The 55,920-nt window shown below is 70.4% G+C and carries 54 protein-coding genes and 1 pseudogene (2 of these 55 running past the window's edge); 29 read left to right on the forward strand and 26 right to left on the reverse strand.

Features of this window, described 5'->3' with window-relative positions; translation table 11 throughout:
- A protein-coding gene (locus tag AA23TX_RS21100; protein WP_155544605.1) for an acyltransferase crosses the window boundary here: on the reverse strand, nt 1-676 show its beginning. It extends 743 nt beyond the left edge of the window; the window shows 676 of its 1,419 coding nt (coding positions 1-676); its start codon is at nt 674-676; its stop codon lies beyond the left edge, outside the window.
- 232 nt (nt 677-908) lie between these two features.
- Between AA23TX_RS21100 and AA23TX_RS21105 the strand changes: the two genes are divergently transcribed.
- Entirely contained in the window at nt 909-2,033 is a 1,125-nt protein-coding gene (locus AA23TX_RS21105) for an inorganic phosphate transporter (protein WP_155544606.1), read from the forward strand.
- A gap of 8 nt (nt 2,034-2,041) precedes the next feature.
- Nucleotides 2,042-2,263 carry a hypothetical protein gene (locus tag AA23TX_RS21110; protein ID WP_086676319.1) on the forward strand — a complete coding sequence of 74 codons (222 nt, stop codon included), beginning with the start codon at nt 2,042-2,044 and terminating at the stop codon, nt 2,261-2,263.
- On the opposite strand, the gene AA23TX_RS21115 is transcribed toward AA23TX_RS21110, so the two are convergent.
- Nucleotides 2,245-2,988 (reverse strand): hypothetical protein, encoded by a 744-nt coding sequence (locus AA23TX_RS21115; RefSeq protein WP_155544607.1) that lies wholly within the window; start codon nt 2,986-2,988, stop codon nt 2,245-2,247. The two genes, AA23TX_RS21110 and AA23TX_RS21115, sit on opposite strands and share 19 nt — an antisense overlap.
- Entirely contained in the window at nt 2,985-3,194 is a 210-nt protein-coding gene (locus tag AA23TX_RS21120; protein WP_086863938.1) for a hypothetical protein, read from the reverse strand. Before AA23TX_RS21120 ends, AA23TX_RS21115 begins: the two co-directional genes overlap by 4 nt.
- A gap of 25 nt (nt 3,195-3,219) precedes the next feature.
- On the opposite strand from AA23TX_RS21120, the gene AA23TX_RS21125 reads away from it, so the two are divergent.
- Genes AA23TX_RS21125 through AA23TX_RS21135 form a run of 3 tightly spaced genes read left to right on the forward strand, consistent with a single transcriptional unit; the run spans nt 3,220 to nt 6,204 of the window.
- Nucleotides 3,220-3,927, forward strand: coding sequence for a dienelactone hydrolase family protein (locus AA23TX_RS21125; protein WP_155544608.1), 708 nt, complete (start codon nt 3,220-3,222; stop codon nt 3,925-3,927).
- Nucleotides 3,928-3,973: 46 nt separating this feature from the next.
- Entirely contained in the window at nt 3,974-5,533 is a 1,560-nt protein-coding gene (locus tag AA23TX_RS21130) for a sensor histidine kinase (RefSeq protein ID WP_155544609.1), read from the forward strand.
- The gene (locus tag AA23TX_RS21135) at nt 5,530-6,204 is read left to right on the forward strand and encodes a response regulator transcription factor (RefSeq protein ID WP_155544610.1); all 675 of its coding nucleotides are present in this window, start codon (nt 5,530-5,532) and stop codon (nt 6,202-6,204) included. The genes AA23TX_RS21130 and AA23TX_RS21135 overlap by 4 nt, the downstream gene beginning before the upstream one ends.
- Here the strand turns inward: AA23TX_RS21135 and AA23TX_RS21140 are convergent.
- On the reverse strand, nt 6,149-7,297 hold the full coding sequence (locus AA23TX_RS21140; RefSeq protein ID WP_196425470.1) for an FAD-dependent monooxygenase: 1,149 nt from the start codon (nt 7,295-7,297) through the stop codon (nt 6,149-6,151). The genes AA23TX_RS21135 and AA23TX_RS21140 overlap by 56 nt on opposite strands.
- Nucleotides 7,298-7,348: 51 nt before the next feature.
- Here AA23TX_RS21140 and AA23TX_RS21145 point away from each other — a divergent pair, with 51 nt between their 5' ends.
- Entirely contained in the window at nt 7,349-7,888 is a 540-nt protein-coding gene (locus tag AA23TX_RS21145; protein ID WP_230862644.1) for a TetR/AcrR family transcriptional regulator, read from the forward strand.
- A gap of 251 nt (nt 7,889-8,139) precedes the next feature.
- Here AA23TX_RS21145 and AA23TX_RS21150 read toward each other — a convergent pair whose 3' ends face one another.
- From AA23TX_RS21150 to AA23TX_RS21165, 4 genes are all read right to left on the reverse strand, one after another.
- Entirely contained in the window at nt 8,140-8,931 is a 792-nt protein-coding gene (locus AA23TX_RS21150; RefSeq protein WP_155544611.1) for an ABC transporter permease, read from the reverse strand.
- Entirely contained in the window at nt 8,928-9,842 is a 915-nt protein-coding gene (locus AA23TX_RS21155; RefSeq protein WP_155544612.1) for an ATP-binding cassette domain-containing protein, read from the reverse strand. The genes AA23TX_RS21150 and AA23TX_RS21155 overlap by 4 nt, the downstream gene beginning before the upstream one ends.
- A gap of 70 nt (nt 9,843-9,912) precedes the next feature.
- Nucleotides 9,913-12,669, reverse strand: coding sequence for an ATP-dependent helicase C-terminal domain-containing protein (locus AA23TX_RS21160; RefSeq protein WP_155544613.1), 2,757 nt, complete (start codon nt 12,667-12,669; stop codon nt 9,913-9,915).
- The gene (locus tag AA23TX_RS21165) at nt 12,666-13,496 is read right to left on the reverse strand and encodes a glutamate ABC transporter substrate-binding protein (protein ID WP_155544614.1); all 831 of its coding nucleotides are present in this window, start codon (nt 13,494-13,496) and stop codon (nt 12,666-12,668) included. Before AA23TX_RS21165 ends, AA23TX_RS21160 begins: the two co-directional genes overlap by 4 nt.
- Nucleotides 13,497-13,584: 88 nt before the next feature.
- Here AA23TX_RS21165 and AA23TX_RS21170 point away from each other — a divergent pair, with 88 nt between their 5' ends.
- The 6 genes from AA23TX_RS21170 (at nt 13,585) to AA23TX_RS21195 (ending at nt 17,371) form a co-directional block, all read left to right on the forward strand.
- Complete coding sequence (locus AA23TX_RS21170; protein WP_155547205.1) at nt 13,585-14,091, forward strand: MauE/DoxX family redox-associated membrane protein; 507 nt, start codon at nt 13,585-13,587, stop codon at nt 14,089-14,091.
- Between the two features lie 72 nt (nt 14,092-14,163).
- Nucleotides 14,164-14,901, forward strand: a complete 738-nt coding sequence (locus AA23TX_RS21175) for a DsbA family protein (protein WP_155544615.1) — start codon at nt 14,164-14,166, stop codon at nt 14,899-14,901.
- 110 nt (nt 14,902-15,011) lie between these two features.
- On the forward strand, nt 15,012-15,350 hold the full coding sequence (locus tag AA23TX_RS21180) for a hypothetical protein (protein WP_155544616.1): 339 nt from the start codon (nt 15,012-15,014) through the stop codon (nt 15,348-15,350).
- A complete protein-coding gene (locus AA23TX_RS21185; RefSeq protein ID WP_155544617.1) occupies nt 15,347-16,480 on the forward strand; it encodes a C40 family peptidase in 1,134 nt (377 codons plus the stop codon). The genes AA23TX_RS21180 and AA23TX_RS21185 overlap by 4 nt, the downstream gene beginning before the upstream one ends.
- Before the next feature lie 9 nt (nt 16,481-16,489).
- Nucleotides 16,490-16,870 carry a YbaB/EbfC family nucleoid-associated protein gene (locus AA23TX_RS21190; RefSeq protein WP_155544618.1) on the forward strand — a complete coding sequence of 127 codons (381 nt, stop codon included), beginning with the start codon at nt 16,490-16,492 and terminating at the stop codon, nt 16,868-16,870.
- Between the two features lie 6 nt (nt 16,871-16,876).
- A complete protein-coding gene (locus AA23TX_RS21195) occupies nt 16,877-17,371 on the forward strand; it encodes a YbaB/EbfC family nucleoid-associated protein (RefSeq protein ID WP_155544619.1) in 495 nt (164 codons plus the stop codon).
- On the opposite strand, the gene AA23TX_RS21200 is transcribed toward AA23TX_RS21195, so the two are convergent.
- The 3 genes from AA23TX_RS21200 to AA23TX_RS21210 form a co-directional block, all read right to left on the reverse strand.
- The gene (locus AA23TX_RS21200; RefSeq protein ID WP_155544620.1) at nt 17,368-18,507 is read right to left on the reverse strand and encodes a 4-hydroxybenzoate 3-monooxygenase; all 1,140 of its coding nucleotides are present in this window, start codon (nt 18,505-18,507) and stop codon (nt 17,368-17,370) included. The two genes, AA23TX_RS21195 and AA23TX_RS21200, sit on opposite strands and share 4 nt — an antisense overlap.
- 72 nt (nt 18,508-18,579) lie before the next feature.
- Nucleotides 18,580-19,347: a helix-turn-helix domain-containing protein gene (locus AA23TX_RS21205; RefSeq protein ID WP_155544621.1), complete on the reverse strand. Its 768-nt coding sequence runs from the start codon at nt 19,345-19,347 to the stop codon at nt 18,580-18,582.
- A 32-nt stretch (nt 19,348-19,379) separates the two neighbouring features.
- Nucleotides 19,380-19,871, reverse strand: coding sequence for a mycothiol transferase (locus AA23TX_RS21210; RefSeq protein WP_155544622.1), 492 nt, complete (start codon nt 19,869-19,871; stop codon nt 19,380-19,382).
- 154 nt (nt 19,872-20,025) lie between these two features.
- Here AA23TX_RS21210 and AA23TX_RS21215 point away from each other — a divergent pair, with 154 nt between their 5' ends.
- From AA23TX_RS21215 to AA23TX_RS21250, 9 genes and pseudogenes are all read left to right on the forward strand, one after another.
- Nucleotides 20,026-21,852, forward strand: a complete 1,827-nt coding sequence (locus tag AA23TX_RS21215; protein WP_155544623.1) for a glycoside hydrolase family 3 protein — start codon at nt 20,026-20,028, stop codon at nt 21,850-21,852.
- A 32-nt stretch (nt 21,853-21,884) separates the two neighbouring features.
- On the forward strand, nt 21,885-23,165 hold the full coding sequence (locus tag AA23TX_RS21220) for a ThuA domain-containing protein (RefSeq protein WP_155544624.1): 1,281 nt from the start codon (nt 21,885-21,887) through the stop codon (nt 23,163-23,165).
- Nucleotides 23,166-23,233: 68 nt separating this feature from the next.
- Nucleotides 23,234-24,541, forward strand: a complete 1,308-nt coding sequence (locus tag AA23TX_RS21225; protein ID WP_338422507.1) for a family 1 glycosylhydrolase — start codon at nt 23,234-23,236, stop codon at nt 24,539-24,541.
- A gap of 104 nt (nt 24,542-24,645) precedes the next feature.
- A pseudogene (locus AA23TX_RS51230) lies at nt 24,646-25,398 on the forward strand (thiolase family protein); the annotation flags it as partial.
- Between the two features lie 88 nt (nt 25,399-25,486).
- Entirely contained in the window at nt 25,487-25,798 is a 312-nt protein-coding gene (locus tag AA23TX_RS51235) for a thiolase C-terminal domain-containing protein (protein WP_439328789.1), read from the forward strand.
- Between the two features lie 8 nt (nt 25,799-25,806).
- Complete coding sequence (locus AA23TX_RS21235; protein ID WP_155544625.1) at nt 25,807-26,238, forward strand: type II toxin-antitoxin system Rv0910 family toxin; 432 nt, start codon at nt 25,807-25,809, stop codon at nt 26,236-26,238.
- The gene (locus tag AA23TX_RS21240; protein ID WP_155544626.1) at nt 26,235-27,065 is read left to right on the forward strand and encodes a MaoC/PaaZ C-terminal domain-containing protein; all 831 of its coding nucleotides are present in this window, start codon (nt 26,235-26,237) and stop codon (nt 27,063-27,065) included. The genes AA23TX_RS21235 and AA23TX_RS21240 overlap by 4 nt, the downstream gene beginning before the upstream one ends.
- A complete protein-coding gene (locus tag AA23TX_RS21245) occupies nt 27,065-27,901 on the forward strand; it encodes an SDR family oxidoreductase (RefSeq protein WP_155544627.1) in 837 nt (278 codons plus the stop codon). Before AA23TX_RS21240 ends, AA23TX_RS21245 begins: the two co-directional genes overlap by 1 nt.
- Nucleotides 27,902-27,967: 66 nt before the next feature.
- Nucleotides 27,968-28,501, forward strand: coding sequence for a hypothetical protein (locus AA23TX_RS21250; RefSeq protein WP_155544628.1), 534 nt, complete (start codon nt 27,968-27,970; stop codon nt 28,499-28,501).
- A 36-nt stretch (nt 28,502-28,537) separates the two neighbouring features.
- On the opposite strand, the gene AA23TX_RS21255 is transcribed toward AA23TX_RS21250, so the two are convergent.
- The 3 genes from AA23TX_RS21255 to AA23TX_RS21265 all read right to left on the reverse strand — a co-directional run bounded on the left by AA23TX_RS21255 (nt 28,538) and on the right by AA23TX_RS21265 (nt 34,615).
- A complete protein-coding gene (locus tag AA23TX_RS21255) occupies nt 28,538-31,021 on the reverse strand; it encodes a DNA gyrase/topoisomerase IV subunit A (RefSeq protein WP_155544629.1) in 2,484 nt (827 codons plus the stop codon).
- 27 nt (nt 31,022-31,048) lie between these two features.
- The gene (locus AA23TX_RS21260; RefSeq protein ID WP_155544630.1) at nt 31,049-33,100 is read right to left on the reverse strand and encodes a DNA gyrase/topoisomerase IV subunit B; all 2,052 of its coding nucleotides are present in this window, start codon (nt 33,098-33,100) and stop codon (nt 31,049-31,051) included.
- Nucleotides 33,101-33,235: 135 nt separating this feature from the next.
- Nucleotides 33,236-34,615: a phospholipase D-like domain-containing protein gene (locus AA23TX_RS21265; protein WP_155544631.1), complete on the reverse strand. Its 1,380-nt coding sequence runs from the start codon at nt 34,613-34,615 to the stop codon at nt 33,236-33,238.
- A gap of 107 nt (nt 34,616-34,722) precedes the next feature.
- Between AA23TX_RS21265 and AA23TX_RS21270 the strand changes: the two genes are divergently transcribed.
- Genes AA23TX_RS21270 through AA23TX_RS21280 form a run of 3 tightly spaced genes read left to right on the forward strand, consistent with a single transcriptional unit; the run spans nt 34,723 to nt 36,892 of the window.
- On the forward strand, nt 34,723-35,835 hold the full coding sequence (locus AA23TX_RS21270; RefSeq protein WP_155544632.1) for an LLM class flavin-dependent oxidoreductase: 1,113 nt from the start codon (nt 34,723-34,725) through the stop codon (nt 35,833-35,835).
- Complete coding sequence (locus tag AA23TX_RS21275) at nt 35,832-36,419, forward strand: CE1759 family FMN reductase (protein WP_155544633.1); 588 nt, start codon at nt 35,832-35,834, stop codon at nt 36,417-36,419. Before AA23TX_RS21270 ends, AA23TX_RS21275 begins: the two co-directional genes overlap by 4 nt.
- A 38-nt stretch (nt 36,420-36,457) precedes the next feature.
- Nucleotides 36,458-36,892: a VOC family protein gene (locus AA23TX_RS21280; RefSeq protein WP_155544634.1), complete on the forward strand. Its 435-nt coding sequence runs from the start codon at nt 36,458-36,460 to the stop codon at nt 36,890-36,892.
- A 266-nt stretch (nt 36,893-37,158) separates the two neighbouring features.
- On the opposite strand, the gene AA23TX_RS21285 is transcribed toward AA23TX_RS21280, so the two are convergent.
- From AA23TX_RS21285 to AA23TX_RS21300, 4 genes are all read right to left on the reverse strand, one after another.
- Nucleotides 37,159-38,433 (reverse strand): HNH endonuclease signature motif containing protein, encoded by a 1,275-nt coding sequence (locus AA23TX_RS21285; RefSeq protein ID WP_155544635.1) that lies wholly within the window; start codon nt 38,431-38,433, stop codon nt 37,159-37,161.
- A gap of 162 nt (nt 38,434-38,595) precedes the next feature.
- Complete coding sequence (locus tag AA23TX_RS21290; protein ID WP_155544636.1) at nt 38,596-39,195, reverse strand: dihydrofolate reductase family protein; 600 nt, start codon at nt 39,193-39,195, stop codon at nt 38,596-38,598.
- Nucleotide 39,196: 1 nt separating this feature from the next.
- Nucleotides 39,197-39,658 carry an SRPBCC family protein gene (locus tag AA23TX_RS21295; RefSeq protein WP_155544637.1) on the reverse strand — a complete coding sequence of 154 codons (462 nt, stop codon included), beginning with the start codon at nt 39,656-39,658 and terminating at the stop codon, nt 39,197-39,199.
- The gene (locus AA23TX_RS21300; RefSeq protein ID WP_155544638.1) at nt 39,655-39,990 is read right to left on the reverse strand and encodes an ArsR/SmtB family transcription factor; all 336 of its coding nucleotides are present in this window, start codon (nt 39,988-39,990) and stop codon (nt 39,655-39,657) included. The genes AA23TX_RS21295 and AA23TX_RS21300 overlap by 4 nt, the downstream gene beginning before the upstream one ends.
- A 132-nt stretch (nt 39,991-40,122) precedes the next feature.
- On the opposite strand from AA23TX_RS21300, the gene AA23TX_RS21305 reads away from it, so the two are divergent.
- The 3 genes from AA23TX_RS21305 to AA23TX_RS21315 are packed head-to-tail and all read left to right on the forward strand — an operon-like array spanning nt 40,123 to nt 42,606.
- Entirely contained in the window at nt 40,123-41,547 is a 1,425-nt protein-coding gene (locus AA23TX_RS21305) for a serine hydrolase domain-containing protein (RefSeq protein WP_155544639.1), read from the forward strand.
- Nucleotides 41,514-41,930, forward strand: coding sequence for a PGPGW domain-containing protein (locus AA23TX_RS21310; RefSeq protein ID WP_155544640.1), 417 nt, complete (start codon nt 41,514-41,516; stop codon nt 41,928-41,930). The genes AA23TX_RS21305 and AA23TX_RS21310 overlap by 34 nt, the downstream gene beginning before the upstream one ends.
- A gap of 19 nt (nt 41,931-41,949) precedes the next feature.
- On the forward strand, nt 41,950-42,606 hold the full coding sequence (locus AA23TX_RS21315; RefSeq protein WP_155544641.1) for a TetR/AcrR family transcriptional regulator: 657 nt from the start codon (nt 41,950-41,952) through the stop codon (nt 42,604-42,606).
- 30 nt (nt 42,607-42,636) lie between these two features.
- On the opposite strand, the gene AA23TX_RS21320 is transcribed toward AA23TX_RS21315, so the two are convergent.
- The 7 genes from AA23TX_RS21320 to AA23TX_RS21350 form a co-directional block, all read right to left on the reverse strand.
- Nucleotides 42,637-43,035 carry a carboxymuconolactone decarboxylase family protein gene (locus AA23TX_RS21320; protein WP_155544642.1) on the reverse strand — a complete coding sequence of 133 codons (399 nt, stop codon included), beginning with the start codon at nt 43,033-43,035 and terminating at the stop codon, nt 42,637-42,639.
- A gap of 79 nt (nt 43,036-43,114) precedes the next feature.
- Nucleotides 43,115-45,478, reverse strand: coding sequence for a DNRLRE domain-containing protein (locus AA23TX_RS21325; RefSeq protein ID WP_155544643.1), 2,364 nt, complete (start codon nt 45,476-45,478; stop codon nt 43,115-43,117).
- Nucleotides 45,479-45,562: 84 nt separating this feature from the next.
- Nucleotides 45,563-48,058 carry a LamG-like jellyroll fold domain-containing protein gene (locus tag AA23TX_RS21330; protein WP_155544644.1) on the reverse strand — a complete coding sequence of 832 codons (2,496 nt, stop codon included), beginning with the start codon at nt 48,056-48,058 and terminating at the stop codon, nt 45,563-45,565.
- Nucleotides 48,059-48,090: 32 nt separating this feature from the next.
- The gene (locus tag AA23TX_RS21335) at nt 48,091-49,071 is read right to left on the reverse strand and encodes an ABC transporter permease (RefSeq protein WP_155544645.1); all 981 of its coding nucleotides are present in this window, start codon (nt 49,069-49,071) and stop codon (nt 48,091-48,093) included.
- Nucleotides 49,068-50,030 carry an ABC transporter permease gene (locus AA23TX_RS21340; RefSeq protein ID WP_155544646.1) on the reverse strand — a complete coding sequence of 321 codons (963 nt, stop codon included), beginning with the start codon at nt 50,028-50,030 and terminating at the stop codon, nt 49,068-49,070. Before AA23TX_RS21340 ends, AA23TX_RS21335 begins: the two co-directional genes overlap by 4 nt.
- Nucleotides 50,023-51,579, reverse strand: a complete 1,557-nt coding sequence (locus AA23TX_RS21345; protein ID WP_155544647.1) for a sugar ABC transporter ATP-binding protein — start codon at nt 51,577-51,579, stop codon at nt 50,023-50,025. Before AA23TX_RS21345 ends, AA23TX_RS21340 begins: the two co-directional genes overlap by 8 nt.
- Nucleotides 51,579-52,655 carry an ABC transporter substrate-binding protein gene (locus AA23TX_RS21350; protein WP_155544648.1) on the reverse strand — a complete coding sequence of 359 codons (1,077 nt, stop codon included), beginning with the start codon at nt 52,653-52,655 and terminating at the stop codon, nt 51,579-51,581. Before AA23TX_RS21350 ends, AA23TX_RS21345 begins: the two co-directional genes overlap by 1 nt.
- A gap of 153 nt (nt 52,656-52,808) precedes the next feature.
- On the opposite strand from AA23TX_RS21350, the gene AA23TX_RS21355 reads away from it, so the two are divergent.
- Complete coding sequence (locus tag AA23TX_RS21355) at nt 52,809-53,810, forward strand: LacI family DNA-binding transcriptional regulator (protein ID WP_155544649.1); 1,002 nt, start codon at nt 52,809-52,811, stop codon at nt 53,808-53,810.
- Nucleotides 53,811-54,064: 254 nt separating this feature from the next.
- On the opposite strand, the gene AA23TX_RS21360 is transcribed toward AA23TX_RS21355, so the two are convergent.
- The gene (locus AA23TX_RS21360) at nt 54,065-55,216 is read right to left on the reverse strand and encodes an AAA family ATPase (protein WP_155544650.1); all 1,152 of its coding nucleotides are present in this window, start codon (nt 55,214-55,216) and stop codon (nt 54,065-54,067) included.
- Nucleotides 55,217-55,405: 189 nt separating this feature from the next.
- On the opposite strand from AA23TX_RS21360, the gene AA23TX_RS21365 reads away from it, so the two are divergent.
- Nucleotides 55,406-55,920: the 5' end (the start) of a fibronectin type III domain-containing protein gene (locus AA23TX_RS21365; RefSeq protein ID WP_155544651.1), read on the forward strand. 1,498 nt of this gene lie beyond the right edge of the window; 515 of the gene's 2,013 nt are visible here — the first part of the coding sequence; its start codon is at nt 55,406-55,408; its stop codon lies beyond the right edge, outside the window.

Raw genomic sequence — 55,920 nt, forward strand, 5'->3', positions numbered from 1 at the left:
CGTCCACGGCCCAGCGGCTCTGCCCCGGCGCGACCAGGGCGATCCGCGTCGACGGCCCGGCGGGCGCCGGCACGGTCCAGAAGACGAGCGCGCCCAGTGCGGCGGCCACGGCGACCAGCCCGGCCGTGCGGGACCGGGCCCGGACCCCGGGGGCGAGCGCGGCGGCGACGGCGGCCGGGACGAACAGCACCAGGAACTCGACGCCCCAGCCGCCGGTCACCGCGGCGATCCGCAGGACGTCCGGCTGGTCGGCCTGGGTGGTCATCAGGGTGCCCATCAGCCCGGTCGGGTTCAGCAGCGAAACGACGTAGAGCGCGACGGTCCACAACGCGGGCGCGGCGAACGCGGCCACCAAGCCGTGGCGGCGCCGGACCAGCAGCCGAAACAGGCCGACGGACAACGCGAACAGCAGCGCGCTGCCGGCGAGGATCGCGATCGCCGCCGGACGCGGGACCGCCAGCGAATGCCAGAAGTAGCTCCAGGTGCCGGCGCTGCCGGCAAGGTAGGCGAGGAACGCGCAGCCGAGCGCGGCCGCGCCCGGGACGCGGGGTGCGAGCAGCAGGATCGGCAGCGGGGCGAGCCACGCGAGTTCGGGTACCGGGTCCAGGCCCGTGCCGAAGAAGAACAACACCGCCGACGCCACCGTCGCGACGACCGCCCACCCGAGCTTGTTCATCGCTGCCCCTTTCGTCCGATCGACGGTCGCAGCGAACCGGGCCGGACGCACTGGGCCAGACCACCGGATCGGTGGTCGGGCCGGCCCTACCCTGCCTGAATTGCCGGATATGCCGGGAAAGCGCTTACCGGTTCATGGAGAGTTCAGCCAGCCGTCACGCCTTCGGGATCGGGTGCCGGGCACCCGCTGGGTAGCGTTTTTTCGCAGCGACTTCGGGACGGGAGAGTCACCTATGGACTTCTCACTGATCGTGCTGGTGGTGATCGTCGCGGCACTGGCCTTCGACTTCACCAACGGCTTCCACGACACGGCCAACGCGATGGCCACTTCGATCGCGACCGGCGCGCTCAAGCCGAGAGTCGCGGTCGCCGTGTCGGCGGTCCTGAACCTCGTCGGCGCGTTCCTCTCGGTGGAGGTCGCGAAGACGATCTCCGGCGGCATCGTCGACGACACCAAGGTGACGCCGGTGATCATCTTCGCCGGCCTGGTCGGGGCGATCGTGTGGAACCTGGTGACGTGGCTCATCGGGCTGCCGTCGAGCTCGTCGCACGCCCTCTTCGGCGGCCTGATCGGCGCCACCTGGATCGCCTCGGGCTCGGACGCCGTCCACTTCGGCAAGGTCGTCGAGAAGGTGCTGATCCCCGCGCTCGCCTCGCCGATCGTCGCCGGGATCGTCGCGACGCTGGGCACCTTCCTCGTCTACCGGATCACCGCCCGGGCCAAGGACAAGACCGTGGGCAAGACCTTCAAGGCCGGTCAGATCGCGTCGGCTTCACTGGTCTCGCTCGCGCACGGCACGAACGACGCGCAGAAAACGATGGGTGTCATCACGCTGACGCTGATCGCGTCGGGCTCGCTCGCGCCGGGCTCCAACCCGCCGATCTGGGTCATCCTCACCGCGGGCGCCGCGATCGCGCTCGGCACCTACCTCGGTGGCTGGCGGATCATCCAGACGATGGGCAAGAAGCTCACCGAAATCCAGACGCCGCAGGGCTTCGCGGCCGAAACCAGCGCCGCGGCGGTCATCCTCACCTCGGCGCACCTCGGGTTCGCGCTCTCGACCACGCACGTCTGCTCGGGCGGCATCATCGGCTCCGGCCTGGGCCGGCGGCTCGCCGAGGTCCGCTGGGGCGTCGCCGGGAAGATGGTCGTGGCCTGGGCGCTGACGCTGCCCGCCGCCGCGATCGTCGGCGCGGTCGCCGCGGAGGTGTCGACGCTCGGCACCTGGGGCACGGTCCTGATCGGCCTCGCCGGGGTCGTCGTCGCGGTGGGCATCTACCTCGCGTCGAAGCGGAACCCGGTCAACGCCAACTCCATCAACGAGTCCGAGCCGGCCGTTCAGCCGGCCAACGCCTGAGGAGCGCCATGCACATCGATTGGGGTTCCCTCGGTCTCGTCTTCGTCGTCGCGCTCGCTTCGGTGGTCGTGCTGACGAGCCTGTTCTCGTTCGGGGTGGTCGGGCTCTCGCAGCGCGAGTCGGCCCGCGAATCGGGTGCCTCGGGCACCGGCCCGCTGGCCGGGGCGGTCATCTGCTTCGCGCTGTGCGCGGCGATCGTCGGTTACGGGATCTACTTGATCGTCGCCTGAGCGCGTTCCCGGAGCCCGTCCGGGAGCCCGCCGAGCATCGGGGCCAGCGTGCTCCGGCGCTCGGCGCTCAGGTGGTTCAGCATGTCGAGCGCCGGGGTCCACAGGGCTTCGTCGGCCCCGGCGGCGGTGATCACGCGGCCGAGCCGGTGCGCCGGGAGCAGGCCGACGACGTGGTCGATGCGGTTCTTGTCGTCGAGCACGAAGGCGATCCGCAGCAGGCCGGGGTCGTCGATCTCGTCGAGGGCGCGCCGCACGGTCGGGTCGGGCAGGTGCCCGACGAACCGGCCGAGGGTGATCCAGTCCTCCTTGCGCCCCAGTTCGGCCGCCACCGCGAGGACGGTTTCGAGGGGGATGCGGGAGATGATCGCGCTCGCGCGCCGCGGGTCGAGCTCGGCCGCGACCTCGGCGAGGAACCGCGGGTGCAGCCGCTTGGCGACGTCGACGCCGCGGGAGACCTCGACCAGCCCGGCGATCCGCGCGCACAGCAGCGGGCCGAACACCTTCTCGGCGATCTTGGCGAGCACCCCGCCGGGCAGCAGCCGCGCGGCCAGCGCCATCCGCTGCAGCACGGCGATGTTCGCGTCGAACAGCGTGTCGGTGACCTGTTCGCGGAACGCCTGCAGGTCGTCGGCGTCGACGCGGGCGAGGTACTCGAGCCGCGCCGGCTCGACGTCGAGGACGCGCGCGAGCTTGAGGATCTCGGCTTCGGCCGCGTAGTCCGTCACAGCCCGACCGCTTTCCGGACCGCGCCGCGCAGCAGCGCGGGGACGTACCGAAGGCCCTCTTCGCCCGCTTCGGCGAGGGCTTTCGCCTGACGTCTGCGCGCGTCGCGCAGCGCGTCGGCGAGGTCCTGCCGTTCGTGCTCTTCGAGGGCCTCGATGCCTTCGGGGAGGTAGCCGCCCAACTGTTCGGCGAGTGTGCGCTCGGCCATGGTGGAGATCATGCATCATGCGGACATGAGCATCGAGACGTCCACGGTCCGTGTCGGCGACCTCTCCGCGTACCTGGCCCGCCCGTCGGGTGGCTCGCAGCGCGGGATGCTGCTCCTGCCGATGATCACCGGCATCGGCGAGCAGGTCCGGGCGTGGGCCGACGAGCTGGCCGGCCGCGGGATCACGGCGTTGACCTGGGATGTCTTCCACGGCGCGAGCACCGACAACACCTCCCGCGAGGACCTCGGCGCCAAGCTGGGCGAACTGCGCGACGAGACCGCTTTGGCCGAGCAGACCGCCTTGCTCGACCATCTGCTCGGCGACCTCGGCTGCACGTCGGCCGGGGTCATGGGCTGGTGCCTCGGCGGCCGCTTCGCGCTCCTGCTCGCCGCCCGTGACCAGCGGCTTTCCGGCGTCGTCGCGTACCACCCGACGGTCCGCGACCCGGCGCCGCCGAACCACGACCTCGACACGGTCGCTTTGTCGACCACGATCACCGCACCGGTGCTCGTCGCCTACCCGGAGGCCGACGCCGTCGTCTCGCACGAGACGTTCGCCCGCCTGCAGACGGCGTTGCAGTCCCGCCCGCGCGGCGCGACGTTCACCCAGCACTTCCCGGGCGCCGAGCACGGCTTCAGCGACTCCTCACGGCACGGCACCGCCGTCAACGCCGACGCGTACGCGCTGTCCTGGCCGCAGACGCTGGCCTTCCTGGACGCCCTCAAGGGTTGACTTTCGGCAGTGGTCGCCCGCGGTCACGGCTTGTAGCTTCGAACCTGTGCGAGAGGTGACGAAGCGCAGGTGGCGCGTGGTGCTGGACGTGCTCCTCGGGCTGTTCCTCGCCTTCACCGTGGTCGTCGGGGCGCCGTCGTACTGGGAGTTGGCCGGCGGCCTGGTCGTCGTCGCGGGATCGGTCGTGACGGCCCGGCGGTACCCGGCCGTCTCGCTCGGCATCGCCCTGGCCGGGACGCTCGCCGTCCCGTTCCCCTACGGCGACCGCGTGCCGGTGTGGACGGTGTTCGTGCTGGTGGCGATGAGCTACCAGGCCGCGCTGCGGATGGAGCGGGCCCGGCCCGCCCTGCTGACGGGCGCGGCCGTCTCGCTGCTGGGCATCCCGCTGTCGCTGCTCGTCGGCCCCGACGGCCTCGGCGACTGGGGCTCGATGATGGCGATCCTGGTGTTCGCCGGGCTCTCGCCGTGGCTGCTCGGCCGCTACGTCCGGGTGCGCGGCGAGCTCGCGCGCACCGGCTGGCGCCGGGCCGAGGAGATGGAGAGCAGGCAGCGGCTGGTCGCCGACCAGGCCCGCCTGCGCGAGCGCGCGCGGATCGCCAGCGACATGCACGACTCGCTGGGCCACGAGCTGAGCCTGATCGCCGTCCGGGCGGCGGCGCTGGAGGTCGCGGGCGGGCTCGACGACGTCCAGCGCGACGCGGCCGCGGAGCTGCGGACCAGCGCCGCGGCCGCGACCGACCGGCTGCGCGAGATCATCGGCGTCCTGCGCGAAGACGCCGCGCCGGTCGAGCCGGTGCAGGGCGACCTCGGCGAGCTGATCTCGCGGGCGCGGGCGTCCGGCTTGCTCATCGACGCGCGAGTGGACAGTGAGCTGGCGCCCCCGATGGTCGCCCGCGCCGCGTACCGCGTGGTGCAGGAAGCCCTGACGAACGTCGCCAAGCACGCGCCGGGCGCCGCGGTGACCGTGCGCGTGACGAGCACCGGCTCGCAGACTTCGGTCCGCGTCGTGAACGCGCCGCCCCCCGCCGGCCCGCTGCCCGGCGCCGCGTCCGGGCACCTCGGGCTGATCGGGCTGCGCGAACGCGTCCGGCTCGTCGGCGGGACGCTGCGCGCCGGACCGCACGAAGGCGGGTTCGCCGTCACCGCGACGCTGCCGCACGACGCCGCGCCGGTCGAGGAGACCCCGGAGCTGCGGGAGGCCGCCGACGACGAGGTCGGGCAGTCGACGTCGGCCCGGGCCCTGGAGGTGGCCCGGCGCGACGTGCGGCGGAGCCTGTTCCAAGCGGTCGCCGTCCCGCTGGCGTTGTTCGGGGTGCTCCTCGCGGTCAGCGGAATCGCCTTCCTCTACCAGTGGAACTCTTCGGAGCTGCCCGGCGGCGTCTACGACCGGCTGCGGCTCGGGCAGCCGCGGGCCGAGCTGACCCTGCCGGAACGTCAGCGCGCCGCGCGTCCGGTGCGCGGGGAGCCGCCTTCGGTCCCCGGTGCCGCGTGCGAGTACTACGGCACCGGAAGATCGTGGCTCGACAACGACTACGCCGCCTACCGGCTGTGCTTCGCCGACGGGAAGCTCGTGTCCAAGGACTGGTTCACCGAGGGGGGATCGTGATCAGGGTCGTGCTGGCCGACGACGAGGCGTTGATGCGGGCGGGGGTGGCGGCGATCCTCGGCGCGGACGCCGGGATCGAGGTCGTCGCCGAGGCCGCCGACGGGCGTTCGGCCGTGGCGCAGGCGCTCGCCACCCATCCGGACGTCGTGCTGCTCGACATCCGGATGCCCGGGCTGGACGGCCTGGGCGCGGCGGCCGAGATCCGGCGGCTGCTGCCGTCGACCGGCGTCATCATGCTGACGACGTTCGGCGAGGACGAGTACATCGAGCGCGCGCTCGGGCTCGGCGCGGGCGGGTTCCTGCTGAAGTCGGGCGACCCGCGCGAACTGCTGGCCGGCATCCACGCCGTCGCCGACGGGGCCGCGTTCCTCTCGCCGAAGGTGGCGCAGCGGGTGATCGCGCGCCTGTCGGGCGGCCGGCTCTCCCGGGCCGCGGCGGCGCGTGCGAAGGTCGCGGTGCTGACGCCGCGCGAGCGGGAAGTGCTGACGTTGCTGGGTTCCGGACTGTCCAATGCGGACATCGCGGCGCGGATGTTCGTCGTCGAGGGCACGGTGAAGGCGCACGTGAGCACGATCCTGACCCGGCTCGGCGTGAAGAACCGGGTGCAGGCGGCGATCACGGCGTACGAGGCGGGGCTGGTCGGGGGAGACGCGGAGGCCGCCAGCCGCTGATGTCCTTGCCAACCCGGGCGGTCACCTGGGCCGGGAGGGCCTTGAGCAGGGCGGTGCGAATCCCGACCGCGACCGGGTTGGTCAGCTGCGGCCCGGCCTTGCCCGCCCGCACCGACGCACGCGCGACCCGCTGGCTGCGTGGTCGTCTTTCGGCGTCGTAATGGGCGAGGGCGGCGTCGAGATTGTCCACTGTGGACAGATTGTGCGCGAGTACGACGGCGTCTTCGAGGGCCTGGCAGCCACCCTGGCCGAGGAACGGCGGCATGGCGTGCGCGGCGTCGCCGAGGAAGACGACCCGGCCGCGGAGGTAAGTCTCGAGGGGCGTCGCCAGGTGGTAGAGGTCGTGGTACAGCAGGGCTTCGGGCGGTGTCCCGTCGATGAGCGCCGGGATCGGGTCGTGCCAGTCGCCGAAGTGCTCCTTCAGGTACGCCTTGAGGTCGGCCGGGCGGGCGCCGGGCCCGGCGACGTAGGAGACGAACCAGTAGACGTCGCCGCCGGTCAGCGGGAGCACGCCGACCTCGGTGCCGGGGGCGAAGGTGGTGCTCAGCCCGGTGCCCGGGTGGTGGGTGACGCCGCGGAACGCCACGCTGCCGCTGTGGACGGGCTCGGGGTGATGTGGGAAGAGCGCCTGCCGGATCGGGCTGCGGATGCCGTCCGCGGCGACGACGAGGTCGGCCCGGATTTCGCCGCCGCCGAAGCGGACGACGCCGTCTTCGGTCACTTCGGTGACTTTGGTGCCGGTGCGCAGGCTCTCCGGGGGAAGTGCGTCGCGCAGGCCGGCGATGAGGTCGGCCCGGTGGATGCCGGCGAGCGGCCGCCCGTGGACTTTTCGGAAACCGGCCGCGTCCCACCGGGTGACCCACCTTCCGCGGCGGTCACGGAGCCCGCCCTGGTCCTGGGCGACGAGGTGTTCGCCGAGGTCGACGCCGAGTTCGTCGAGGCAGCGCAAGGCATTCGGCCAGAGCGAGATGCCGGCGCCGACGTCGCCGAGCTCTTCGGCTTGTTCGAGAACGGTGACGCTCCACCCGACCCGACGCAGCCCGATCGCGGCCCCCAGCCCGGCGATGCCACCGCCGACCACCACTGCTCGCATGACTCCTCCTCTACAGGTGTAGAGGACTCTACACCTGTAGAGTGCGGTTTCGTGGAGCGTCTTCCGATGATCGGTGACGCGGCGATCGAGGTGATCGCCGCGGAGGGCCTGCGCGGGCTGACCCACCGGGCGGTCGACCGCCGCGCGGGGCTGCCACTCGGCTCGACGTCGTACTACGCGCGCACGCGGGCGGCGTTGCTGTCTTTGACTTTCGCGCGGATTCTCGAGCTGGACCAGGTGGCGGTTTCGTCGGGTGGGTTGGCGGAGTCGATCGCCGGTTACGTGGCCGAGGCGCTGGGACCTGGCCGGACGCGCATGCTGGCGCGGTACGAGCTGGCTTTGGAGGCGACGCGGCGTCCGGAGCTGCGGGAGCAGTACGACTCGGGCGGAGCGGTGATCCGCGGTGCCGCGGCGGAGCTGCTGTCGGCGGCGGGCTCGCCGGATCCGCCGCGGCATGCGGGGTTGGTGGTGGATTGGATGGAGGGGACGATTTTCGGGGTCTTGGTGGGGGCTTCGGGGCTGCCTTCGCGGGAGGCTTTGGTGACCGGGGCCCGGGAAATCCTGACGGGGATCGGCATCGGCTCGGCCTGACGGGAGCGTCCCAAGGCCGCCTTCGATGCGTTGGCCTTCGGTGCGTTGATCGCGACCGAGGCCGCCTTGGGTGCTGGTCTTACCTCGCGAAGTCCTGATCGGCATCGGGATCGGCTGAGTCCGGTTGTCCACAAGCCGGCGCGAATGTGGACAACCGGGCCTCGGCTCCCGGTTTTCCCCGGCTTTGTCGGAGGCGGCCGATACGCTGGAAGCGGGGCCGCCCCCCAGGGAGGGTGGGGGCTCTGTTGGGGTCAGGCGTCGCGGCGGCGTAGCACTGCTGCGCCTGCTGCCAGGGCCGCGCCGGCCCACGCCGCGCAGATCAGCAAGCCCACCCAGGGTGCGTACGGTGCCGGTGCCATCGTGATCGGGTTCGGCCGGCCGGCCTCGACCATTGCGTTCACCCCCGCGATGCCCGGGAAGTACGGGATCAGCTCCGGCAGCCCCAGCGATGCCACGATCAGCGGCAGGGGCACCAGCAGCACGATCACCGTCACCAGCGTCCCCGCCGCGCTGCGCAGGGCCCAGCCCACGCCCGTGCACACCAGACCCAGCAGTGCGAAATACCCGCCCATGCCGAATGCCGTTGTGAAGCCGGCTTCGAGGCTTGTCGGGAGGCCGTGGCCGTTTTTCACCACGCTTGCCAAGGCCATTCCCGCGCAGGAAATGCCCACGCCGTACGCGAAAAGCACCGGTAGCAGCACCGCCGCCTTCGCGAGGACCACGCGGGAACGGACCGGGGTCCACAGCAGCGTCGACCGGATGCCGCCGCCGGTGTACTCGCTCGTGACGAACAGTGTTGCCAGCGCGATCACCGCGAACTGTGTCAGGTAGAAGCCGGCGCCGAGGGTGATCGTGTTCGCTGCCTGGGGGTCGTCGTCGAAGTGCTGGGCGATCCCGGACAGCGTGCTGTAGCCCAGCATCAGCGCCGTTCCCGCGATCAGGCACCACCAGGTCGCGCGGACCGACCAGAACTTCGTCCACTCCGCGGCCACCGCCCCGGACCGGCCCCCGGTACGCACGCTTGAAGCCGTCGCAGTCGTCATGCCGACACCCCGTACTCCACCGAAGAAGCGGTCAGTTCCAGGTACGCCTGTTCGAGCGACGCCGTCAGCTCGGCGAGGCCGTGGACGCGGATCCCCAGCTCGTGCACCAGATCGCCGACGCGGGTGACGTCGACGCCGTCCACCACCAGCTCGCCCGGCTCGCCGGGGTGCGTCAGCGCACCTTCGGCGCGCAACCGGGCGTCGAGCTTCGAACGTTCGCCTTCGGCCGGGACGCGCACCGAGACCGTCGTGCGGGAGTTGTCCGCGATGAACTCCGCGACCGGCGCGTCGGCCAGCAGCTTGCCCTTGCCGATCACGATGAGGTGGTCGGCCGTCAGCTGCATCTCGCTCATCAGGTGGCTCGAGACGAACACCGTGCGCCCCTCGGCGGCGAGTGAGCGCATCAGCTGGCGGACCCAGCGGACGCCGTCCGGGTCGAGGCCGTTGACCGGCTCGTCGAACATCAGCGTGCCCGGGTCGCCGAGCAGCGCGCCCGCGATGCCGAGCCGCTGGCCCATGCCGAGCGAGAACTGCCCGGCCCGTTTACCCGCGACGTCCGAAAGCCCGACCGTCGCCAGGACTTCCTCGACGCGGCTCGTCGCGATGCCGTTGCTCTGCGCCATCGCCTTCAGGTGCTTCCCGGCGCTGCGGCCGGGGTGCAGGGCCTTGGCGTCGAGCAGTGCGCCGACCTCGCGCAGCGGGTGCCGCAGCTCGGCGTAGCGCTTGCCGCCGACCAGGACTTCGCCCGCCTGGGGGTGGTCGAGCCCGACGGTCATCCGCATGGTCGTCGACTTCCCGGCGCCGTTGGGGCCGAGGAATCCGGTTACATGGCCCGGCGCGACGTCGCAGGTCAGCGCGTCGACGACGGTCTTTTCCCCGTAGCGTTTCGTCAGTCCTCTGAGCGTGATCATGGGACGAAGTCTGCGGCCCGCGGGGGTGCGCGGGCATCGGCCGACGGTCGCGGACGGCCCCCGACTTTCGTCAGGGACGTCGGCGGGTGTGCCGGGTCGGGACCGCGGTGGCCGGGTCCTCGGGCCAGGCGTGCTTCGGGTAGCGGCCGCGCAGGTCGGCGCGCACCGCCGGGTAGCCGGTGGTCCAGAAGCTCCCGAGGTCGGCGGTGATCGCCGCCGGGCGGCCGGCGGGGGAGAGCAGGTGCAGCACCACCGGGATGCCGGACACGGTGGGGGTTTCGGTCCAGCCGAAGGTTTCCTGCAGCTTGACGGCGAGCACCGGCTGGTCGGCCCGGTAGTCGACGCGAATGTGCGACCCCGACGGGACTTCGAGCCGGTCCGGGGCGAGCTCGTCCAGCTTGGCCGCTTCCGGCCACGGCAGGAGGGCTTTGAGCGCGGTGCCCGCGTCGATGGTCGCGAGGTCCGCTTTCCGTCGTGCCCCGGACAGGTCGAGCCATCTGTCCACATCGGACAGGAGGGTGGCGTCGTCCACCGCCGGCCACGGTTCGCCGCGGACGCGGTGCAGGAACGCCATCCGCTCGCGGAGCCGGGTCGCGTCCTGGCTCCACTTGAGGAGGCCGAGGCCGTTCTCGCGGAGGCCGGTGACGAGGGCGTCGTGGACGTCCGGGTTCTTGAGTGGCTTCTCGGAGAGGGTGATGGCGCCGAGCTTGCGGACGCGCCGGGCCAGGACGTCGCCGTCCCAGGTGACTTCGTCCACTTCGGACACCGGGGCGACGCGGGTGGCGAGCCGCTCGTCGGCGGCCGCGGCGAGGCGGATGGTGCCGTGGACGCGGCCGGGGTCGCGGGTGGCTTCGGCGATGGCCAGCCATTCGGAGTCGAGCCCGCTGCCCGGCGGGAGTTCGGCCGCGGTGCCGCCGGCCATGAGGTAGACGGGCGCGCCTCCGGGACGCCGCCGAGCCAGCCGTTCGGGATGCGCGAGCGCGACGACCAGCGCGGCATCCGCTCGCTTCGCTACGGTGGGTGTAGTGCATTCAGTCACTGTACGAAGTTCAGTGGCTGAATTATGGTGAGCGACTGGCGGTGGTGCAGCGGATGTACGGGGTGTGCGGGATGCAGGGGGCGTGCGAGGGGCGGCGTTGGCGGGCTCGGCAAGCTCAACGCTTTCAGTCGCACCATTTCTTTCAGTCACACGACTTTTTGCAGCCGAACTACCGCTTTCAGTGACACGACTGCTTTCGGTCGCACTACCGCTTTCAGTGGCACGACTGCTTTCGCTCGCGCTACCGCTGTCGTTGGCGCGACTGCTTTTGGTCGCACTACCACCTTCAGCGGAACTAGCACCTTCAGTGGCACTACCGCTTTCAGTCGCACGACTTCTTTCAGTCACTGAAAACTTGGTCGCCAAGCTCTCGAGGCGCCGGGCTTCGCGCTTCCACCGTCGCGCCGCGTCGTCGCCGGCTGACCGCAGTCTTCGCAACTCCGCGTTCACGTCCGTCAGCGTGGCACCCGCGTCCAGGAGCGCCACCACCTCCGCCGCGTTCCGCGGGCCCACCGCCGCCGCGCCGTCCAACAATGCCCGCGCCAGCCGTGGGTGCAGCCCCAGCTCCGCCATCCGCCGTCCGCGCGCGGTGACTACGCCGTCCGCAGTCGCACCCAGTGTCGCCAGCAACGCGCGCCCCGCCGCGAGCGCTCCCTCGCCCGGCGGGTCCCACCAGGCCAGGCCGCTTCCGTCCGGCGTCGACCAGCACGCCAGCTCCAACGCGAGCCGGCCCAGCTCGGCCGTTCTGATCTCCGGCTCCGGGTACGCCGGCAGCAACGCCTGCTCGTGCGCAGCCCAGCAGCGGTACGCCCGCCCGGGCCCCTCGCGACCCGCGCGCCCGGACCGCTGCGTCGCCACCGCCGCCGAGACCCGCACCGTCGCCAGCCCCGGCAGCCCTCGCCGGTGGTCGACCCGCGGGACCCGCGCCAGACCCGAGTCCACCACCGCGCGCACTCCCGGGACCGTCAGGCTCGACTCGGCCACCGCCGTCGCCAGCACCACGCGACGCCGTGAGCGCGGCCGCAGGACGTCGTCCTGGTGCGCCGCCGAGAGCCGTCCGTGCAGCGGCAGGACGTCCACATCGGACAGCGACAGCATTCCCGACGTCCGCGCGATCTCGCCCGCGCCCGGCAGGAACGCGAGGACGTCACCGTCGCCGGACGACAACGCCGTCCGCACCGCCCGGGCCACACAAGCCTCGATGCGTTCCCCGCGCGCCGGCGGAACGTAGGAGAAGGAAACCGGGAACGTCGGCGCCGTGGCCGTGATGACCGGGGCGTCGCCCAGGAGCGTCGCGAGGCGCCCGGCGGCCACTGTCGCCGACGTCGCCAGCAGCCGCAGGTCGTCGCGCAGCCCCGCGCGGACGTCGAGCAGCAACGCCAGCAGCAGGTCCGCGTCCAGGTGCCGCTCGTGGCACTCGTCCAGCAGCACCGTCGACACCCCGGGCAGCTCGGGATCGCCCTGCACGCGCCGCACCAGCAGCCCCGACGTCACGACCTCGACCCGCGTCCGCGATGACACCTTCCGGTCACCGCGGACGGCGTATCCCACCGTCTCGCCGACCGGTTCACCCAATAGAGCCGCCATGCGGGAAGCGGCGGCGCGCGCCGCCAAGCGACGCGGCTCGGCGACGACGACCCGGCCGGACCCCGAAGCAGCCAGCGCCAGCGGGACCAGCGTCGTCTTCCCCGTCCCGGGCGGCGCGACGAGCACCGCGGTGCCGTGCGCGTCCAAGGCCGAAAGAACGTCCGGCAGGACCGCGCGGACCGGCAGATCGGGGAGCTTCACTTCTCGGTGACCTCGGGAGGGGACGGCAGCTGGTACCCGGACGGCCCGATGTTCGCGTTGAGCGAGCGCAGCCATTCGCCGGAGGAGATCATCTTGCGGATCGCGTCGTCGACCGCGCTCACGCCCTGGGTGTCGCCCTTGCGCAGGCCGACGCCGTAGCTCTCCTTCGAGAACGCCTTCCCGACGACCTTCAGCAGCTCGGGGTCGCGCGTGACGTAGCCCGCGAGAATCACCCCATCGGTGGTCATCGCGTCGATCTGGCCGGCCAGCAGCGCGGTCACGCAGTCCGGGTACCGCGGGTACTCGACCAGTTGCACGGCCTGCGCGAACTTGTCCTTCACCTGCTGCGCCGGCGTCGAACCGGTGACCGAGCACAGCCGGCGCCCGTTGAGCGTCTCCGGGCCGGTGATGTCCGGTGACGTGCGCCGCACCAGCAGGTCCTGCCCGGTGGTGAAGTACGGCCCGGCGAACGACACGAGCTGCTTGCGCTTGTCGGTGATCGAATAGGTGGCGACGACCAGGTCGACCGAGCCGGAGGTGAGGTCCGTCTCACGGGTCGCGGACGTCGTCTCGCGCCACGTGATGTCCTTCGCGGCCACCCCCAGTTCCGATGCGACGAAAGTCGCGACGTCGACGTCGAACCCGACGAATCGCCCGTCGATCGTGCGCTCGGAAAGCCCCGGCGCGTCGAACCGGATGCCGATGGTCAGGTGATCCGTCGCACTGGCACGGGTCACCAGCGAGTCGGTCGGGGAGACCTTGCCCGGCCCGCATGCCGTGGCCGTGACCAGCAGCAACACCGAACCGAGGAGCGTGCGCCACCGCATTCCGCCGCTCCCTCCACCACCGCCGTGCCCTCACGAAGTTCTCAGGTCCTCCCGTTAGCCTAAGTGCGTGGTGCGACCGTCCCAACCCGTGCTGGACGCCGTCGGCACGCTCGCCCGGCTCGGGCTGGCTGCCGTCTGGCTCGTTTCCGGTGCGCTCAAGCTGGCGGATCCGGGCCAGACGTTGATCGCCGTGAAGGCGTACGACGTGCTGCCGGACGCACTCGCCAACGTGGTGGCCATCGCGCTGCCGCTCGTCGAACTCGTGCTCGGGCTGTTCCTGCTCGCGGGCCTGGCGACCCGGTGGGTCGCCGGCGCCGCGCTGGTGATGCTCGTCGTGCTCATCGCCGGGATCGCCCAGTCGTGGGCGCGCGGGCTGAGCATCGACTGCGGGTGCTTCGGCGGCGGCGGGCAGGTGGCGGCGGGACAGACGGAGTACCCGCAGGAGATCCTCCGCGACTCGGGGTTCGCGCTGCTGGCCGTGTGGCTGCTGGCGCGCCCGCGCACGTGGCTGTCGCTCGACGGCTGGCTGGCGCGAGGTCGCGGGAACTCCACCGAGCCCGAGCGCGACTACTCGGGTATCGCGGAAGGGAACTGATACACAGTGGGTGGAGCTGAGCGGACCGCTCGGAAGCGTCGTCAGGCCGCACAGGCCGGGGGAGCGAAGGCGGTGGCCCAGGCCAGGGGCGCATCGACCGACAAGCGGAAGTGGATCATCGGGATCGCCGCCGTGGTCGTCGTGGCCGCGCTGGTGATCGGCGGCGTGATCTGGACGATCTCGGACAAGAACAAGACCGAGGGCCAGACGATCGCCGCCGGGGGCACGTCGCTGGCCGGTGACGTCACGCAGAAGCGCGACGGCGTGGTCGTCACCGTCGGCAAGGCGGGTGCGAAGGCCTCGATCGACGTGTACGCCGACTTCCTCTGCCCGATCTGCGGCCAGTTCGAGAAGACCTACAAGGCCGGCGTCGAGCAGGCGATCAACGACGGCAAGCTGCAGGTGCGCTACCACATGGTGCCGCTGCTCAACGACCGTTCCGATCCGCCCGGCTACTCCCTCGACTCGGCGAACGCGGCGCTGGCCGCGGCCGACGCCGGCAAGTTCCTCCAGTTCCACGACGCGCTGTTCGCGAACCAGCCCGAGGAGGGCAAGCGCGGCTACGACAAGGCGCAGCTGATCAAGCTCGGCCAGGACGTCGGGATCACCGACCCCGCGTTCTCGCAGACGGTCAACGCCGGCACGTACGACCAGCAGGTCAACGACGCTTTCCAGCAGATCGAAAAAGACCCGAAGCTGGCGCAGGACTTCGGCAACGGGCGGAGCGGCTTCGGCACGCCGACGGTCACGGCGAACGGCGCGATCGTCAACTGGCAGGACCCGAGCTGGCTCACGACGGTCACCGGCTGAGTCCGGGCAATTCGCCCACTCGGGGACGGACCGTGGACTAGGCTGAATCCCGCAGCAGGGGAACCGGGGGTCGCGCGCGCACGTCGCACTCCCGGTGACAGGGAGGGCCAGTGGACGGTTCGCGGCAGGGGTTTCACGTCGACGACGGCGCGTACGCGCGGTACGCCCGTGAGGTCGATCCGCTCGGCGACGACGTCAAGGGGGCGGCCGACAAGCACGTCGGCCCGCACGTGACGCTCGGCGGCCACGGCTTCTCCGAGATGGGTGGCGAGTCCGGCTTCTCCGGCGCCTACAGCGGCCGGATGCGCGCGCTGCAGGAGCGGATGCACCGCGTCGGCGGCGGCTGGCGGCAGGTCGGCGACGCCGCCCGGCAGACCGACCGCAACTACGCGGCGGTCGAGGGCGAGCACGGCGACGTCGTCCGGCGCCTCGGGCAGGACCTCTCGTGACCGAGCACCACACCGACCAGCTCGTCCGGCACAGCCTGGACACCACGAACCAGTTCGCGGACAAGCTGCGCCACGACCCGGCCGCGATCGGTGGCGCGCGCGACGCGCACGTCGCGCTGCAGAGGTCGGTGGGGCAGACCCGCGACGCCGCCGCCGATCAGCGCGTGAACCTGACCTCCGCCAGCTCCGGCTCGACGACCGACCGCGCCACCGCGACGTCGAAGAGCCTGGAGCAGGAGGTCCAGGACCTGCTCGACGAGAGCGCCGAGATCGAGAAGGCCGTCGCCGAGGCGGCCGAGTCGCTGCACGTCGGCGAGATCAAGAACGACCAGGTCCGCGACCAGATCATCAAGGAGATCTCGGCGTCGATGAAGGCGCTGGCGGCGGTGAAGTCGATCCAGCCGCCCGAGAGCCGGGCCGCCGCGTCGCGCGACATCCTGATGAAGCTGCAGACGAAGATCAGCCAGCTCACCGGCCAGGCCGCGACCTTCAGCGAGCAGACGATCAACCAGCTCACCGACATCGGGACGCGGCTGGGCGGCGGCGAGCAGACGACGTCGGCCAGCAGCGCGCCGTCGACGAAGGTGGGCTCGTCCTTCAACAGCAACTCCGGCTACTCCGGCGGCTCCGATGGCGGGGGCGGCGGCGGTGGTGGGGGAGGCGGCGGAGGCGGTGGCGGCGGTGCCGTGCACAAGCCGCGGCTGCCGGTCGCGATCCCGCCGCAGCCCGGCTCCGGCGTCGCGATCAACCTGCCCGGCGGCAAGCAGGTCATGGCGCCCAACGAGACCGCGGCGAAAGCCGTGCGCAACGCGCTTTCGCAGCTCGGCGTGCCGTACGTCTGGGGCGGCACCGCGCGGGGCCAGGGCCTCGACTGCAGCGGGCTGACCATGACGTCGTACCAGGACGCCGGCCTGCAGCTGCCGCGGACGGCCGCGCAGCAGACGGTCGGGGCCGAGGTGCCTTCGATCGACCAGCTGCTGCCCGGCGACCTCGTCGTCTGGTCCGGGCACGTGGCGATGGTGATCGGCGACGGCCAGATGGTCGAGGCCGGCGACCCGGTGCAGATCAGCAAGATCCGCACCACGAACGCGGGACAGTCGTTCATCGGCTTCTACCGCCCGACGGGTTAAGTTCTTCCGGTGGCTGACTTCGACATCGACCTGGCTTCTTCGCGGATCGCGGAGCAGGCGGACCGCGCGGGCGCGGAGGCCGAGGCGCGCTTCTCCCGGACCGGTCCGGTGGTGGGCAAGGCGTCGTCCCCGGACAGCACCATCGAGGTCCAGGTGGCGCCCGGTGGGTTGCTGACCGGGCTCACCATCCACCGGTCGGCGCTGCGGCACGGGTCGGCGGTCATCGCCGACCAGATCCTCGAGCTGGCCCAGCGCGCGACCCGCCGCGCGGGCGACAAGATGTACCACGCGCTGGCGCCGGTGGTGGACGCGTCGCAGCTCGAAGTCCTGGGTTACGAGCCGATTCCGGACGACGACCCGGACGCCGACACCTACTCGTACGGAAGGTGAGCGCCGGTGATCTCGACACGTGACCTGATCTCCCAGGCCCGGGCCCGGGAAGCGGCGATGTCCAAAGTGGACGAGCTGCTCGCGTCCGCCACCGGCACCGCCCACGACCTCGACGGCCAGGTGGAGGCGACGGTCGACGGACGCGGCAAGCTGCTGCGGCTGTGGCTGGCGCCGTCGGCGGTGAACCTGGGTGAACGGCTCGGGCCGCTGGTGGTCGAGATCGCCCAGGCGGCCATGCGCGAGGCGACTCAGGACGGCTACAACAAGGTCGCTTTGCTGCTGGGCGAAGACATGACGTTCATGATCGAGCAGATGACCGGGATGCCGGCGCCCGCGCGAGCCGAGGACGACGACCCGGGCATGACGGTCGAGGAGTTCCAGCGGCTGCGCGCGGAGCGACTCGGTTCGGCGCCGCCGGAAACACCCGCACCCCCGAGTGCCGAGGACGAAGACGCCTACTGGGACTCCTTCGACCCGGCTTCGCTGCGCTCGGACCGCTAGTTCACCCCGGCCATGAACTCGCCGAACAGGCGGCTCGCGGCGGGTGAGGTGAACTGGCGCTCCAGCTCCGCGCGGGCGATCCGCTTGCGGAACTCCCCGGCGTGGGAAGCGTCCCCGGCGTCGTGCATGACGTCGGTGATCCACGACGCGAAGGCCTGGTAGTTCCAGACGTGGCTCAGGCACGTCTCCGAATACGCGTCGAGCAGGCTCGGGTCGTCCTCTTTCACGTGCCGCAGGACGCCGCGTGCGAAAACCTCGGCGTCGAAGAGGGCGAGGTGGATTCCCTTGGCGCTCATGGGCGGGACGATGTGCGCCGCGTCCCCGAGCAGGAACAGCCGGCCGTGGTGCATCGGGCTGTGGACGACGTTCCGCAGGGGAACCAGCCGCTTGTCGGCGATCCGGCCGGGCGTGACCGGCCGGCCGAACCGGGCGGCCAGTTCGCTCCAGACGCGCTCGTCCGGCCACTGCGCGAGGTCGTCGTCGAGTGCGCACTGGAGGTAGACGCGGCTGGCGTGCGGGCCGCGGGGGATCATCCCCGCCAGGCCGCGGGAATGGATCGCCATGCCGGACGGCTTCGCGGGTACTTCGGCCAGGACGCTCAGCCAGGCGTAGCCGTACTCACGCGAGTACCGGGTGAGGACGCCATCGGGGACGGCCGTCCGGCTGACCCCGCGGTCGCCGTCGCAGCCGGCGATGAAGTCGGCAGTGATGACCCGGTCCGCGTACCGCACGACAGGGTGTTCGAGGTTCTCCAGGGTGACGTCGTCGGCTTCGAACCGGAGGTCGCCGCCGGCGCGCAGGAAGACGTCCGTGAGGTTCCGGACGAGGACCTGCTGGGGCAGGAAGACGCTGTCGCTGTCGTCGTCGAGCTCGATGGGCAGCTCCTCGCCGTCGAGGAAGAAGCCACCCTCGAGGTCGGTCGGGGCGTCGCTCACCAGCACCTCTTCGAGCCCCCACTCGCGGAACATGCGCACGCCGCGGCTGTCGATGGTCCCGGCCCGTTGCCGCTGCTCGACGTACGCGCGGCTGTGCTTCTCCAGAACGACGCAGTCGATTCCGTTGCGCAGCAGGATGTTCCCGAGGGTGAGCCCGGCGACCCCGGCCCCGATGACGACGACGGTGGTGTGTTCGGTCATGGCTCCACAGTGGACCTCGAAAGCGGCGCCACCAACCGGTGAAGCGACACCGGATACCGGAAACCCGCCAAGTCAGCGCGGGTCCAGCCCGGCCTGGTACCGGCCCGGCGTCTGGCCGACGACATCGGTGAAGGCGTCGATGAAGCTCGACGGGTTGGACCACCCGCACGCCATCGCCGTGTCGAGGACCGACCGGCCCTCGGTCAGGTGGACCAGGGCGTGGTGGACGCGCAGGATGGTGCGCCAGCGCAGGAATCCCATGCCGAGCTCGGCTTGGAACAGGCGGCTGAGGGTGCGTTCGCTCGCCCCGGCGGTCCGGCCCAGCTCGCTCAGCGTCTCGGGCCGCGCGGGGTCGGCGTGCAGGAGACCGGTGACGGCGCGCAGCCGGTCGTCGCGCGGTTCGGGCAGGTGCAGGGACTGCTCGGGCGGCCCGGCGAGCTCGTCGACGACGACCGCGCGCAGCCGCCGGTGGGCGCCGGGACGGCTCTCCCGCGGGCCGGTCAGCGCCAGGAGGGCCTCGCGCAGGAGCGGGCTCACCGCGAACACGCCGGGGTGCGCCACGAGCTCACCGCACGACTCGGCCGGGATGACGACGAGCCGGAAGTCGGTCCGGCCGTAGCAGCGGTGCGAGTGGTCGAACCCCGGCGGCGTCCAGGTGACCCGGTTGGCCGGCGCGACCCAGGTCCCGAGCGTGGTGGTCGTGGCGAACCCGCCGGCGGCCGCGTACACGAGCTGGCCGTCGGCGTGGCGGTGGGTGCCGAGGTGGAAGCCGTGCGGCAGCCAGCCCTTCCCTTCCGGCGTCTCCCCGGGGGGAAGGGTGAAGTGGCGGGTTTCCGGCATCACCCGCCAGCCTACCGGGGAACCGACGGCGGTTACGCCAGCTGGGCGGTGGAGTTCGCGCCGTCCAGGGACTCCCGGATGACGTCCGCGTGGCCCGCGTGCTGGGCCGTCTCGTGGATCAGGTGCAGGACGATCCGCCTCGCCGACCAGAACTGGGGCTCCGGCGGTGACCACGGTGTCGTCGGCAGCTGCACCGAAACGTCCAGCGAGGGCAACGAACGCACGTACGCATCCGTCTCCGCGGCCGCCGCGGCGTAGGCCGACAGCCAGTGCGCGAGGGTCTCGCTCATCGAGTACTGCGCCGTGTCCAGCATGCCGTCCGGGAGGGCGCCGTCCGTGGACTTCAGGACCTGGAGCCACATGCGCTCGCCCGTCGCGAGGTGGCGGATCAACCCGCCCAGGGTCAGCTCGCTGACCGTCGTGCGCTTCGCCGCGTCGGCGTCCGAAATGTCCCGGACCGGGATCAGCAAGCGCTTCCGCACTTCGGCCAGCAGGCCCAGCAGGTCTTCGTGTTCGCGAGTCATGAGGACACCGTAGAACCGAACTAGGCCAGAACCTGACCGGAAGCCGCAATCCCGCTGAGCGGCACCCGAGTTCGGTCAGAGGTCTGGACCAACGCCGAAAACCTGTGTCTTAATTCAAGGCGTGAATTTCGGTCTCTCGACGAGGAGGACCCGGATGGGTCTCGGACGCAGACTGGGCATCGGCGCGCTGGCACTGGGATTGCTGGTGGCGTCGGAAACCCCGGCCCTCGCCGGGAACGGCCCGGCGTACAAGGATTCCTGGCGCCCGGTGAAGGTGCGGGTCGCCGACCTGCTGTCCCGGATGAGCCTCGACGACAAGCTCGGCCAGATGATGCAGGCCGAACGTCTCGGCGTGAAGTCGCCGGCCGACGTCACCACCGGCCGGCTCGGTTCACTGCTCTCCGGCGGCAGCTCGCAGCCGACGCCCAACACGCCCGTCACCTGGGCCGACATGTACGACGGCTTCCAGAAGGCCGCCCTCGCCACGCCGCTCGGCATCCCGCTGATCTACGGCGTCGACGCGGTCCACGGCCACAACGGCCTCTACGGCGCCACCGTCTTCCCGCACAACATCGGCCTCGGCGCGACGCGGGATCCGAACCTCGTGCAACGCATCGGCCGCGCCACCGCGGAAGAGGTCTCCGGCACCGGCATCGACTGGGACTTCGCGCCCTGCCTGTGCGTCGCCCGCAACGACCGCTGGGGCCGCACCTACGAGTCCTTCGGCGAGGTCCCGCAGCTGGCCACCGAGATGACGTCGATCATCACCGGCCTGCAAGGGAAAGAGCTGAACCGGCCGGGTTCGGTCATGGCCACGGCCAAGCACTACGTCGGTGACGGCGGCACCACCGGCGGCGTCAACGAGGGCAACACCGAGATCAGCGAGCAGGAGCTGCGGCAGATCCACCTGCCGCCGTTCAAGGCCGCGATCCAGCGCGGGGTCGGCTCGGTGATGATCTCCTACAGCAGCTGGAACAGCGTGAAGCTGCACGCCAACTCCTACCTGGTCAACGACGTCCTCAAGAAGGAGCTCGGCTTCAAGGGCATCGTCGTCTCGGACTACAACGGCGTCGACAAGATCGACGGCAAGACCGGGTTCACCCCCGAAGAGGTCGAGGCGTCGATCAACGCGGGCATCGACATGGTGATGGTGCCCTACGAGTGGCAGAAGTTCATCGACACGCTGCGCACGCTGGTGCAGGACGGCCGCGTGCCGATGTCCCGGATCGACGACGCGAACAAGCGCATCCTGACCAAGAAGTTCGAACTCGGTCTCTTCGAGCACCCGTTGACCGATCGCCGGTTCCTGACCACGATCGGCAGCGAGCAGCACCGCGACCTCGCCCGCCAGGCGGTCCGCGAATCCCAGGTGCTGCTGAAGAACGAGAACCACGTGCTGCCGCTTTCCAAGCGGGACAAGATCTTCGTGGCCGGCAAGAACGCGGACGACATCGGCAACCAGTCCGGCGGCTGGACGGTCGGCTGGCAGGGCACCAGCGGCCCGGTCATCCCCGGCACCACGATCCTGCAGGGCATCACGAGCAACTCGAAGAAGGTCACCTACGCCAAGGACGGCACCGGGATCGACAAGAGCTACGACGTCGCCGTCGCGGTCGTGGGGGAGACGCCGTACGCGGAGGGCAAGGGTGACCGTCCACAAGGGATGGGACTCGACGCTGCCGACCTCGCCACGCTGCAGAAGCTGAAGGACTCCGGCGTGCCGACGGTGGTCGTCCTGGTATCCGGGCGTCCGCTCGACATCGCGGCGCAGCTGCCGGACTGGGCCGGGCTGGTCGAGTCGTGGCTGCCGGGAAGCGAAGGCCAGGGCGTCGCCGACGTCCTCTTCGGCGCCTACAACCCGACCGGCAAGCTGCCCGTGACCTGGATGCGCAGCGCCGACCAGCAGCCGATCAACGCCGGCGACGGCAAGCCCGCGCTGTTCCCCTTCGGCTACGGCCTGCACTACCCGCGCCACTGGTGACCGTTTCCCCGCCCCCACCGGAAGGAACACGCATGTCGTCAAGATCCCGCCGCCCCCTGATCCGGATATTGGCCTTCTTCGCCGCCTGCCTGGGCCTGAGCCTGGGCGCCCCGGCCGTGCAGGCCGCGACGCCGTTCAAGGTGCTCGCGTTCTACAGCGGCACCTACGACGCCGCGCACATCAGCTTCGAGAAGGAGGCCAACGTCTGGTTCCCGCAGCAGGCGGGCGCCAACGGCTTCACCTACACCTCGACGACCGACTGGAACCAGCTGACCACCCTCACGCCCAGCCAGTACCAGGTCGTCATGTTCCTCGACGACCAGCCGCAGTCGCAGGCGCAGTTCCAGGGCTTCCAGCGGTACATGCAGGCGGGTGGCGCGTTCTACGGCTTCCACGTCACGGCCTACAACGACAGCTCGACGCCGTCGTACGCCAACTGGTTCCACAACGACTTCCTCGGCACCGGCCGCTTCACGTCGAACACGTGGGGCCCGACGCCGGAGACGCTGAAGATCGAGAACCGCACGCACCCGTCGACGGTGAACCTGCCGGCGACGATCAAGTCCTCGACGTCCGAGTGGTACGCCTGGCAGAACGACCTGCGCCAGAACAGCAACATCACCATCCTGGCGGCGATGGACCAGTCCACGTTCCCGATCGGCACCGACCCGAGCCAGACCTGGAACAGCGGGTACTACCCGATTTCGTGGACCAACAAGAACTACAAGATGATCTACTCGAACTTCGGCCACAACGCGATGAACTACCAGACGAACACCGCGCTGTCCTCCACGTTCGAGAGCGCCGACCAGAACCGCTTCCTGCTCGACGGCCTGAAGTGGCTCGGTGGCGGCGGCACGACCACCCCGCCGCCGGACGGCACGATCGACCCGTCGGCCTGGTACGCCGTGGCGAACAAGGCCTCCGGCAAGTGCGTCGACGCGCGGGCCGCGGGCAGCACCAACGGCACCGTGATCCAGCAGTACACCTGCAACGCCACCACGGCCCAGCAGTACCAGTTCGCCCCGACCAGCGGCGGCTTCGACCGGATCAACAACCGCACGAACCCGGCCGAGGTCATCGACGTCACGAACGTGGCGACGACGGACAACGCCGGCCTGCAGCTGTGGTCCTACAGCGGCGGGAACAACCAGCAGTGGCAGCCCGTGTCGGAGGGCGGCGGGTACTACCACCTGATCGTCCGCCACACCGGCAAGTGCCTGACCGTGCCGGGTGCTTCCACCGCGGACAGTGTCCAGCTGGTCCAGTCGACCTGTGACGGCAGCGCCGCTCAATCGTTCAAGGTCGCCTAGCGGGATGCGCCACGGCACCCCCTCGGCTAATGTGAATGACCTTCACGTTGGCTGAGGAGGGTGCCGTGGTGCGCGGAAAACCAGTGATCCTCGTGGTCGTGGCCTTGCTGGCGGGAATGCTCGCCGGCGTGTCCCCGGCCGTGGCCACGACTCCGTTCTTCTGGGGCGTCGCCACCTCCGGCTACCAGGCGGAAGGCTCCGCGCCCGACAGCAACTGGCGCCGCTACGAGCAGGCGAAGACGTCGTCGATCAAGGAGCCCTACCTCCAGTCCGTCGACTTCCGGCACCACTACGCCGAGGACATCGACCGCGCGAAGCAGCTCGGCGTGAACGTGTTCCGCTTCAGCGTCGAGTGGGCCCGGATCGAGCCGCGCCCCGGCCAGGTCGACCAGGCCGAGCTGGCGTACTACGACGACGTCGTGCGGCACGTCGTCGACGCCGGGATGCGGCCGATGATCACCCTCGACCACTGGGTCTACCCGGGCTGGGTCGCCGACCAGGGCGGCTGGGACAGCGACCGCACCGTCGACGCCTGGCTCGCCAACGCCCGCCGCGTCGTGGATCGCTATAAGGGCTTCGGCGCGATCTGGATCACGATCAACGAGCCGACCGTCTACCTGCAGAACGAGACGGCCAACGGCGGCCTCGCCGGGTGGAAGCTGCCGTGGGCGCAGGCGCGGCTGGTGAAGGTGCACCGGGCGGCCTACGACCTGATCCACTCCTTGGACCCCGGTGCGCTCGTGTCCAGCAACACCGCCTACATCCCCGCCGCGCAAGGCATCCTGGACGCGTCGTTCCTCGACCAGGTGCGCGACAAGCTCGACTTCGCCGGCCTCGACTACTACTACGGCGCGAGCCTCGACAACCTCAGTGCCATCCACGCGGCGAGCGGCGAGTTCTGGAAGGTGACGCCGCAGCCGGACGGCATCTACTACGCATTGCGTTACTACGCGCGGAAGTTCCCCGGCTTGCCGCTGTACGTCGTCGAGAACGGGATGCCGACCGACAACGGCAACGCGCGTCCCGACGGCTACACGCGTTCGGATCACCTGCGCGACCACATCTACTGGGTGCAGCGCGCGAAGGCCGACGGCATGAACGTCATCGGCTACAACTACTGGAGCCTCACCGACAACTACGAGTGGGGCAGCTACCAGCCGCGGTTCGGACTGTACACAGTGGACGCCCGGTCGGACGCCACGCTGACGCGCCGGCCGACCGACGCCGTCGCGGCGTACCGGCAGCTGATCGCGGGCCACGGCGTCCCGGCGGGCTACACGCCGGTGCGGCCGCCGGGCTTCTGCTCGGTCGTCGACGGCCTCGGCAGCTGCCTCGACCCGGCCCGCTACCCGGGTCCGGTCGCTCCGCTGGGCTGATTTTGTGCCGCTGACCTGCGGGTTCGCGGTCCGCTCTTGATAAATACATGCCGGTCTGTATGTTTGTTGCCATGACGAACAGGGTGTACGTCGTCGGCGTCGGGATGACGAAGTTCGAGAAGCCCGGGCGGCGCGAAGGCTGGGACTACCCGCAGATGGCGCGCGAGTCCGGGACCAAGGCACTGGAGGACGCCGGGCTCGGCTACGACGCCGTGCAGCAGGCCTACGCCGGGTACGTCTACGGCGAGTCGACGTCCGGGCAGCGCGCCGTCTACGAGCTGGGGATGACCGGGATCCCGGTGGTCAACGTCAACAACAACTGCTCCACCGGCTCGACCGCGCTGTACCTGGCCGCGGAGGCGGTCCGCGGCGGCCGCGCGGACTGCGTGCTGGCGCTGGGGTTCGAGAAGATGAAGCCCGGCTCGCTCGGCTCGACGTTCGACGACCGCGAACAGCCCATGGGCAACCACATGCAGGCGCTCGCCGAGATCTCGGAGGTGCTGTTCCCGCCCGCGCCGTGGATGTTCGGCGCCGCCGGCCGCGAGCACATGAAGCAGTACGGGACGACCGCCGAGCACTTCGCGAAGATCGGCGAGAAGAACCACCGGCACTCGGTGAACAACCCGTACGCGCAGTTCCAGGACGTCTACTCCCTCGACGACATCCTGGCGTCGCGGATGATCTACGACCCGCTGACCAAGCTGCAGTGCTCGCCGACGTCGGACGGCTCGGGTGCGGCGATCCTCGCGAGCGAGGCCTTCGTGGAGACGAACGGCCTGGCCGAGCGGGCCGTCGAGATCGTCGGCCAGGCCATGACCACCGACTTCCGCAGCACCTTCGACGGCAGCGCCAAGAACATCGTCGGCTACGACATGACGCGGCAGGCGGCGTTGCAGGTGTACGAGCCAGGCGGGGCTCGGGCCCGCCGACTTCCAGGTCGTCGAGCTGCACGACTGCTTCTCCGCCAACGAACTCCTGACGTACGAAGCGCTCGGGCTCTGCGAAGAAGGCGAAGGCGGAACCCTGGTCGATGCCGGGGACACCACCTACGGCGGCCGGTGGGTCGTGAACCCGTCCGGCGGGCTCATCTCGAAGGGGCACCCGCTCGGCGCGACCGGGCTCGCCCAGTGCGCCGAACTCACCTGGCAGCTGCGCGGTGACGCGGACGCGCGCCAGGTGCCGGGAGTCCAAGCCGCGTTGCAGCACAACATCGGACTCGGTGGCGCCGCCGTCGTCACCGCCTACCAGCGAGCTTAGGAGAAACCGTGGGCCGGATCAGCGCGTCCGTCGACCTGCCCGCCGCACCCGGCAAGGTGTGGGCGGAGTTTTCGAACCCCCATAACTTCGAGAAGTGGCTGACCATCCACACCAAGTGGAAGGGTGACGTCCCCGACGAGTTCTCACAGGGCTCGCAGGTGTCCGAAGTGGTCACCATGCTGGGCATGGCGAACACGATCACCTGGACCGTCGACTCCTACGAAGCGCCTTCGCAGCTGGTCATCTCGGGTACCGGGATGGCCGGGGTGAAGATCAAGTTCTCGCTGTCGGTGGCGGCGGCCGGTGCGGGGTCGGCCGCCACCATCGACGCCGAGTTCACCGGCCAGATGATCGTCGGCGCGCTGGGCAAGGCCGTCGAGAAGGACGGCAAGAAGAACCTCGACGAGTCGCTCGAAAAGCTCAAGGCACTGGTCGCATGAAGTTCGGTCCCGCCGGCCTGGACAAGTGGACCGAGCCGGTGTCGTTCGACGTCACGCGCGAGCGGCTCGCCGAGTACGCGGCGGCGACCAATGACCCGATCCCGGCCCACCGCGCCGGCGACGTCGCGAGCCCGGTGTTCGCGATCGTGCCGGTGTTCCAGTCGCTGCTCGAGCCGGCCCTGGAGGTGGTGCCGACGTCGCTGTTCGGCCGGGTTCTCCACGGTGAGCAGGACTTCCGGTTCCACCGCCCGATCCGGCCTGGTGATTCTTTGGTGTCGCGGGCCAAGATGACCGGCTTCGAAGGACTGCCGAAGGGCACCCGGGCGACGGTCTACCTCGAGTGCCGCACTGCTTCCGGGGACCTGGTGAACGAGCAGTACGTGACGTTCTTCGTGCGTGGCTTCGACACCGGCTCGAAGGAGGGTTCGCTGGGCCCTTCGCACCGGTTCGACGAGTCTTTGCGTGCTCGGGCTCCGGTGGCGAAGGTGAGCCAGCACATCGACGACGACCAGACGTTCCGCTACGGCCCGGCCGCCGGCGACCCGATGCCGATCCACCTCGACGAGGAGGTGGCCCGGGCGGCGGGGTTGCCGGGGATCATCGCGCACGGGCTCTGCACGATGGCGTTCACGTCGTGGGCCGTGCTGACCGAGGTCGCCGGGTCCTCTGTGGACAGACTGCGCCGGCTGGCCGTGCGGTTCGCGTCGCCGGTGCTGCCCGGGCAGGACCTGTCGACGTCGATCTGGGCGGCCGGACCTTCCTCGTACGCCTTCGAAACCACGGTAGGAGACACACTCGTGCTCAAAGACGGACTCGCGGAGCTGTGATGGGTGCACTCGACGGGCGCGTCGCGCTGGTCACCGGCGCGGGCCGGGGAATCGGGCGGGAACACGCGCTGCTGTTCGCTCGCGAGGGGGCTTCGGTCGTCGTCAACGACGTCGAGCCGGACCCCGCGGTGGTCTCGGAGATCCGCGCGTTCGGTGGTTCGGCCGTGGCGAACACGTCGGACGTGGCGTCTTGGGCGGGAGCGGCGGAGCTGGTGGACCAGGCGGTCTCCGAGTTCGGCGGGCTGGACGTGGTGGTGAACAACGCGGGCATCCTGCGCGACGCGTTCGTCGCGAGCATGACGGAAGAGCAGTGGGACGAGGTGATCGCGGTCCACCTCAAGGGCCACGCGGCGGTCCTGCACCACGCAGCGGCGTACTGGAAGTCGGCGTCGAAGGCGGGTTCCCAGCCGTCGGCCTCGGTGATCAACACGGCCTCGGCGTCCGGCGTGACGTTGCCGAACGCGGGGCAGGCGAACTACGGCGCGGCGAAGGCGGGCATCGCGGCAATGACGCTGGTGGCGGCGGCCGAGCTGGAGCGTTACGGGGTGCGCGTCAACGCGATCGCCCCCATCGCCCGCACGCGCCTGACGTTGGCGACCCCGGGCATGGGGGCGATTTTCGCCTTGCCTGTAGAGGAAGGCGAGTTCGACGCGTTCTCCCCGGCGAACATCTCCCCGCTGGTGGCTTACCTGGCCTCGGAGAAGTGCACGCTGACGGGCAAGGTGTTCGCGGTCCAGGGCGGCGCGATCTCGGAACTGGCCGGCTGGCACGACGTGAAGCTGATCGAGACCGAAGGCCCGTGGGAGATCGACGACATCGCGGTGAGGCTGCCGTAGTGCCGGCGTTGAGCCGTCCGGCGTAATCGTTCGGCAGCGCACTCCGGAGGGAACGAAACTAGGGGGATGGGGACGCAGGGGGGATCGCGGCGCGCCTGGACGCTGGGACTGCTGACCGGGGCGTTGTTCGCCGCCGGTCTGGTGGTACTCGAGGCGACCGTGGTGTGGCCGGACGGTCCGTGGTGGGTCGTGGCGCTGACCGGCCTCGGCGCGGGCGGGTTTTTCGGCGCGGTCATGGGTCCCGTGCTGGCGAGCGCGGAACGGGCGATGTGGCAGGCCTGCGGGGAAGACCTGACTTGGCCGGAGTTCAGGGCCGCCGCCAAGGCGAGCCGCTCGGGCCGGGTGCCGGCGGATCCGCGGCTGCACGCGGCCGCGACGCGCCTCACGGTCCACCAGCTGGTCCAGCACCGGCGCCGCCGCCGGAGCACGATCATCAGCTGTTCGCTGATCGCGGGGTTCACCCTGATCAACGCGGTGGTCGGCAACCTGCTCGCCCTGTTCGCCGCGGGCGCCATCGTCGTCGTGGTGGCCGCGTTCCTGTACGAGCGCGTCCGGCTGCGGAAGGCCTTGCTGCGCCTGCGCCTGCGCGCGGAGCGGTGAAGGCGGAGTCGTCCGGGGACGACTCCGCGGCCGGCGTCAGTCTCGTTCGATGAGGTGACCCACCACGTCCGGGCCGGGGTGGGCGTGACCCGATCCGTCTCGGCGGACGTCGATCTCCGGCAACTCCACCGGATCCCCGTTCCGAGCCGCACCTGCCGGGCGTGGGCCGATCCACGCGACGCGCAGCGCCGTCTCGCCCTTCAGGAATCGCTGGGCTCGGACTCCGCCCGTCGCCCGGCCCTTGGCCGGGTACTCGCTGAACGGCGTTACCTTGACGCTTTGGCCGGACGACGTGATCACCAGGGGCTCACCGTGCTCGTCGTCGTCCGTGCGGATCGCTCCGAAGAACACCACCGTTCCCGCGCCCACGTTCATGCCCGCCATGCCGCCGCCCTTCAGGCCCTGGGGACGGACCAGCGAAGCCGCGTACTTCAGCAGGGACGCCTCCGACGACACGAACGCCAGCGTCTCCGAGCCGTCCGTCAGCCACGTCGCGCCGACCACCTCGTCGCCGTCCTTCAGCGAGATCACTTCGAACTCGTCCGAACGGACCGGCCACTCCGGCGAGCAGATCTTCACCACGCCGGCCTTCGTGCCCAGTGCCAGGCCCGGCGAACCCGCCGCCTGCTCGCCCAGCGGGGCGATCCCGACGACCGTCTCGCCCTTGTCGAGCGGGACCAGTTCGCGAGCCGCCATGCCGCCGCGCAACGACACCGTGCCCGCCTGCTCCGGCAGGACCGGCAACGGCAGCACGTCCGTCTTGAACGCCCGCCCGCGGCTGGTCACCAGCAGGATCTGGCCGCGCGCCGTCGTGTGGACCACCGCCGCGACGGCGTCGTGCTTCACGCGGCCGTTGCGCCGGCGCGTCTCCGTCGACTCCTCGGACTCCGCCGCCGTGCGCGCGACCAGGCCGGTCGCCGAGAGGATCACCTGGCACGGGTCGTCCGTGACCTCCAGCGGCCCGGACGGCTTCGACGCGGCCAGGACCTCCTTCAGGTCACCGTCGATCAGCGACGTGCGGCGCTCGGTCGGGAAGTCCTTCGCGATCTTCGCCAGCTCCGCCGAGACCAGCTTCTTCAGCACCGACTCGTCGTCGAGGATCTTGGACAGCTCGGCGATCTCTTCGCGCAGCCGATCCTGCTCCGACTCCAGCTCGAGCCGGTCGTACTTGGTCAGCCGGCGCAGCGGGGTGTCGAGGATGTATGTCGCCTGGATCTCCGAGAGCTTGAAGCGCGTCATCAAGCCGTCCTTGGCGGCCTGCGCGTTGTCGCTCTCGCGGATGAGCTTGATCACCTTGTCGATGTTCAGCAGGGCGATCAGCAGGCCGTCGACCAGGTGCAGGCGCTCTTCGCGCTTGCGGCGCCGGTACTTCGTGCGCCGCGTGACGACCTCGTAGCGGTGCCGGAGGAAGACCTCCAGCAGCTCCTTCAGCCCCAGCGTCTGCGGCTGGCCGTCGACGAGCACCAGGTTGTTGATGCCGAACGACTGCTCCAGCGGCGTGAGCCGGTACAGGTCGGCCAGCAGCGCCTGCGGGTTGACGCCGACCTTGCACTCGATGACCAGCCGCGTGCCGTTCTCGCGGTCGGTGAGGTCCTTGACGTCGGCGATGCCGGTGAGCCGCTTGGACTTGTTGACCTCGTCGGTGATCTTCTCGATCACCTTCTCCGGGCCGACGCCGTAGGGCAGCTCGGTGACGGTGATCGCCTGCCGCCCGCGGCTGCCTTCGAGGGGCCCGGTTTCGCAGTTCGCGCGCATCCGGACCACGCCGCGGCCGGTCTCGTACGCACGGCGGACCTCGTCGAGGCCCAGCAGGCTGCCGCCGGTCGGGAGGTCGGGGCCGGGGACGAACTCCATCAGCTTGTCGAGCGTCGCGGAGGGGTGCGTGATCAGCCACCGCGCCGCCGCGACGACCTCGCCGAGGTTGTGCGGGATCATGTTGGTCGCCATCCCGACCGCGATCCCGGACGTGCCGTTGACCAGCAGGTTCGGGAACGCCGCGGGCAGCACGGACGGCTCTTCGAGCGAACCGTCGTAGTTCGGCCGGAAGTCGACGGTGTCCTCGCCGAGCTCGCCGACCAGCTGCATCGCCTCGGGCGACATGCGGGCCTCGGTGTACCGCGAGGCGGCCGGGCCGTCGTCGGGCGAGCCGAAGTTGCCGTGGCCGTCGATCAGCGGGACGTTCAGCGAGAAGTCCTGGGCCAGCCGCACCATCGCGTCGTAGATCGCGACGTCACCGTGCGGGTGGTACTTGCCCATGACGTCGCCGACCACGCGCGACGACTTCACGTACGCGTGCGTCGGCCGGTAGCCGTTCTCGTTCATCGAGTACAGGATCCGCCGGTGCACCGGCTTCAGCCCGTCCCGCGCGTCCGGCAGGGCGCGCGAGTGGATGACCGAGTACGCGTACTCCAGGTAGCTGTCTTCGATCTCGGTCTTCAGCGAGTTGTCGAAGACGTTCGCCCCGGCGGAGTCGAACGCGCTGGGATCGACCTTGGTGGTGGTGCCCTTGCGGCGTGCCACGGCAGAACTCCTTGGTAGCTGCGAAAATTAAGCGTCGATGGCGTCGCGGTCGATCCGGTCCGAAGAGGCGACCAGCCAGTTCCGCCGGGGCTCGACCTTCTCGCCCATCAGCAGCTCCAGCGCGCCCTCGGCGGCTTCGGCGTCGTCCATGGTGATCCGGCGGACCGAGCGGCTGGCCGGGTTCATCGTGGTGTCCCACAGCTCGTCGGCGTCCATCTCGCCGAGGCCCTTGAACCGCGGCACCGGCGTGACGATGCTCTTGCCCGCCCGCTCCAGCTCCGCGTACTTGGACTCCATCTCCTGCTGCGTGTACGTGAAGTGCGTCTCCGGGTTGCGGCCCTTCGTGACGAGCTTGTGCAGCGGCGGCATCGCCGCGTACAGCCGGCCGTCCTCGATCACCGGCCGCATGTACTTCGCGAACAGCGTGATCAGCAGGGTCCGGATGTGCGAGCCGTCGACGTCCGCGTCCGCCATCAGGATGACGCGGCCGTAGCGCATGGTCGTCAGGTCGAACGTGCGCCCGGTGCCCGCGCCGAGCACCTGCACGATCGACGCGATCTCGGCGTTCTTCAGCGTGTCGCCGAGCGACGCCTTCTGCACGTTCAGGATCTTGCCCCGCAGCGGCAGCAGCGCCTGGTACTCCGACACGCGCGCCATGCGGGCCGACCCCAGCGCGCTGTCACCCTCGACCAGGAACAGCTCACTGCGGGAGACGCCGGTGGTGCGGCAGTCGACCAGCTTCGGCGGCATCGCCGCGCCTTCCAGCGCGGTCTTGCGCCGGGCCGCGTCCTTCTGCTGCTTCTGGGTGAGCCGGACGCGGGAGGCGTCGACCACCTTCTGCAGCACGACCTTGGCCTCGGACTTCGTCTTGCGGTCTTCGGTCCAGGCCTTGACGTGCTTGTCGACGATGGCCTGGATGACGCGGGTGATGCCGGCGGTGGACAGCTCGTCCTTCGTCTGCGACGTGAACTGCGGCTCCGGCAGCCGGACGTGCACCACGGCCGTCATGCCCTCGAGGACGTCCTCGATCGTCGGCATGTCCTCCTTGGGCTTGAGCAGCCCGCGGGTCTTCGAGATCGCGTCCTGCAACGCCTTCGCCATCGCGCGGTCGAAGCCGCGGCGGTGGGTGCCGCCGTGGACGTTGCGGATCGTGTTGGTGAAGCACTCGACCGTGCGCTCGTAGCCGGTGCCCCAGCGCAGCGCCACCTCGACCTCGGCGTGACGCTCCACATTGGACTGCATGACGCCCGCCGCGTCGGCCGCGTTCTCCTTGTACGTGCCCTCGCCGGTGATCAGCAGCGTGCCGCAGACCGGCTTCTCGCCCGACGGCGTCAGGAAGTCGACCATGTCGACCAGCCCGTGCGGGAAGTGGAAGGTCTCCTCGTTGATGGTGTCTTCCATCGCCGTGCGCAGCACGTAGGTGACGCCCGGGACGAGGAAGGCGGTGTTGCGCAGCTTGGCCCGCACGCCCTCGACGTCGAGGGCCGCGCCGGACTCGAAGTAGCGCGAGTCGTACCAGTAGCGGATCGACGTGCCGCCGCGCTCGCCGCGCTTCATCTTGCCGACGAGGTTCAGCCCGGACCGGCGGGTGAACTTCGCTTTCGGGCCGGGCGCGTCGAACGTGCCGGGAACGCCGTGCTTGAACGACATCTGGTGGACCTTGCCGTCCTGCTTCACCGTGACGTCGAAGCGGTGCGACAGCGCGTTGACCGCCGAAGCGCCGACGCCGTGCAGGCCGCCGGAGGTCTTGTAGCCGGAGCCGCCGAACTTGCCGCCGGCGTGCAGCCGCGTCAGCACCAGTTCGACGCCGGACAAACCGGACTTCGCGTGGGTGCCGGTGGGGATGCCACGGCCGTCGTCGTCCACCTGGACGCTGCCGTCGGCGTGCAGCGTGACGACGATCTTCGTCGCGTGGCCGGCGACACCCTCGTCCGTCGAGTTGTCCACGACCTCGGAGAAGAGGTGGTTGATGCCCCGGCTGTCGGTGGAGCCGATGTACATCCCGGGGCGTTTGCGGACGGCCTCGAGACCCTCGAGATGGGTCAGGTCATCGGCCCCGTACAAGGTCTCGGCAGTCACAGGGTCGTTCTCCCGGATCGTGGCTCGCGAAAGTGCTGGTGGTGGTGCGGACTTGGCCTGCACCGTACTGCAGGATATCCGCCACCCCCGACAACTTCCGCGCGCTCCCTGCTCCGGAGTGGCGCGCGCCGTCCGCTACTTGGGGTCGTAGCCCAGGTCCGGCCACAGGCCGAGCAGGGCTTCGATCTTCCGCGGGACCTGGAAGCTGTTCCGGAAGTTCGGCTTCTCGCCGATCGTCGCGAGGCCCTTGCGGAGCTCGCCGAACGCCGGCCGCGCGGCCGACTCCCGGGTCAGGATGTAGCAGTAGGTGCGGCGCGGGTACGCGAACTCGTCGGTGTAGGCCTGCAGCACGAGACCGGGGGCCTCGATCCGCGACCCGACCAGGGCACGGCCCTGCTTCTGGCTGTAGACGCGGATCACGTGCACGCCCGCGCGCAGCGTGCGCGGCGGGTCCTGGCCCTGGCCGTCGTCGGCCCAGAACAGCTCGACGCGGAACGGCTGTTCGCCGTTTTCGCCGGGGTGGGTGTACTCGCGCGCCAGCTCTTCGAGCCGGTACTCGGCCTCCGCCGACGGCTCGCCGCCCTCGACGAGGCTGACGAGGTACAGCTCCGCCGGACGCGGCCAGTTCGGCCGGGGCACGTCGGTGGCTTCGGTGTCTTCGCCGGTGTCCGGCTCGGCCTCGGCCGCAACCGGTTCCGGGGTTCCGGTGGTGGCGGCCGGGGCTTCCTCGGGGCTCGGGGTGGCGCCGGGCGCGTCCTGGACCGCGGGTGCGGAGCCGGTTTCCGGCGTGTCGGTCGTGCCGGTCTCGGCCGGACGGACGGGCGACGCGGCCGGGCGAGCGGCGGGCCGGACCGGGGACGGCGCGGGCGGGGCCGGGCGCACCGGTGACGGCGGCGGGGCCGGCGCCGCGGGGCGGACGGGCGTCGCCGGGCGGCTCGTCACCACCGGCCGGGCCGGTGCCGCCGGGCGCGAGGGGGTGGTGGTGCGCGGCGCGGTGACCAGCTTGCCGGCGCCGTACTGCTCCAGGAGCGGCTCCAGGTCACCCGCCGTCAGCGCGGGTCCCGCCAGGTCGCACCACTCGAGCCAGGCCTCCTGGGCCTCCTCGACGGTGTGCTTCTCGTGGGAGACCGTCACCGCCTCGAACAGCTGCCGCGGGCCGGCGGCGGTGACGTCGGCGGAGCCGACGACCACGAACGACGGGTCGTCCTCGGCGATCACCAGCTTCGCGTTCAGCCCTCGCAACGAGTGCACGATCACGCCCGCCTTCACCCAGTGCAACAGGGCGTGCGGACTCGTCGCGCCGGACAGCACGGTGTCCAGGCTCGCGTCCGTGATCACCGTGTCGCCGGGTTCCAGCGGCAACAGCGCGGCCGCGCCGGGACCGACGTGGCCGAAGGCGGCCACCAGGTTCCGGCGAGGCGCGAGCAGCGGGGTGATCGAACCCCAGATGTCGCGGCCCGTGAGAAGTCGTACCGAACGTTCTGCCAGACCCAGCCGACCGAGCTCCGCGTCCATGTCCCAGACCTTACTTGGTGCCCCCTACGGCTTTGACGGCCGGAATATCTCTTGCTTGGAAGTAGTTGAACGCGCATGTAAGATGGTGCTCGCGAAGGGAGCAGGTCATGCAGTTCGGAATCTTCTCGGTGGGCGACGTCACGACCGATCCCACGAACGGAACCACCCCGACGGAGCACGAGCGGATCAAGGCGATGGTCCGGATCGCGCTCAAGGCGGAGGAGGTCGGGCTCGACGTCTTCGCGACGGGCGAGCACCACAACCCGCCGTTCGTGCCGTCGTCGCCCACGACGATGCTCGGCCACATCGCCGCGCAGACGTCCAAGATCATCCTGTCGACGTCGACGACGCTGATCACCACGAACGACCCGGTGAAGATCGCCGAGGACTTCGCGATGCTCCAGCACCTGGCCGACGGCCGTGTCGACCTCATGATGGGTCGCGGCAACACCGGCCCGGTGTACCCGTGGTTCGGGGAGGACATCCGCCAGGGCATCCCGCTGGCGATCGAGAAGTACGCGCTGCTGCGCCGGCTGTGGCGCGAGGACGTCGTGGACTGGTCCGGCAAGTTCCGCACGCCGCTGCAGGGCTTCACGTCCACGCCCCGCCCGCTGGACGACGTGCCGCCGTTCGTGTGGCACGGGTCGATCCGCAGCCCGGAGATCGCCGAGCAGGCCGCGTTCTACGGCGACGGCTTCTTCGCCAACCACATCTTCTGGCCGACGTCGCACTTCCAGCAGCTGATCGCGTTCTACCGCCAGCGCTTCGAGCACTACGGCCACGGGACGGCGGACCAGGCGATCGTCGGGCTGGGCGGCCAGGCGTTCATCCGGCCCAAGTCCCAGGACGCGTGGAACGAGTTCCGCCCGTACTTCGACAACGCGCCGGTGTACGGCCACGGCCCGACGCTGGAGGAGTTCACCGACCAGACGCCGCTGACCGTGGGGAGCCCGCAGGAGGTCATCGACAAGACGCTGACGTTCCGGGAGCACTTCGGTGACTACCAGCGTCAGCTGTTCCTGATGGACCACGCGGGCCTGCCGCTGAAGACGGTGCTGGAGCAGCTCGACCTGCTGGGTTCGGAGGTCGTGCCGGTGCTGCGCAAGGAGCTGGACTCGCTGCGTCCCGCCCACGTGCCGGACGCTCCGACGCACGCTTCGCTGGTTTCGGCGGCCGCGGCTTCGGCTTCCGAGTCTGTTTCGACGGGGGTGTCGGCATGAAGCTCGCGGTGGTGACGGCGGGGCTGTCGGTCCCGTCGTCGACCCGGCTGCTGGCCGACCGCCTGGCGGCGGCCACGGTCGCCGCGTCGACGTCGCCGGTGTCGGTTTCGGTGGTGGAGCTGCGGGACATCGCGGTGGACGTCACGAAGAACATGCTGACCGGGTTTCCGAGCCCGGAGCTGCGCGCGGCGATCTCGACGGTGGTCGACGCGGACGCGCTGATCGTGGTGACGCCGGTGTTCACGGCCGGGTACAGCGGGCTGTTCAAGTCGTTCTTCGACGTGCTGGACGCGGACTCGCTGGTGGGCAAGCCGGTCCTGCTGGGAGCGACGGGCGGGACCGAACGGCATTCCCTGGTCCTGGACTACCAGCTGCGGCCGTTGTTCGGGTACTTGAAGGCGGACCCGGTCGCGACCGGGGTGTACGCGGCTTCGTCGGACTGGGGCAGCGGAGAGGGCGCGCTGCAGCGCCGGATCGAGAAGGCGGGGGCGGAGTTGGCTTCGCTCGCCGCCGGCCGCCCCGCGGTGGCCGAGGAGCCGGCGTTCGTGCCGTTCGACCAGCTGCTGGCGGGCATCGGCGAGTGAGGGGCCGCCGCTCTGCCGGGGCGCGTTAGGGTGGGGCGATGGGGTCGATCAGGCAGGTTCAGATCACGTTCGACTGCGCGGAACCCGAGCGCGTGGCCCGGTTCTGGTGCGAGGTGCTGGGGTACGAGGTCCCACCGCCGCCGGAGGGGTTCGCGACGTGGGCCGATTTCGACCGGTCGCTGCCTCCGGAGCGCCAGGGAGCGGCGTTCGCTTGCGCCGACCCGTCGGGCGTGGGGCCGCGGCTGTTCTTCCAGCGCGTGCCGGAGGGCAAGGTCGTGAAGAACCGGGTGCACTTGGACGTGCGGGTGGGGACCGGGCTGGTGGGGGAGGAGCGTCTGGCCGCGCTCGAGGCCGAGTGTGCGCGGTTGGTCGAGCTGGGCGCCGTGGTCGTGGAGGTGCTGCGGGCTGATGGGTTCAACGAGTCTTGCATCGTGATGCAGGACGTGGAGGGCAACGAGTTCTGCCTCGACTGACAGCGAGCTGGGCGGGGGCTTGGAGTCGCTTGTCAGTACGAATTCGGGATGGCCGCTGATCGTCCGGGCCGTCGATGACCGGCGGGTCGCTGCCGCTCGTGGGTTGTGAATGACCTGGGGTGCAGCATGCCGGAGTCACAGAGCTGTCGGTGTCGGCGCGGCTGAGCTGGGGGCCCAGGCTGTGATCTCGCCGAGCGGCTTGTGGATTGCTCGGGGCGTGGGTGTAGGCCCGCAGCCGGTGGCTGCGGGCCTTTCCCATGTCCTGTTCAGGCCGCGAACGGCAACGGTTGATGAAGGTTGTTGCGCCTGGGTTTTCGGCGTTTGTCCAGGAACACCGGTGGCAAGAACTCAGGCAACCCGTCGGCGGCGATGCGGACCTGCCAACCGGAACGGTGCAGGAGCCGGTGATGGTGGGCGCACATCAGGACCAGGTTGCCCAGCTCGGTCGGGCCGCCATCAGCCCAGTGGCGGATGTGGTGACCTTGGCAGTGGCGGGGTGGGCGGTGGCAGCCGGGGAAGGCGCAGCCGCGGTCGCGCAGGTAGAGGGCACGGCGGATTCCCGGCGGGACCAGGCGGCGCTGGCGGCCGAGGTCGAGAGGTTCGCTCTTCGCTCCCAGGACGGCGGGGATGAGCATGCAGTCACAGGCGTGGATCCGGGCCTCGGCCGCGGAGATCGTGCCAAGATCGCCGAGGGTGGCTCGACCGGTGCGCGCCTGGGGTCGGCTTCCGTCGCCGAGGATCCCTTGGCCAAGGCCCGTCTTCAGGTCCTCCAGCGACACCGCGACCATCACGTGGGCTCGCTCGCCGGCCTGCATCGGCAACTCCGGGGAGTTCAACGCCAGGTCGATCGCGTCGGAGAACGCGTCGCCGTAACGTTCCTGCGGCGAGCGCAAGTCCGCGCCTTCCTCGCCGCTCTGGCGTTGCGCAAGAGAATCCAGCAAGGCGCTGGCCCGGGTGCCGGTCTCGTCGTCGAAACGGCCGTTCAGCTCCCACGTCCCGGTTCTTTTGCGGCGCAACGAAAGTTCGCGGCGAGGGACGGCCGGTTCGGTGGTGTCGGGTTCGGCGCCGTCAGGGTCGAGGTGGGCCAGAATCCGCGCACCCAACGCGGCGACCTGCTTGTGCCCGGCATCGGAGGCGAAGGACAGCAGATGCTGCTCAGCGTCGGCGCGGTGTTCGAGTGGGACTTGCGTCATCACCCCGACGATCGTGTCGATCATCGGGGTGCTCAACCGGCCAGCCGAGGCAGCAACCCCAGTGGCAGGAGCGACAGCAGCCACCGGAGTGCCGTCAAGCGCGCAGCCCGGTGTGAGAGCCCGGGCACGCTTCACCACGGCTTCAGCGGCAGCCTTGGGCACATCGGCCAGATGCTCGAAAAGCCGCGCCACAGAACGATATCCGAACAGCTCCATAACTCCGCGCGACTCGATTTCCGCGAGCAGCGAACCGATCTCCGCCTCCGCAGACCGCACAACGGTGAGCAGAGCGGAGATGCGGTCGGCCAAAGCCACCGCATCCGCTTTCCACACCGCTTCGCTGTCCACAAACCAAGATTACCGCCGCCCGAACGCATGTTCATCACTCGATCAGGTGGAAGCAAGGAGTCCGGCAGGGACACCGTCGCGTGGGGAATCGGCGCTCCCGCACCGAGCGGCGAACAACCACAGGCAGGCGCCGATTTCCCACGCCCCGGCGAAGCCGCATCTTTAAGACTGTGGGTAGCAGACCCGATAACGCAAGTGAGTAACCCCAGCCCCGGCAACAACCTCGACTCGTTCCAAGGAAGCCGAATCAAGAGAAGAGAAGTACCGTACCCCCTCACCGAGAACGACGGGCACGAGATCAATCCGAACCTCATCGAGAAGCCCAAGCTTCAAGCACTGCTGGGCAATACTCGGCCCGGAGACGCCCACCGTCCCGTCCCCCGCAGCCTTGGCCGACTCGATCGCCTCCGAGACAGAAGACACGAAAGTGAACGGCGCCAGGGAAGAAGCGGGCCAGTCCGAAGGTGGAGGCCGGTGCGTGACGACGAAAGCGGCGCCTCCGCCAGGCGGGTTCCCGCCCCAGCCGCGCGTGTACTCGAACACCCGTCGCCCGCAGACGAACGCGCTGTGGCGGACCGAGTCCAAAAAGGAGCTCAGGTAGTCCGCGCTGGACGGGGAAACGCGGAAGGTGATCGGGTAACCGACCATCGGCACCTCCACGTCTCCCGCGGTGTACCAGTCGAACAGTGGCCCGACCGAATCGTCGGGCCGCGCCACGAACCCGTCCAGTGACATGCAGAAGCTCGCTACCACGCCGGTCATCTCAGTCCGCCAGCACCTTGTCGAGCCGTTCGTACGACTCCGTGATCCCGCGGCTCATCCCGCTCTCCAGTGCCGCGTCGCGTGCCTCCACCGACGGGAACACCGACTGCGTCACGATGCGCGTGCGGCCGTCGCCGAGGTCGGTCAGCGCCAGCGAGTCGAGCGTGACTTCGCCGGGCGCGCCCAGGAACTCGAAAGTCTGGACGATCCGGTCGGCGCTCACCGTGTGGTACACGCCCCGAAAACGGTACTCGCCGCGCTCGTCGCGGTGGATGTAGTCGTACGTACCCCCTGATCGGGCGTCGAACTCGACGATCTCCATCTCCATCCCGTGCGGGCCCAGCCAGCGCACGATCAGCTCGGGATCGGTGTGCGCGCGCAGGACCGCCGACGGCGGGGCCGCGAACTCGCGCGTGATCTCGATGAACGGCGTTCCCGGCTGGGCGGTGATCGTGGTGCTCATGGCCTTTCCTCCAGGGTGTCCAGGACGGCGTCGAGGCGCCGGTAGCTGCGTTCGGTGGCCAGCCGGTACGTGTCGATCCAGCTGGTCAGGGCTTCGAGGGCGGACGGCACGAGGTGGCACGGCCGGCGCTGCCCGTCGCGGCTGCGCGTGATCAGGCCGGCCTGCTCCAGCACCTGGATGTGCCGCGACACCGCCTGCTTCGTGATCGCGAAGGGCTCGGCCAGCTCGTTGACCGTCGCTTCGCCGCGGGACAGCCGCGCGACCAGCGCCCGGCGGACCGGGTCGCCGAGTGCGGTGAACGCGCGGTCCAGCGCCTCCTCGTCAACCGTCATCTTTATCAACCAATCTGTTTATCAACCTATGTGTTGACTATAGGCGGGCTGTCAAGACCTGCCGAAAGTCGGGGGTGGCCGACGTCGTCCGGCAGCGGCCCGCGACCTCGCCCGCTCCCTACGTTGACCCTCATGACCAGGCTCTTCCTCGTCCTCGCGGTGCTCCTGCTCGGCACCGCGGCCCCGGCGGCCGCCGCGACGAACGGCATCGACGCGTACGTCCGCGCCTACCTCGACCACACCGGCCTGCCCGGCGCCGCGGTCGCCGTCACCCACAACGGTGACGTTGTCCGCGTTGCCGGCTATGGCCACGACGCCGACGGCGCGCCGCTCACCGCGTCGACCCGGCTGCCGGTCGCGTCGCTGAGCAAGTCCATGACGGCCTTCGCCGTGCTCCAGCTCGTCGAACAAGGCCGGCTCGGGCTGGACGAGCCCGTGACGCGCTACCTGCCCGGGTTCCGGCTCGCCGACGAGCGCGGCGCGCGGATCACCGTCCGGATGCTGCTCGACCAGACGTCCGGGATGGCCGACTCCGCGTTCCCCGACCTGCGGCTGTCCCAGCCGCACACGCTCGCCGAGGCCGTCGACCGGCTGCGGGACGCCCCGCTCGCGAGCGAACCCGGCGCGGAGTTCCACTACCACAACCCGAACTACGAGGTGGCCGCCCGGATCGTCGAGGTCGTGGCCGGGCAGCCGTTCGCGGACCACCTCCGGACGCGGCTGTTCGCGCCGCTCGGGATGGCGTCGAGCACCACTGTGGACGGGCCGCCGGCCGGGACCGCCGGGTACGTCCGGGCGTTCGGGTTCGAGGTCCCGGTGGCCGAACCGGACTGGTTCACCGGTGGCAGCCACGGCGTCGTCACCACCGCCGAGGACCTGGCGAAGTGGCTGGCGGCGCAGCGGGACGGCGGCGGCGCGCTCTCCCCGGAGTCGGCCGCGCTGGCGCACACCCCCGCGCCCGGCCGCGACTACGCGCTGGGCTGGCGCGTGCGGGACGGCCTGGTGTCGCACACCGGCGAGTGGTTCAGCCACACCGCGGCGCAGATCCTGCTCCCGGACGGCTACGGCATCGCGGTGGTGACGACCATGGGGATGGCGTTGGACAACGAGGCCGAGCTGCTCGCGCGGGACATCGCGACGCTGGTCCAGGGCGGATCGCCGGAGCCCGCGCTGCCGGCCGGGGTGCTCGCGGACCGGGTGCTCGCGGCGTTGGCGTTGATCGCCGTGGGACTCGCCGTGGTGGGTGTGCGGCGGGCCCGGCGGAAGCTCCGGTGGTGGCGGGTCGTGCCGCCGTTGCTGCCGCTCGTCCCGCTCGCTTTCCTGCCGCAGCTGCTCGGGGTGGTATTCGCCGGAAGACGGGGTACCTACGGCCAAGTGCTCTACGTCTGGCCGGGGCTCGTGGCCGCGCTCGCCGTGCTGGCGCTGGCGGGCCTGACCGTGGCCGTGGCGAGGGCGCGGGCCCTCGTGAGTGGCACGCGGGCCCGCAACCCGGAAGAATCGGGCGAAACGAGGGGAGACGCCCAGTGGGCATCGGCAAACAGGCGAAGCGGATCCTGATCACGGTGGCGGGTGCCGTCCTGCTGATCGTCGGGGTGCTGCTGCTGGTCCTGCCCGGCCCCGGGCTGCTGCTCGTGCTCGCCGGGCTCCTGCTGCTCGCGTCGGAGTTCCCGGCGCTCGAGCGGTACGTCGACCCGGTGCGCGACCGCGCGATGAAGGCGGCCGAGGAGAGCGTGTCGTCGCCGCTGCGGATCGCCGGATCGGTGCTGGCCGGGCTGGCGCTGCTGGCGGCGGGGATCGTCTGGGGCACGGTGAAGTCGCTGCCGTTCAGCGGCTGGAGCACCGGGTCGAGCCTGATCCTGTCGTCGGTGATCCTGTTCGCGCTGCTGATCTGGAGCTACCGGCGGGTCAAGACGCGCCGGGAGGCCGCCCACCGCGGCTGAGGGCGATACTGTCGGCGCCATGAGCGCCGGATTCCAGCGAGCCCGGCGGCCCGAGCAGATCGAGGCGCGCCGCACCGCGATCCTCGCCGCCGCGCGGGAGCTGCTGGCCGAGCGGCCGGTCGCCGACATCAGCCTGCGGGAGCTGGCCTGCCGCGTCGGGCTCGCGAAGTCCAATGTGCTCCGCTACTTCGACAGCCGCGAGGCGGTCTTCCTCGAAGTCCTCGACGCCGAGTGGTCGGCGTGGCTGGACGCGCTCGCGCTCGGGGAGCCGGGCCCGGCGGAGCCCGGCTTCGCGCGCGAAGAGCGTGTCGCGGGGAAGATCGCCGCGACGCTCGCCGAGCGGCGGTCGCTGTGCGAGCTGATCAGCGCGATGGCGCCGGTGCTGGAACGCAACATCTCGCCGGAGTTCGCCCGCAGCTTCAAGGGCCGCGCGGCGGCCAGCACCGAGCGGCTCGGCGAGCTGGTCCGGAAACGGGTGCCGGAGCTGTCGGCCGACGGCGCCCGGCAGTTCGCCCTCGGCGTGGTGATCATCGTGTCGGGGGCGTGGCCGTACGCCAACCCGACCGACGCCGTCGCGGCGGCCGCGGCCGAGCTGGGCGGGATGCCGACGTTCGCGGAGGCGCTGGCCGAGGGGCTCACGAACCTGCTGGCCGGCCTCGTCGCGCGGCGGCGGTGACCAAGCCGGTCGCGCCGGACAGCACCGCCCTCATGGTTCGGTCACCGGCAGCAAACCGCGCTCGCCGAAGACCTTCTTCGCGACCGCTGTCGCGTTCAGCGCCCGCGGGAATCCGCAGTACGCGGCCGACTGCAGCAGCGCCTCGACGATCTCCTCGGGGGTGAGCCCGGCGTTCAAGGACGCGTTGACGTGCACCTCCAGCTGCGGCTCGCACCCGCCGAGTGCGGTCAGCATGCCGAGCGTCACGAGCTGGCGGTCCCGTGGCACGAGCGCCGGGCGCGTGTAGATCTCGCCGAAGCCCCAGGAGACGAGGCTGTCGGCCAGTTTCGGTGAGATGTCGGCGAGGCTGTCGAGCACGCGCTGGGCGGTTTGCTCGCCGTTGAGGTCGATCAGGGCCTCACGGCCGCGTTCGAAGCGATCTTCGGTCATGGCCGCGACGGTAGTGGCTGGAGCGCGCTCCAGGACAACCGTGACGGCCACCCCGGCGGGTGGCCGTCACGGGGCGCGGTCAGACCGCGTGAGTCACCCGATTCGCCGCGCTCGCGGCCGGGTCGACGTAATAACTGGTGTACGACTTGTCCGTGCGTTGCCCGGCCGCGTTGACGCTCCACGCGTCCACGTACAGCCAGATCTTGGTGTCGGTCGCCGGTGCGGTGAACTCGAACGCCCCGGTGCCGTCCGCGCCCGGCTGGACCACCACGTCCGGCCCCGTTTCGCCGTTCGGCCTGATGCGGTAGCCGTACGCCGCCAAGCCGGGCTGCACCGGCGTCAGCGTGCAGTGGACCACCTGGCCGGGCCGCAGGTTGCCCGTCGCGTCACAGACGAGCGGCGGGGCGGCCGACTTCGGGTAGAAGCGGTAGTACCCCGGCTGGGAAACCCAGCCGTCGGCGGACGTGCTCGTCACGTCGAGGTACTGCGTGTCGGTGGTGAGCGGCGTCAGGACGACGCTCGCCGTGCCGTCCGGCCCCGCGGGCACCGTGACCGGCGCCGCCCCGAAGTACGAGTACGTGTAGCTCACGACGCCCGGGAGCTGCGACGAGAACGTGAACGTGCCCGGCGTCGTGACGTAGCCGCCTTCGCAGCACTCGGGGAATTCGGTGCTCGTGATGGCCGGCCCGTCCGAGCCGACCTGCACGCTCTCCTCGTTCGTCGCCGACACGAGCCCGGCCGCGGTCGTCGTGGACACCCGGATCGTGTGGTAGTACGGCCGGTCCGGCACCACGGTGACCCGCGCCGTGCCGTCCGGGCCCACCGGGACGGTCGCCGGCTCGCCGTAGTCCCAGTCGTAGGTGAACGACGTCGACCCCGGCAGCACGGCGTGCAGCGTCAGGACGACCGGCTTGCCGACCATGGCGTCGGCGGGCGCGTCGACCGTGGGCGCGCCCCGGTCGATGTCGATCTGGCCGCCGCCGTCGCCGGACAGGTTCCCATTGGTCATCCGGGCCCGCACGCTGACGCGGTAGGACTTCGCGGCGTCGGTCGGGGTGACGCTGATCGCCGCGGTGCCGTCCGGGCCCGCGGGCAGGGTGACCTCCGGCCCGTTGTCGATCTTGTAGAGGTACTCGGTGGCGCCGTCGGTGCCGTGCGGGGCGAACGTGCACTGCCGGGTCTCGCCGAGGAAGGCGCGGGCCGGGGTGCACGTCATCGACGGACCGTTGCGGGCCACGAAGAACCGGTAGTCGCCCGACGGCCCGTAGTTCCCGGCGGTGTCGAGGCCGTAGGCGGACATGCTCATCGGGCCGTCGTCGCGCGGGGTGTACCGGACGGTGGCCTTGCCGCCGGGCCGGTCGGTCGCGACGTAACCGCTGTCGGTGTAGCCGGCCTGCCACTGGAAGCCGACGACCTGGGTGTCGCCGCCCGCGTCGAGGGTGAAGTCACCCGGGATGCCGACGCCGCCCTTGCCGGGCACCTCGTACACGTAGTCGGTCGAGGTGATCACCGGCGCCGTGGCCGGCGGGGTGAAGTCCGTGGTGAACCGGCAGGTTTCGCTCCACGCGCTCGTGGCCAGGCTGTCCTTCGCCCGGACCTGCCACGCGTAGGTGACGCCGTCCGCGAGCCGGCTGTCGGGGTCGAAGTACGCGCCGGAGCCATAGACGTCGTCCGTGCCGGTCGCGCGCTGGTCGGGGTGGTCCACCGGCCACCAGGCGAACTCGGCCGTGAAGCTGTAGTCGTCCGGATCGCTGACGGTGGCCGACATCGCGGCGCCGCCGTGGCGGACGAGCGGTGTCTCGGCGCAGGCGTGCGTGCCGGTCTTGAGCGCGGTCGGTGTCGCCGGCGGCTGGTTCTTCTCCAGGCTCACGTACAGCAGCGGCCGGTACGTGCGCCCGAACCGCGGGTTGTGCTGCTGGCCGTCTGGCAGGCGCAGCACCATCGTCAGCGACGTGCGGCCGGCGTCGATCGCCTGCTGCAGCACCGGTGCGGCGTCCCAGTCGAGGTAGTCCGACGGGCAGACGTCGAGACTGCCCGGCCCGGCCAGCTTGGTGAGCTCGCGAGGCTGGTCGTTCCAGGTCGGCGCCTTCTTCGCCGGGGCCGTGACCCACAGCTCGGTGCCGCGGGGCGCCGAGCAGTCGGCGACCGCCGTCTCCTTTCCGGACAGCTCCGCGGAAAGCACCTTGGCGCCGCGCAGCCCGGAGAGGTCGAAAGTGAAGTAGGACTTCGAAACGTGCTTCTGGCCGTGGTCGACCTTCGCGCCGATCGGCGCGTCGCCGGCCGGGTTGACGAAGCTCTTCCCCGGCTGGGCCGAGTCGATGTACGACCACGACGTCGACTGGATCGACGTGATCTGCGTGGCCGAAGCCGGCAGCGCCGTGCCGGCCATCAGCAGTGCCGCCGTGGCGGCGACGATGCCCGCTTTCGTTCTTCGAGAGCCCAAAAGGCTCACCCCCTGAAGTGCGAAACCCGGGGACCACGATCGCGGTCCCCGGGCTCAACACGCCTCAGGTGTGCTTCCGGTTGCCTACTTCCCGCTGGAGTACAACGCGCTCACGTCCGCGTCGGACAGGGCCCGGTCGTAGACGTGGACCTGGTCGACCGCGCCGTTGAGGTAGTCGACCGGACCGCCGCCGTACTTGCCGCGGCCGATCACCGTGTGGCCCGTCGAGGCGTCGCCGAGGCAGACGCTCTTCGTGGCCGCCAGCTGCCCGTCGACGTACAGCTTCAACGTGCCCGAAGCCGCGTCGCGGACGCCGACCACGTGGTACCAGCGGTTCGCCTCGGGCGCCGCCGGCGCCAGGGCACGCGTGCCCACGAAGCTCATCGCCAGCCGGTGGTCCTGGCCCGAGTACTGCAGGAAGAACGCGCTGGTGTTGTCGCCGTCCTGGCTCACGATCGTCTGGAAGCCGTCACCGACGGCGTTGAACTTCACCCACGCCGCCGCGCTGTAGCTGCCTTCGGTGTTCACCAGGGACGCGCCCGTGTCGGCGTACTGGCCCGACCCGTTCACCGCCAGCGCCGAACCGCTCTTGCCCTCGGTCCAGGACGCGCCGCCGACGAGCGTGGCGTCGTGGTCGCCGACGCTGTCCGCGGCCGTGGTGCCCGCGTTCTCGTCGAAAGGGTACGCCGCGATGCCGTCGATGCCCGGCGTGCCCGCGGGCACCGACGGGCCCGAAACGGGCGTACCCGTCGCGCCCTTGATGACCGCGAGGTTCGCCGCGCGGACCGCCGCGAAGTCCATCTTCTGCACCTGCCGGTCGTAGGTGAAGAAGCCGTTGACCTCCTTCTCGACGTCCGTGGTCTGCGTGTAGACGCCGGCCGAGACGCCGCAGCGCTGGGCGACCAGCAGCAGGCGCTGCTGGAGTTCGCCGTAGCGCCGGGTCAGCGTCGCGCTGTCGGGCTCCATCTCGTAGGCGAAGCTGCCCGCCGCGTCGAACTCGTGGCCCGCGACCTTGAGGCCGAGGCCGCCGTACTCGCCGTCGACGGCCGCCCGGGTTCCGGTCTGCACCGGCGTTCCGGGGCCCGTGTAGGTGTGGTCGTCGTAGATGTCGCCGCGACCACTGTCCGGTTCGGACCTACAGCAGTTGACGCCGGACTCGGCGTTCACCAAGCGCGAGGGATCCCACGACTTGACCTCGTCCGCGATCCGGCCGACCTCGTAGTCGCCCCAGCCTTCGTTGAACGGCACCCACGTGACGATCGACGGGAAGCTGCGGTGCTGGTCGATCATCCGCTTCATCTCGGACTCGTAGTTGACGCGCGACGCGGCCGACGGCTCGACGTCGTCCTTCATCGCCGGCATGTCCTGCCAGACCAGCAGGCCCAGCTTGTCGGCGTAGTAGTACCAGCGGTCCGGCTCGACCTTGATGTGCTTGCGCACCATGTTGAAGCCGAGCGCCTTCTCCTGCTCCAGGTCGAACTTCAGCGCCGCGTCGGTCGGTGCGGTGTAGATGCCGTCCGGCCAGAAGCCCTGGTCGAGCGGGCCGACCTGCATGACGAACTTGCCGTTGAGCAGCATCCGCTGCTTGCCGTCGGCGGTCTTGCCGACGCTGATCGACCGGATGCCGAAGTACGAACCCACTTCGTCGCCACCGGAGAGCTTCACCCGCAGGTCGTAGAGGAACGGGTCGTCCGGCGACCACAGGTGCGGCCGGTCCACCTTGAGCTTCAACGGCTTGTTCGCGTCGCCGGACACGCGTCCGACCGGGCGGCCGTGGTCGTAGGCGGTCGCTTCGACGCGCTGCTTCACCGGTCCGCCGACCAAGGCGTTCACCGTGACCGAGCCACTCGCCACGTCCGGGGTGACGTCGAGCCGGTCGATGTACGCGGTCGCGACCGGCTCCATCCAGACGGTCTGCCAGATGCCGGAGGACGGCGTGTAGAAGATGCCGTCGCCGGGCTGGCGCTGCTTGCCGATCGGCTGCCCGCCCTGGTCGTTCGGGTCGGCGACGCCGACCACGATCTCCTGGGTCTTGGCTGTGGTCAGCGCGTTGGTGACGTCGACGGAGAACGCGTCGTAGCCGCCGGTGTGGCGGGCGACGGTCTTGCCGTTGACGATCACCGTGGCGTCGTAGTCGACGGCCTGGAAGTGCAGCTGCAGCCGCTGTCCCTTGCCGATCTGCCAGTTCTTGGGGACCTCGAACGTGCGGCGGTACCACATGTTCGTCTCGTGGCGCATGATCCCGGACAGCGCGGACTCGACCGGGTACGGCACGAGGATCCGCTCGCCGAGCGTCTTGCCGATCGGCGCGGCCTCACCCGGGGCCGCCTTGGCGAACTCCCAGACGCCGTTGAGGTTCTGCCACTTGTCGCGGGTCAGCTGCGGCCGCGGGTAGTCGGGGAGCGCGTTCGACGGCGAGACGTCCTTGGTCCAGGGCGTCGACAACGGCGGGGTGAGCCGCTGCCACTGCGGTGCGTCGGCGGCGCTCGCGGCCGGCACGGTGCCGAGGCCGGCGACCGCGACGGCGAACGCCGCGGCGGCGGTCAGCCATCTCCGGGTTTTTCGGGCAGGACGGAACATCGTTGAGACCTCCTGGTGAGGGGGAAGGGACCTCAGCGGGTTCGGGAACGCGCCAGCAGGCGCTGGATCACCACGACGACGAGCAGGAAGGCCCCGCTCACCACCGTCTGGTAGTTGGAGTCGAGGGTGCCGATCTGGTTGATGACGTTCTGGATCAGCGTGCGCAGCAGCACGCCGACGAGGGTGCCGATGATCGTCCCGGCGCCGCCGGTGAGCAGCGTGCCGCCGATGACGACGACCGAGATCGCGTCCAGCTCGGTGCCGACGCCGATCACCGTGACGCCGGACTGCAGGTACGCGGCGGTGAGGACGCCGGCGAACCCGGCGAGCGCGCCGCTGAGCGTGTAGAGGCTGATCTTGGTGCGGGCCACCGGAAGGCCCATGAGCAGCGCGGACTGCTCGGCGCCGCCGATGGCAAACACCGACTGGCCGAACCGGGTGCGGCGCAGCAGCAGCCCGCCGAGGGCGAAGAGCACGAGGGTCAGGTAGACCGGGACGCCGATGCCGAAGATCGTGCCCTGCCCGAGCCAGAGGAACGCCGAGCCCGGGTCCACTTTGTACGTCGTCGCGCCCTCGGACGTCAGCGCCAGCAACAGGCCCCGGGCGAACAGCAGCGACGCCAGCGTGACGATGAAAGGCGCCATTCCGGTGCGCGCGATGAGCACGCCGTTGACGAAGCCGATCAGCGAACACACGGCCAGCGGCAACAGGATCGCGACGACCAGGCCGTACTGCGCGCCGTACGCGGCGAGGACGCCGCCGAGCGCGTAGTTCGAACCGACCGAGAGGTCGATGCCGCCGGAGATGATCACGAACGTCATGCCGAGCGCGATCACGGCGAGGAACGAGCCCTGCAGCACGAGGCTGCGCAGGTTGTCCGCGGTGCCGAAGTGCGGGAACGCGAACCACGCGGCGGCGACGCCGAGCACGAGCACGACGGCCGCGCCCTGACGTTGCAGGACACCGGCGAAAGCGGCGTTGCGCGCGTTCGTCTGAGTACTGGTGGCCGTCATCGGCTGCTCCGCTCGCGCGCGACGTAGACCGCGACGATGATGATGGCCGCCTGGACCATCTGCGCGGTGGAGTCCGGCAGGTTGTGCTTGATCAGGGTGGCCTGGACGAGCTGCATGAGCAGCGCGCCGAACACGGTGCCGAGCACGCGGACCCGGCCGCCGGTCAGCGGCGTGCCGCCGACGACGACCGCGGTGATCGCGGACAGCTCCATGAGCAGGCCGACGTCGCTCGGATCGCTGGCGGCCAGCCGCGACGTCGCCAGCACGCCGGCCATCGCGGCCAGTGCCCCGGAGATGACGTAGACGCTGATGAGCACGCGTTTCACCGGCAGCCCGGCCAGGGTGCTCGCGGTGCGGTTGCCGCCGACGGCGACCAGGTGCCTGCCGAACGTCGTGCGCTGCACGACCAGCCCGGCCAGCACCGCGAGCACGCCCGCGACGATGACCATGATCGGCACGCCCAGGAAGTCACCGGTACCCAGCTCCAGGAACTCCTGGTTGTGCAGCTGGACGAGCTGGCCGTGGGCGATCACGAGCGCGAGCCCGCGGCCGCCGACCAGCAAGGCGAGTGTCGCGATGATCGGCTGGATCCCCAGGTACGCCACCAGGTATCCGCTGAACAGGCCCGACACGATCCCGGCGATGACCGCGACGACGATCGCCGTCAGCGGGCCGGCGCCGAGGTAGAGCGGGATGAGCGCGGCCGAGATCGACATCACCGAGCCGACCGACAGGTCGATGCCCTCGGTGCCGATCACCAGCGCCATGCCGAGCGCGACGATGCAGACCGGCGCCGCCTGCACCAGCTGGGTGCGGAAGTTGGCCGCGGACAGGAAGTTCTCGGTGAACGCGATGTTGAACAGCAGCAGCACGACGACGGCCAGGTAGACGCCGTAGTTCTGCAGCCACGCCGTGACTTTCGCGCGGTCGGGGGTCTTCGTCAGGGTGGCGCTAGACATCGTTGTCAGCCTCGGCTGCGATCGCGGTCAAGACGTTCTCCTCGGTGATGCGGTCGCCGGTCAGCTCGCCGACGACCGAGCCGTCGCGCAGCACGACCACGCGGTCGGAGCCGTCGATCAGCTCTTCCAGCTCGGACGAGATGAGCAGCACGCCGAGCCCTTCCTGCGCGAGCTCGTCGATCAGCGCCTGCACTTCGGCCTTGGCGCCGACGTCGATGCCGCGCGTCGGCTCGTCGAGCAGGAGGATCTTCGGACCGGTGGCGAGCCAGCGGGCGAGCAGTACCTTTTGCTGGTTGCCGCCCGACAGCTCGGACACCTTCTGCTCCGGGCTGGACGCCTTGATCCGCAGGCGTTCCATGAAGATCTTCACGACCTTGTCCTGCTTGGCCTTGCTGACCAGGCCGAACGGCGAGAGCGTCGGCAACGCGGCCAGCACGATGTTCTCGCGCACGGACAGGTTCGGGATGATCCCGTCGGTCTTGCGGTCCTCGGCCAGCAGCGCGATCCCGGCCCGCATGGCGGCCTTGATCTTGCCCTTCTTGAGCGGTTTCCCGGCGAGGAGCACGGATCCGCCGTCGAGCGGGAACGCGCCGACGATGGCCCGCGCGGTCTCGCTGCGGCCGGAGCCGAGCAGACCGGCCAAGCCCACGACCTCGCCGGGCCGGATGCTCACCGAGACGTCGTGCAGCTTCCGCATGCCGGACAGGTGTTCCGCCTTGAGCAACGGCTCGCGCTCGACGTCGTGTTCCTCGCCGAACGCCGTGACGCCCTCTTCGCGGATCTGCTTGATTTCGCGGCCGAGCATCTTGGACACCAATTCGATGCGTGGCAGGTCCTTCAACGGTCCACTGTGGACGACCCGGCCGTCGCGCAGCACCGTGACGCTCTCGCAGACCCGGTACAGCTCGTCCATCCGGTGGCTGACGTAGACGATCGCGATGCCTTCCGCGTGCAGGCGGTTCAGCACCTCGAAGAGCGTCTCGACCTCGCGCGGCTCGAGCGACGACGTCGGTTCGTCCATGATGACGACCTTGGCGTCGGTCGAGACCGCGCGAGCGAGGGCGACCATCTGCTGCGCCCCGACCGCCAGGGTGTGCAGCGGGCGCTTGACGTCGTCGTCGATGCCGTAGCCCTTGAGCAGCTCGCGGGCATCGGCGTACATCTTGGACCAGTCGACGAGGCCGGCCTTCGTGCGCGGCTCGCGGCCGAGGAAGACGTTACCGGCGATGCTCATCAGCGGGACGAGGTTGACCTCCTGGTAGATCGTGGAGATCCCGGCCCGCTGCGCGTCGATCGGCTGCTTGAACGTCACCGGCTCGCCGAGGTGGCGCACCTCGCCCTCGTCGGGCTGGTAGACGCCGGTGAGCACCTTGATGAGCGTGGACTTGCCCGCGCCGTTCTCGCCGACGAGCGCGTGCACCTCGCCCGGCCGGAGCGCGAAGCTGACGTCGTCGAGCGCGAGGGTGCCGGGGAACCGCTTGGTCACCCCGGCCACCTCGAGCACCGGTGCGGTCGTCATGGCGACGTCCTCTTCGGTGGCTGCCGTCATCAGTACGCGTTCCCGACCTTCTGGGACGCGTTGGTCTCGTCGTACTGGTCGTCGGTGATGACGACCGAGGCCGGGATGGCTTCGCCGCTCTCGAACTTCTGCAGCGTCTGGAAGGCCAGCGGGCCGAAGCGCGGGTTGGACTCGATCACGGCGTTGTAGCTGCCGTCGGCGATGAGCTGCACGGCGTTGCGGGTGCCGTCGATGGAGACGACCTTGACGTCCTTGCCCGGCGTCTTGCCCGCCGTCTTCAGCGCGTTGACCGCGCCGACGCCCATCTCGTCGTTCTCGGCGTACACCGCGGTGATGTCGGGGTGGCTCTGGATGAGCTGCTCCATCACGGCCTGGCCCTTGGAGCGGTCGAACTCGCCGGTCTGCTCGGCGACCACGGACAGCCCGGACGTCTTGGCCAGCTCGTCCTTGAAGCCCTTGGTGCGGTCGGTGGTCACGTTGTTGCCGGACGAGCCGAGCAGGATCGCGACCTTGCCGGTGCCGCCGGTGACGCGGGCCATCTCCTGCGCGGCGCGCTTGCCCTGCTCGACGAAGTTCGAGCCGATGAAGGTCAGGTAGTCGGTGCAGGGCTGCGACGTCACCTTGCGGTCGATGGTGACGACCGGGACCTTCTTGGCCTTCGCCGCGTCGAGCGCGGGCTGGAGGCCGTCGGAGTTCAGCGGCGCGACGACGAGCAGCTGCGCGCCGCGGTCGAGCATCGACTTGATGTCGCTGATCTGCTTGTTCAGGTCGCTCTGGGCGTTCGTGACGAGCAGCTTGTCGCTCGCGATGCCGAGCTTGGCGGCTTCGTCCTTGATGGACTGCGTCTCGGCGATCCGGAAGGGGTTGGCTTCCTTTTCGGACTGTGAGAAACCGACTACCGCGGTCTTCAGGTCGACCTTCGGGTAACCGGTCTTGTCGATGGTGCAGCCGTCGGCGCTCGGGGCGACGGACTGCGCGGACGCGGCCGGGCCACCCCCGTTGGAGGGGGCGGCCGGGGTCTCTTCCCGGCTGGTGCAGGAGGTGAGGGTGAGCGCGGCGGCGGCCGCGGTGACCAGGACCAGGCGGGGACGGGTGGACAGCGGCACGGTGACTCCTCGGGCAGCGACGGTGGGGCCCGCTCACCGGGGTGATCGGAGTCACCGCGGGAGCCTTGAGGTACTTTTTACATCGTTGGAACAACGTTGTAAACCGGCAAATTGTCGCTATGCTTCGGCTCACCATCTGAGAAGGAGCCGCCCGTGACCGTGACGCTCAAAGACGTCGCCACGCTCGCCGGAGTGTCGGTGAAGACGGTGTCGAACGTGGTGAACGGCTACGCGTTCGTCAAGCCGGAGAACCGCCGGCGGGTGGAGGAAGCCCTGGCGGCGACCGGGTACCGGCCGAACGTGGGTGCGCGCAACCTGCGTCGCGGCCGCACGGGGTTCCTGGCGCTGATGGTGCCGGAGCTGTCGATCCCGTACTTCGGCGAGCTGGCGGGCCTGGTCATCACGGCGGCGCAGAAGCGCGGCTGGAGCGTCCTGATCGAGCAGACCCAGGGGACGCGGTCCCGGGAGCGGGAGACGCTGTTCTCGCTGGGCCCGCACCTGGTCGACGGGGCCCTGGTGCACCCGGAGGCCCTGGAGGCGGCGGACTTCCCGTCACCGGGCGAGATCCCGCTGGTGATGCTGGGCGAGCACGCGGTCGACGTGCCGATCGACCACGTGGCGATCGACAACGTCCTCGCGGCGCAGACGGCGGTGTCCCACCTGGCGTCTTTGGGGCGCACACGGATCGCGGCGATCGGACGCAATCCGGCCCGTGGGACGTCTTCCCAGCGTCTGGCCGGGTATCGAGCGGGACTTGCCGCGGCCGGTCTGTCCTATTCGGACGCACTGGTGGCACCGGCGGAGAAGTGGCACCGGTCGGTGGGAGCGGCGGCGATGCGGTCGTTGCTGGCGTCGTCATCGCCGCCGGACGCGGTGTTCTGCTTCAACGACCTGCTGGCGATCGGCGCGTTGCGGGCGGTGGCGGAGCTGGGGCTGCGGGTGCCGGAGGACGTGGCGATCGTGGGGTTCGACAACAACGAGGAGAGCGCGTTTTCGCTGCCGGCGTTGACGACGATCGCCCCGGACAAGACCGCGCTGGCCGAGGCGGCGATCGACCTGGTGCACCGGCGCATCACGGGGGACAAGACCTTGCCGGCGCAGGACATCCAGACGCCGTTCGCGTTGGAGATCCGGGAAAGCACCCAGGGCCGCTGAGCGTCAGCAGGGCGCGACTGCTCCGGTCGTGCCGACCGCGCACCAGCCGGGATGGGTCGCGAGCCAGGCGTCGCGTTCACGAGGTCACCAGGGCCGTTGGACCCGAGACGAACCGGCCGACTCGCGTACCCAGCCGGACGACACGCGTACCTGGGTGGACGACACGGCCTGGCTGTCTGCGGTGCGGCGTGTCGTCCGTTCCGGTACGCGTGTCGTCCGCGCGAGTACGCGTGTCGTCCTGCTGGGTACGTGGGCTAGCGCTTGGGCCAGTGCCAGGACGGGCGGTCCAGCCGACCCTGGCCCACCAGCTTTGTCTCGCCGTTTTCCTTCTCCAGTTCCAAAGTCCCGACGTCGGCGATTTCGGAGAGAGCGCGGATCAACGGCGAAGCGTGGGAAACCACCACCAGCTGGGTCTCCTTCGCCGCCGTGGCGATCAACGCCGCCAGGGCCGGGAGCAGGTCGGGGTGCAGGCTCGTCTCCGGCTCGTTCAGCACCAGCAGCTCCGGCGGCCGCGGCGTCAGCAGCGCCGCCACCCACAGCAGGAAGCGCAACGTCCCGTCCGACAGCTCCGCCGCCGACAGCGGGCGCAGCAACCCGTGCTGGTGGAACCGGACCGACAGCGAACCCTCCGTGGAAACCACCGAAAGCCGGGATCCCGGGAACGCCGCGTCCACGAGGGACGCCAGCTCCGCGGCCCGGCCCACCTCGATGATCGTCTGCAACGCCGCCGCCAGGTCCGCGCCGTCGTGGGACAGGACCGGCGTGCGCGTTCCGATGCGGGGCTCGCGGGCCGGGGCCGACGCGTCCGTGCGGAAGTGGTCGTAGAACCGCCACGAGCGGATGCGCTCGCGCACCACCAGCAGCTCCGGGCACGCGCGCGGGTCCGCGAACTCGCTCAGCATGCTGTCGGACAACCGGATCCGGTACGCGTCCGGATCCCACCCGCCCGACGCGACCCGCGTGCGCACCGACGGGCCCGCCCGGTCGGCCAGCAGTGAAGCCGGTTTCAAAAAGGGCCCCGTCCACACCGCTTCCCGCTTGAACTCCGGGTCCAGGTTGAACATCGTCTCGCCCGGCACCGGCAGCCCCAGGTCGAGCGCGTAGCCGAACTCGTCGCCGGCGAACCCCAGCCGCAGCCCGACCGCCTTCGTGCGCACCGTGCCCTGGACTCGCGCGCCCGGGCGCGCCCCGTTCTCCGGCCCCGCCCACAACGTCGACGGCAGTCCGCCTTCGCGGGCCAGCGCCGCCACCGCGCCGTTGCGTGACGCGTCCGCCAGCAGCCGCAGCGCGCGGTACAGGCTCGACTTGCCGCTGCCGTTCGGGCCCGTGACGACGGTCAGCCCGGACAGCGGCAGCACGAGGTCGCGCAGCGAACGGTAGTTCTCGACGGCCAGCGTGGTCAGCATGCCCCGAACCTAACCGTCACCCCCGACAGTTCGGATTCGTCCGATCTCTGTCCGGCGCAGCCGTTGACATCCGCGAACTCGACCAGCAAGAATCTGTCATCGTCGATCCTATAGGATCCACGGCTGGCTGAACCGGGCCGTGGTCCTCCGATGTCTGACGAAGTCCCCACCGACCTCGAAGGAGTGGTCATGGCAGCACGCGGCAGACGGGTCCTGGGTGCCCTCGCCGGACTGACGGTGATCGCCGGCCTGCTCACGGCCCCGGCGGCCCCCGTGGCGACAGCGGCCTCGGCGGCGGCGGAACCCCCGGCGCGGCCCGTCGCCCAGAAGCCGTACCTGGGCTGGAGCAGCTGGAGCCTGGAGTCGACGAACTACCCGGGCGTCAACCCGACCGGCCCGGCCAGCTGGCTCACCGAGCAGCACGTCCTGCAGCAGGCCGACGTCCTCGCCGCGAAGTTCAAGCAGCACGGCTACACCTACGTCAACATCGACGCCGGCTGGGCGAACTCCTTCGACCGCTACGCGCGCCCGGTCGTCAACCCCACGACGTTCCCGGACGGCATGAAGTACGTCGCCGACTACGTCCACAAGAAGGGCCTGAAGCTGGGCTCCTACCTGGCCGTGGGCCTGGACCTCAAGGCGTACAACGACGGCAACTCCCCGATCGCGGGCACCACGAACTGCCACACCAGGGACCTCGTCTA

Origin of the sequence: Amycolatopsis camponoti, from assembly GCF_902497555.1 — a bacterium.
Lineage (GTDB): Bacteria > Actinomycetota > Actinomycetes > Mycobacteriales > Pseudonocardiaceae > Amycolatopsis > Amycolatopsis camponoti.

Excerpts from the sequence above, each read along its gene's own strand:
- AA23TX_RS21105 (WP_155544606.1), top strand. The coding sequence starts at position 909 with ATGGACTTCTCACTGATCGTGCTGGTGGTGATCGTCGCGGCACTGGCC.
- AA23TX_RS21110 (WP_086676319.1), top strand. The coding sequence starts at position 2,042 with ATGCACATCGATTGGGGTTCCCTCGGTCTCGTCTTCGTCGTCGCGCTC.
- AA23TX_RS21120 (WP_086863938.1), bottom strand. The coding sequence starts at position 3,194 with ATGGCCGAGCGCACACTCGCCGAACAGTTGGGCGGCTACCTCCCCGAA.
- AA23TX_RS21125 (WP_155544608.1), top strand. The coding sequence starts at position 3,220 with ATGAGCATCGAGACGTCCACGGTCCGTGTCGGCGACCTCTCCGCGTAC.
- AA23TX_RS21140 (WP_196425470.1), bottom strand. The coding sequence starts at position 7,297 with ATGCGAGCAGTGGTGGTCGGCGGTGGCATCGCCGGGCTGGGGGCCGCG.
- AA23TX_RS21150 (WP_155544611.1), bottom strand. The coding sequence starts at position 8,931 with ATGACGACTGCGACGGCTTCAAGCGTGCGTACCGGGGGCCGGTCCGGG.
- AA23TX_RS21155 (WP_155544612.1), bottom strand. The coding sequence starts at position 9,842 with ATGATCACGCTCAGAGGACTGACGAAACGCTACGGGGAAAAGACCGTC.
- AA23TX_RS21165 (WP_155544614.1), bottom strand. The coding sequence starts at position 13,496 with ATGCGGTGGCGCACGCTCCTCGGTTCGGTGTTGCTGCTGGTCACGGCC.
- AA23TX_RS21200 (WP_155544620.1), bottom strand. The coding sequence starts at position 18,507 with ATGACCGAACACACCACCGTCGTCGTCATCGGGGCCGGGGTCGCCGGG.
- AA23TX_RS21205 (WP_155544621.1), bottom strand. The coding sequence starts at position 19,347 with ATGCCGGAAACCCGCCACTTCACCCTTCCCCCCGGGGAGACGCCGGAA.
- AA23TX_RS21210 (WP_155544622.1), bottom strand. The coding sequence starts at position 19,871 with ATGACTCGCGAACACGAAGACCTGCTGGGCCTGCTGGCCGAAGTGCGG.
- AA23TX_RS21215 (WP_155544623.1), top strand. The coding sequence starts at position 20,026 with ATGGGTCTCGGACGCAGACTGGGCATCGGCGCGCTGGCACTGGGATTG.
- AA23TX_RS21220 (WP_155544624.1), top strand. The coding sequence starts at position 21,885 with ATGTCGTCAAGATCCCGCCGCCCCCTGATCCGGATATTGGCCTTCTTC.
- AA23TX_RS21240 (WP_155544626.1), top strand. The coding sequence starts at position 26,235 with ATGAAGTTCGGTCCCGCCGGCCTGGACAAGTGGACCGAGCCGGTGTCG.
- AA23TX_RS21245 (WP_155544627.1), top strand. The coding sequence starts at position 27,065 with ATGGGTGCACTCGACGGGCGCGTCGCGCTGGTCACCGGCGCGGGCCGG.
- AA23TX_RS21250 (WP_155544628.1), top strand. The coding sequence starts at position 27,968 with ATGGGGACGCAGGGGGGATCGCGGCGCGCCTGGACGCTGGGACTGCTG.
- AA23TX_RS21265 (WP_155544631.1), bottom strand. The coding sequence starts at position 34,615 with ATGGACGCGGAGCTCGGTCGGCTGGGTCTGGCAGAACGTTCGGTACGA.
- AA23TX_RS21270 (WP_155544632.1), top strand. The coding sequence starts at position 34,723 with ATGCAGTTCGGAATCTTCTCGGTGGGCGACGTCACGACCGATCCCACG.
- AA23TX_RS21275 (WP_155544633.1), top strand. The coding sequence starts at position 35,832 with ATGAAGCTCGCGGTGGTGACGGCGGGGCTGTCGGTCCCGTCGTCGACC.
- AA23TX_RS21280 (WP_155544634.1), top strand. The coding sequence starts at position 36,458 with ATGGGGTCGATCAGGCAGGTTCAGATCACGTTCGACTGCGCGGAACCC.
- AA23TX_RS21290 (WP_155544636.1), bottom strand. The coding sequence starts at position 39,195 with ATGACCGGCGTGGTAGCGAGCTTCTGCATGTCACTGGACGGGTTCGTG.
- AA23TX_RS21295 (WP_155544637.1), bottom strand. The coding sequence starts at position 39,658 with ATGAGCACCACGATCACCGCCCAGCCGGGAACGCCGTTCATCGAGATC.
- AA23TX_RS21300 (WP_155544638.1), bottom strand. The coding sequence starts at position 39,990 with ATGACGGTTGACGAGGAGGCGCTGGACCGCGCGTTCACCGCACTCGGC.
- AA23TX_RS21305 (WP_155544639.1), top strand. The coding sequence starts at position 40,123 with ATGACCAGGCTCTTCCTCGTCCTCGCGGTGCTCCTGCTCGGCACCGCG.
- AA23TX_RS21315 (WP_155544641.1), top strand. The coding sequence starts at position 41,950 with ATGAGCGCCGGATTCCAGCGAGCCCGGCGGCCCGAGCAGATCGAGGCG.
- AA23TX_RS21320 (WP_155544642.1), bottom strand. The coding sequence starts at position 43,035 with ATGACCGAAGATCGCTTCGAACGCGGCCGTGAGGCCCTGATCGACCTC.
- AA23TX_RS21330 (WP_155544644.1), bottom strand. The coding sequence starts at position 48,058 with ATGTTCCGTCCTGCCCGAAAAACCCGGAGATGGCTGACCGCCGCCGCG.
- AA23TX_RS21335 (WP_155544645.1), bottom strand. The coding sequence starts at position 49,071 with ATGACGGCCACCAGTACTCAGACGAACGCGCGCAACGCCGCTTTCGCC.
- AA23TX_RS21340 (WP_155544646.1), bottom strand. The coding sequence starts at position 50,030 with ATGTCTAGCGCCACCCTGACGAAGACCCCCGACCGCGCGAAAGTCACG.
- AA23TX_RS21345 (WP_155544647.1), bottom strand. The coding sequence starts at position 51,579 with ATGACGGCAGCCACCGAAGAGGACGTCGCCATGACGACCGCACCGGTG.
- AA23TX_RS21360 (WP_155544650.1), bottom strand. The coding sequence starts at position 55,216 with ATGCTGACCACGCTGGCCGTCGAGAACTACCGTTCGCTGCGCGACCTC.